This is a genomic window from Kitasatospora sp. NPDC001132 (assembly GCF_053598415.1).
In genome coordinates this window covers 56572-101679 of record NZ_JBSFKF010000031.1, presented here as the reverse complement: position 1 = coordinate 101679, position 45108 = coordinate 56572, and the positions used below count along the sequence as shown (strand labels likewise).

Here is a 45108-nt window from a genome sequence, read left to right as displayed (position 1 = left end):
GGCCGTTCACCGGCGGGACAGGTGCCGGTGTGGCTTGATGCAGCAATTGTTGCCAGGCGGGGCCGGTCACCGACAAGACCCCCTCGCTACGACCCCCCGTCGCAGCCATGGGTGAACGGCGGTTGATCCGAGGAGTGGACGCCCGGAGCGCGGCGGCCCCCGCCGACCCCTCGCGGCCTGCGCAAACACTCCCCGACCACTCGCCAAATAGTCTCAAAATGGCGCAAAACGGACACCACTATCCGTCGTCGTACACCGCATTCCCGTGTGAGCGCACTCACCCCACAGGCCCCGGCAACATCACCGACCGGCCCACCGCAACCACGCTGAGTCAACACCGGGCGGCCGCCAGTGAGACCGCCACCACACCGGCCGGCACGACGGCAGCCGGGCACGGTGCGAAGCCGTCGCAGGACGCGGCGGGGTCGGAGCCCTGTCCAGGGGGTGGAATTCCGCGCGCGGTGGACGGCGCGCGCGGCACCGTGGACGGCATGATTCTGCAACCGGAGACCGACGACCTCGCCGCCTACCTCACGGCGGACGAAGTGATCGACCACACGCACCCGGAGCTGCGGCGGGCGGCCGCCGGGCTGGCCACGCCGGAGGCGGCGTTCCACTACGTCCGCGACCAGGTGGCGCACTCCGCGGACGCCGGCTCGTACAGCGGGGCGTTCCGCGCCTCCGAGGTGCTGGCCGTGCGCAATGCGATCTGCCACGGCAAGTCCCTCCTGCTGGCCGCACTGCTACGGGCGCAGGGCGTGCCGACCGGCCTGTGCTACCAACGACTGGAGGACGGCGAGGGCGGATTCGTGCTGCACGCCCTCAACGCCGTGCACCTGGACGGCCGCTGGTCCCGCCTGGACGCCCGGGGCAACCGCGAGGGGGTGGACGCGCAGTTCGACCTCAGTCGGGAACGGCTGGCCTGGCCGGTCCGGCCGGAGCGGGGCGAGCGCGACTACCCCGTGGTCTTCGTCGCACCGCCCGCCTCGCTGGTCCGGGCGCTCGCCCGGGCAGTGCCGGGCCGGTTCGGCCACGACTACCTGCCCGCCGAACTTCCGGGTGACGCGTCGGCCGGCCTCGGGTGAAGCGGGCGACCGCCACACATGAGCGGACACGAGGGGCCGCCCTGACCGGCGCCGTACGGAGCTACGGAGCCGGCGGGTAGGGGTTGCCGACGGGATTGCCGTCCGGAGGCACGTGTCCGTGCAGGGGCAGGATCGCCGGATGCGTGCCCAGCCGAATTCCGTACCGGCGCCGAAGGCGGTTCATCTCCAGCAGGGCTATCCCCGTGACCGTCACCGGCGCGCCCAGGATGAAGACGACGCCCAGAGCGAGGCCGAGGCCGTGCAGGTCACCGGAGAGCAGGTCCGGGACAGCCATCAGCCACGTCGTCACGGTGGCGAGCAGGGGCGGCAGACAGCGGTGCACTCCTGCGGTGCCGAAGAAGTTGTCGGACACGCAAAGACCCCCGGCGCCCACGAACCAGGTGAGCCAGAGCGCCGCCATGAGGCACAGCAGCATACGGAGCGGGGAAGCGCCGTTCGCCAGCGTCCACGTCAGCACCATCACCACGACCGAACCGATGAACAGCAGCAGCAGTTTGAGCGAGTTCACCAGCGGGGTGCGCAGCTGGCGGACGGTTCCGGTACGCCGCCACACGTAGAGCATCACACCGACCGTCAGCGGCGTGATCAGCAGGAGGACGAGACTCGCCGTCAGCACCTTCTCCAGCATCCCGTCGAAGGAGAAACCGCCCTCCACGAAGCTGTAGACACCGATCGCCGCGACCACGCCGCAGATGACTCGGACGCGTTTGAGGGAATCCACGGCGGGATCGACCGACTCGGGCACCCACGCCGGGTGGAAGACCGCCTTCGCCACGTTCTTGGGATTGCGGAACGACCTCACGGTCAGCCTGTCGCTGAGCCAACGCTCACGCCCGCCGGTCAATTGTCGTCCCCCTGCTTCTCGGTCTGCCAAGATCGCCGGAGAGTCTATGGGAGGGGCACGGCGCGCCGATCTCCGTCCCCCGCTCAGCGGCCGGATGCCGACGGGCCGGTTGCCGACCTGGCGGAGGGCGGCGGTGCGGCCGGCTTCCCGGGCCGCGCCCACACCGGCCGGCGTGGGCGGTCGGCGTGGGCGGCGGGTCAGAACTGCCAGACGTCGACCGAAAAGCAATGTTGAAACTTCAACCAACACGAACCACCGTATTGGCCGCGAATTCGAGCGTCAAGTGATGGAACGAAGTCGATGAAGTGAAGTAGTCGTGATGGACCAGGGCGAGCTCGAACGAATTCGAGCCGGGCGCTTCACGAGGGGCGGGGCCCGGGCATGGTCGGGGCGGGTCGGTTCGCGCGTTCCAGGTCGACGAGCAGGCGTTCGATGTCGGTGATCAGCGATCCGTAGACGTGCCAGGCGCCCGGTTCGGCCAGCGTGCCGTGCGTGATCTCTTCGGTCATCGTCCTGTGCCAGGTCGTGGCGTCGTCGATCGCGCGGCGCAGCGGCCCGCAGAAGCTGTCGAGACCAGGGCCGGCGGCATGCCCGGGGGCGGCGAACGACTCCATCGCCCGTTCCGCCGTTTCCAGGGTCGCCGCGTACCGGTCGAGGAAGAGTCGGTTCAGGTGGTGGCCGGTGGGCCGGTCGTCGACGGCGTCGGCCAGTGTCCGTGCGATGCCCCGGACCTGGAAGGAGACCCGGTGCAGGGCGCGCAGCGCCTTGCTGTGGTCCGTCGGCTCCTGTTGTCCGTGGACGATGCACCGCGTGTTCCAGCGCAGGCTCTCCTGGCTCTGGCGTAGGTCCTCCTCCGCCTGGAGTACCAGGTCGTCGAGGTGTCTGCCCCGCTCGAGCCACAGGTGGGCGCGGTCGGTGTGCTGCCGTTCACGCAGTCCGCGGCCCATGTCGCCGAGCAGTTCTCCCATGGCCGCGGCGAGTTCGCGTACCGAGGCGTCGGAGGCGCCGAGGTGTACGGGCGGAAGGATGAGGGCGTTGACCGCGATGCCGGCGGCCGCGCCGGTGAGGGCGGCCAGGGTCAGGGTGATGACGTGGCCCACGGGGAAGGCCGTCGCCGCCGCCAGGGTGAGCGTCGCCGTCGAGGCGATCTGCAGGCGGCTGTCGGAGCCCCGGCGGCCTCCGGCGACCAGTGCGATGGCCGGGATCGCGGCGATGCTTCCCGCGGCCGGGCCGAGCAGCCACACGACGACCACGGCCAGTGACAGCCCCGCGGCCCGGGCGGCTACGCTGCGCAGCGCCTGCGTCACCGATCGGTAGATGGTCGGGGCGTTGACCATGGCCAGGGCGGTGGCCACGGCGAGGTACTGCTGTTGCCCGGGGAGCCACCACGACGCGGTCTGCCAGGCGAGGAGGGCCGCCATGAGTCCCTTGACACTGCGGGTGAGGGCGGTGGTCGACCATTCCGGGAGCGACAACCAGGGCGCGCGCGGCAGCCGCAGGGCGCGGCTTGGTGCCTCCCGCCACCGGACGATGGCGGCCGGACGCGGCACGAAGGCCGGGGCTCTCATCTCTGTCCTCCTACTCCGTCTGCTGCTCACTTGTTGCGGCGGTGTGCCCCGTGTTGCGGCGGTGTGCCCCGCCGGGGTCGGGCGGGCCGCTGGAGGGAAGCGGCCAGGGCCGGGGCCTCAGGCAGTACCCGGCAGCAGCCGCGACAGTTCGGCGTCCAGGTCGTGTCCGTCGGCTTCCCGGCCGGCGGGTACCAGCCGGTAGGTGCGCTCCAGCCACTCGGCCACCACGTGGAGCGGGGCCCGGAGCCAGGCGGTTCCCTCCCGCGAGGAGAGGGCGAGGTTCAGCACCTCCTCATGGCCGAGCGCTCCGACTGCTCCCGGCCAGACCTGTACGTCCCCTTGCCCGCTGGGCCGGCGCAGGCCCTGCGCCAACAGGTCGCGGGCGAAGACCCAGGGGACCTGGCCGTCCTCGTCGGTGTGGAAGACGACGCGTACGGCGAGCGGGTCGTGGGAGCGGTAGGACAGGAGGGTCGGCAATGTGACCGGTTCTCCCGGGGGGAGCCGGAGTTCCATGTCGAGCATTTGATCTGCACAGCCGTTCACGGCATGACTCCCGGTGTGGGTGGCGTCCCTCTGAACGGCGGATGCGAGCGCCCCGGCCGTGGGTGCCGCCGCCCGGCCGGACGCCGGTGTCCGGCCGGGCGGCGGCGCGAGAGGGCGACTGGGAGCCGCGGTGTGCCGGCACCGAACTGGGCGCGCTCCCCCGCCCCGAGTCGTCGCAGGTCAGCGGAAGACGTGCGGGTTGAACCCGTACACGTTGATGACCTGGATGATCTGCCAGCCGTTGTCCCACCGGTAGAACCGGTGGCCGTCGTAGCGGCACCGGTGGCCGTGGTCATCGCTCTTCATGATCTTTCCTCCTTGATCGGCCCGGAGCCGTGGGGTGATGGCCCCGGGCGGCGCCCCGCTGTGGTGGGGCAAGAACGACGCTACCGGGAAACATGTTGAAACTTGTACATTTTTCCTGTGGGGTATGTCATGTCCACCGGGGAGGCGGGACGGGGAATACGGGACGGGGAATGCCGGACGGGGCCCCGAGCCGCGGCCGGTCGGGCTGGGCGCCGATCTCGCCATGCTCGACGGCTCCGACCTCGCCCACGCCCTCGTCCATGTGGCATGAGGGCCTTTCTGGCCGTAGGTGCAGATGTCGCAATCCACACCGAGCCAGAAGGCCCTCACTCACTTCAAGATCACCACGTCGTGAGCCCTGGCACCAACCTCCGCGGTCAGTACACCTAGCTCGGTACGCGGACCATCGACGTGACGGTCAGCGGTCCCAGCGGGGTCTCGCCGAGCATGGTGAAGTCGAAGTGGCGGTAAAGGGGGACATTCGCCGGGTCCGCCGTGGTCAGGTGGACTGCTCCCGGCGTCGTCGTCAGGACGTGGTCCAGGAGGGTGCGGCCCGCTCCACGGCCGGTGAGGTCCGGGCGGACTCCGACGAACTCCAGGGTCCAGGCCCCCGCGGGGGCCCCGCCCTCGGTGGCGTCCAGATAACGCAGGGTCCGGCCGAGGGCGTACGGCCCACTGCTCAGCAGGGTCCTGGCCGCCCAGAGCGCGCGGGCGCCGGCGGACGGGGTCGCGCCCGGCGGGGTCAGGACGGCTGCCGCCAGGAGCCGTCCGTCGGTGTCCACCAGAGCCGTACGGCGGGCCCCGGCGAGGCCGGCGTGGGTGCGCAGGGTGGCGCGGAACCAGCGAGCGCGGGCGGAGTGCGCGCCGCCGCAGATCCAGGAGACGGCCGGCTCCCGGGCGAACGCGGCGGCCAGCAGATCGGCGCAGGCGGCCGGGTCGGGGTCGGTGTCGATCCGGCGGGAGGCTGCGGCAGCGAGGTCCTCAGACATCCCGACCCCGCTCCAGGGGCGCCTCGGGCACGAGGTGGCAGACGAGCAGCTTGAGGAAGAACAGTGGTGCAAACCAGGCAAGCGCGGCCGGCACCGGCAGCCAGAACAGGTTGACCAGGACGGCTGCCATCAACACCGCCATCGCCACGGGCCGCCTGAGGTGGACGGGCGCGAACTCCACCGCCACCGCCCCGCCGAGGAGCAGCGCGGCATTCGCCGAGGTCCAGGCGAGGTCGCCGGAGAGGACGTACAGCCCCATCGCGGCGAGGTGGATCAGGTGCGCCGAGACGAACAGCAGCCGGGCGCGCCGCGCCGCCGGGTCGGCCCGGTGGTACCAACGCTTCGCGGCGTTGGTGGCGTTGGTCAGGACCCCGCCGATCAGGTCGAGCCCGGCCAGGGCGACCACGACGAGTTGCCCTGTCGACCAGTCGCGTGCGGCTCCCGAGCTCCACAGTCCGGCGGCCAGCAGCAGGGCACAGCCGAGGAGGCCGATGGTCTCCACCGCGGACTCGGAGCGGGACTTGCCCGGGCCCATGAACCGTTCCAGGCGGCCGGCGAGGCCGGATGGGGTGGCCGGTATCTCCCAGGAGATCCTCAGGTCAGTGCGCATCGTTCGGCTCCTGTCCGGGGGCCGCGGTCACCGCTGCACCCCACAGGCCGCGCAGGAGGGTCCACAGCTGGTCCGGGGGGGCACCCTCCGGGAGGCCTTCGAGGGATCCGCTCGTCATCAGGGCCACGGCCCAGGCGTCCGCGGCCCGGACGACGGCGGCGGTCGCCGACACCATCAGTGCGTGGTCCACATCGGTACGGATCATCCCGAGCCGACGGCCGTCCGTGACCAGGGCGCCGAACCAGTCGAGCCACAGGCTTCCGTCGCTGCGCCCGATGGCAGCGTCGGCGAGGGCCAGGTCCTCGGGGTGGTCCCTCAGATGGGCGGCGAGGGCGGCGGATCCAGCGGTGAACCGGGCGCCGAAGTCCTCCTCGTCGCGGGCCGGGTCCCAGGGTCCGAGGGCGTCCAGCAGTCGGTCGAGGACTCCGTCGAGGACCGCGGTGAGCAGGTCCTCCCGGCCGTCGAAGTAGTGGTAGGCGGCGGTCTTGGAGACTTCTGCCGCCTCGATGATCTTGTTGTAGGAGGCGCCTTCGGCGCCGTGCTCGGCGAAGTGCCGACGCGCGACTCCCAGGATGTGCTCCCGGCGTTCTGCGGGCAGGCGGTCGAAACGAGGAAGGGGCATGAACGCATGATACGCACTAGTGGGGTGTACTGCTAGTACACCCCACCGGTTATTGTGGAGGGCGAGCCGCGGTCACTGAGGTTGAACTCGTGAAATCGCGGGGTTACTCAGGCCAGCCTGATGGTCAGGCCGGTCTCGGTGAGGCAGCCGTCTATGAGGGTCAGCAGCTCGGCCGTCGCCGGAGACCTGAGCCACGGGTCCGAACCCGCCACACCCCACCTCCCCTCGCCACCGCCCTTCGCGCGATGCCTCCACCGCCCACACCACGCCAGCACTGGGATCGGTGGGCCGGTGACTTCGCGCGGGACGATGACGGCGTCGCGCCAGCGGCCATGGTGGGGTCGCCGGCCGGTACGGGACCGATCAGCACGATGTCCTGCCGCGGCCGCCGCGCGGGCGAGATCGCCAGCAGCGGTGCAAGGTGCTCCAGCCCTCGGTCCGCGGCTGACTTCGAGATGCCGAACAACGGCGCGACCTGCCGCAACGTCAGATGGGTCCGCCAGTACGTGGCAACCAGCAGCACCCGGTCCTCCAGGCAGAGCCGCCACGGCCGGCCGCGCTGGATGTCACCGCCGTGACGGCGGACCAGTGCGACCAGCTTGCGGAACTGCGACTCGTGCGACCCCGAGAACGGCTCGATCCACATCGGATCACTCGCCGAGATCACCCCACCCCTGCCGTGACCAAGGCGGAAGCAAGGCGGCAGTTACGGGACAACCTTTAGGGCTTCACATCAAGACGCACAAGGGCACCGATTTCCACGAGCTGGTCGGGCAACGCCAAGTCCGATATGCCCATGACCGTGCTGGTCGGCCGGTGCTCCCCGAAGTACCCGGCATGAAGGCGTGCTGCCGCTTCGAAGTTCTCCCGCAGATTCCTCACCAGTACCGTGGTTTCCACGATCTGGCTCCGTTCAGCTCCGAACTTTCTCAGGACCAGGTCAAGGTTCTCCAGCGTGGTTCGAACCTGCAGTTCGAAGTCGCCAGCACCTACGAAGTCTCCATTCCGGTCATGGGACAACTGACCTGACACATAGACGGTTTCACCTACCTGAATGGCCTGACTGTAACCGTACAGCGATTCCCACGGCATACCGAACCCGTATGCCTTCACCTGAGAACTCACGAATCACTCCTTCGATACAGCACCCGGTGCTGCCAGTTGCAGACGGGAGCCTTACGGGCAGAAGTTACAGGTTCTCTGAAATTTCAATTGCCCGGCCGCGAACTCGAATTATTCTCTGCACGCACAGACGGGCGGTGAACGCAGCCAAGCCCTCGTCGAGGATCGCCTTGTCGGCGCACACCTGCGTCCGGACCGGCGGCTCGGTGTCCGTGTCGGAGGTCACCGTCGAGCCCAGGCCGGGCCGAGTGGGCGTTCACCGCCCCTCGTCATCGCCCGGCGCGTGGGAACGGGACACCCACCAGCGCGAGCGGAAGAACCGTCAGGAGCAGGCCGTCGCCGCCTGTCTGCCTGGAGCCGACCACCGTGCCCGGGAGGACCTCGCGACGCGGCGCGGCTCGCCTGCGCCCTGGGCTGAACCGCAACGGGACAGCGCGGGGCCGTGCGGAACCGGACCGGCCGGCCGATGCTTCGCGATCGGGCCGGCACCGCTCACCGGTCTCCCGCCATCGCGGAGGGCGATCCGTCAGGGGTGCCTCCACCGGGTGCGGTGCCCCAGTGGCGTTCGACCCATCCGCCGATCAGGTCCAGGACGTGGGCGCTCACCGGCTGCCGGACCGCGCGCCGGTAGCCCTTGGGGCCCAAGGATCGCGGGTCCGGGCGGAAGAGGTGGCTGAGGTCGGCCAGGACGTGCCCTTCGAAGGGACCGGGTACCAGGCGGCCGATGGCGTCCACGTCCCCCGGTGGGACCTGCAGATCGGCGCCGCCCGTGACCGCGAGGAGCGGAACCGTGATCCGGGCGAGGTCCGGCACGGGATCGTGGGCGATGAAGTCACGCGTCCACAGTGCGTTCACCCGTTGTCCCTGGAGGCGCAGCTCGGCGCCGTCGGAGGCGGTGATCCTCTCAAGGTTCCTACGCTGGAGGCGGTGGACGTCCGTGCGCATCACCCGCAGGAGGAGTGTGACCGGCAGTGGCAGCCTGGTGGCCAGCTGCTCCGCCTGCCAGACGAGGACGTCGGCACCGGGGCGTGCGGCGGCGGAGAGCAGGACCGCTCCGGCCACTTGGTCGTCGGCGGCGAGCCGTGCCGCGTACCAGGCGCCCTCGCTGTGTCCGATGACCAGGAGGGGCAGTCCGGCGGCCCGGTCGGCGAGCCAGGCGAGCGCCGCCTGGGCATCGGCGAGCCCGTCGCCCATCCCGCTTCGCAGGAAGTCCCCGCCGCTGCCTCCGACGCCGCGTTTGTCGTAGCGCAGTGTCGACACCCGGGCCTCGGCCAGGGTGTCCGCAACGGCACGGGTGACCCCGGTCCTGAGCATCGGCCCACCGGGCAGCCGTACGTCCGAATCGCGGTTCACCTTGCCGGATCCCGGGATCAACAGCGCGGCGGCGACGGAGTCGGCTGCCTCGGTGAACGTCCCGGCCAGTGAACAGTCGTTGCTGCTGATGCGTACTGCCTCAGCTGTCATGGTCCCCTCCGTTGTTTCCTCGTGGCCGCCGATGCCCGTCACCGCGGGCATCGGCGTGAAGCCGCGCGCGGGCGCCAGTCAGCTCGTCAGGGCGTGCTCGACGAGCGCCACCGTCGCCCGCGGGTCGCTGACCTGGATCACGAGGCGGGCGTACCGCTCGTCGGCCAGTTGGATGACCACCGCCTTCGCCGGGTCGCGGACGTCCCAGAAGATCCGTTCGCCGTCGACGTGGAAGGTGCCGGCGGTCACGACGCCCGGAACGTGGGTGCCGGGCGCCCGGAGCCCCTTGGGCTCCTTGGCGATCCCGGGGTCCTCGGTGGCGCCGCGCACGTGTGCCAGCGGAATGGTCAGGCGGCTCTTGAGCGCCCAGAGTTTGTCCAGTCCCTCGATCTCCACGATCAGGTTGCCGCCGTCGACGCTGACATGTGCCATGGTGTGTCCTTTGCAGTGGGTGGGTGTCTCAGGAGCGGCCGAGGTGCTGCGCGAGAGCGGCGCCGGCGCGGATGTCGTCCCCGTCGGCCGTCCCGGACCTGGACCGGGTGCGCAGCCCGATGAGCAGGGCGGTGGCCGCCGGGGGGAGGGTGGGGGCGTCGTCGTCCCCGCCCGCGGGGGCCGCTGTGGCGACCGCGCGGTCCAGGGCGGCGAACGCCTCGCCGACCAGTCGTGCCACCTCGGCGTCCACCGGTGCCCGTTCGACTGCCGCCAGCAGGAGCAGGTCGAGGTCCGTTCCGGTGACCGCGTCAGCGAGGACCTGCTGCGTCCCCTCCGCGCGGCCGGCCGTTTCGGCGATCCGTGCGGCCAGCCCGGCGACTTGATGGTCCACCATCCACTTCAGCGCGGTCAGGTAGAGCCCGCGTTTGCTCCCGAACGTCTTGTACAGGCTGTTCCGGTGCACACCGAGGTGTGAGACCAGGTCGTCCACGGATGTGCCGTCATAGGTCCGGACGGCGAACAGCTTCGCCGCCGACCGGACCACGTCGGCCTCATCGAATCCTCTCGGTCGTCCCATGGGAGGACCGTATTCAATTTAGGAACAGTTAGTCAAGAACGATCGTTCCTTTTCTGTCCGGGCGTCGCGCAGGCGAGCCGGTCCAGCAGCGGCGCGCACAGGCCGCACAGCAGCACGGTCCGAAGGTCGTGGATGACCACGGTCCGTGGGGCGTCGTGATCCGACGAACGGCCGGTGGGAGCGGCTGGAGACGTTGCTGTCGGTGGGCAGGAAGCCGGGCCGGTCGCGGACCCGGGCCCGTCGGCAGCTGATCGACGGGATACGGTGGCGAACCCGGACCGGCGCGCCGTGCTACAGGCCCTGGAAGGATGCGGCCCGAGTGGCCCGCGGGTCCCTGGGTGAGGCTGCACGGAGCGGCGCCCGACGCCCGATCAGCGCCCCCGGGGGAAGGCGGCGCGCAGTGCGGAGCCACGGGTCAGGAACGCGACTCGGATGACGGGCAGCATGCAGACGACCTGCATCACGGCGTACCACGGCGGACAGACACCGGGGATCAGGTCGACGCCGATGATCGCGATCGGCATGATGACGGTGAGAGCCCTCACGCGCTCGAAGGCCCGTCGAGATCCCCGGGAAGCGGATCCGGTCATCCGGTGGACCAGCACGGCGACTACGGGCAGCAGGACTGCCCGGACCCACATGAACGTGTTCACCGTGTGTCCGCTGACCGATACCGCGATGACCGCGAAGAGGGCGGCGGCGCTCAGTGCGCCGTAAACCTTGATGCTGCTCTTCGCTGTGCCGAAGGCCCCTTGGGTGCGGGGGGTGTTGAGGAGTGCTGCCTCGGCCGTGGAGTGCGCGCTGGTTTCCATGCTCACGACGCTATGAAGTGCTTGGCTGACGCGGTATCCGTCTGGACACACAGGCGGGTGGGGGTAGCCCCACTCCCTGCCTGAACAGGGAAGTAGCGGGCTCCGCGCGGTGCACAGTGGGAGCACCGAACGGCAAGCGAAGGATGGGTCATGAGGCAGCTGGGTTCGTGGGTGGCGCGCGTCGGCGTGGGTTTCGTGCGGGGATGCGTCGTCGCGGTCGTCGGCATGCTGGTCCCGGCCGTGTGGGCCGCCGCCGTGGCGCTGGGGATCTGGTGGGGGGCGGGAAACCCGTGGTCGTGGGTAGCGCCGCTCGTGCTGGTGTGTGCGGGGACGCTCGCGTTGTCCCGCCCGGTCTGCCGGATGGTCCGCTTCCTCGTCGCGAGGTGGAGCGCCACCGTCATCCCCGCCGGATACCGGCAGGCCGGAGTGGTGACGCGGATGTCCACCGGGTACTGGTGGAACGGCTTCTCCTACGAGCGCACCCGCCGGGACGCCCTCCTGGATCAGAAGTGGCGGCTCCGGTGGAAAGACCCCGCCACCTGGCGCGACCTGCGGTTCACGGGGATCGTGCCGCTCACCGCTGGCGTGGTCGCCGCCCTACCGCCGGCCGGGGTGGCCGCGGCGGTCCTCGGGCTCGGCCGGCCGGGGCTCGCCACGCGCCTCGTCGGGGCGCTCGGCCTGGTCGGGGCTGTCGCCTCCGCCCCGTACGCCTGGCGGCTCGTCGAGCCGGTGGCCGTCCGCTTCCTGCGTCCGTCGCCCGCGATGGTGCTGGCGGACCGGGTGGACGAGTTGACCGCCCAGCGCGCGGACTCGACGATCGCGCAGGCTGCCGAGATCCGCCGGATCGAAAGGGACCTGCACGACGGGGCGCAGGCCCGCCTGGTTGCACTCGGGCTCTCCCTGGCGACCGCGGAGAAGCTGATGGAGACCGACCCGGAACGGGCCAAGGCACTGATGCGGGACGCGCGGGTCGGCGCCACCGCCTCGCTGGCCGAGCTCCGCGAGCTGATCCGTGGGATCAGTCCACCCGTGCTGAACGAGCGCGGGCTCGTCGACGCAGTGCGCGCCCTCGCTCTGGACATCCCGCTCGACGTGGCCGTCAGCGCTGACGCCCGGCTGACCCTGGATGCGCCGATCGAGTCGGCCGTCTACTTCGGCGTCGCCGAGCTGCTGACCAACGCGGTCCGGCATTCCCACGCGTCGCGGGCGCGCGTCTGCCTCGCCAGGGACGAGGACGACCTCGTCGTCGAGGTTGAGGACGACGGCCGGGGCGGGGCCGACGAGCGACCCGGCGGCGGGCTCGCCGGTCTGCGCCGCCGCCTCGCGGTCTTCGACGGCACCCTGGAGATCACCAGCCCACCGGGCGGCCCGACCTGTGTCAGGATGGCGCTGCCATGCGAATCGTTGTAGCCGAAGACCTCTACCTCCTGCGCGACGGGATGGTCCGCCTGATCGAGGCGTACGGGCACCAGGTGGTGGCGACAGCGACCACCGGACCCGAAACGCTCGACGCGCTGCGGACGTGGCGCCCGGATGTGTCCGTCATCGACGTCCGCATGCCACCGGACCAGTCGGACGAGGGCCTGCGGGCGGCCCTCGCCGCCCGCAGCGAGATGCCCGGTCTGCCGGTCCTCATCCTCTCCCAGCACGTCGAGCAGTTGTACGCCCGCGAGCTCCTGGCCGACGGCTCCGGCGGCGTCGGCTACCTCCTCAAGGAGAGCGTGTTCGAGGCCGACCAGTTCATCGGCGCCCTGGAACGCGTCGCGGGCGGCGGGACCGCCATGGACCCGGCTGTCATCGCGAAACTGCTGACCAACAGTTCCCCGAACCGGGGACTCAAGCGGCTCACCGAACGCGAGTACTCCGTGCTGGCCCTGATGGCCGAGGGGCTGTCCAACCAGGCCATCGGCCGCCGGCTCTTTCTCAGCGAGAGCGCCATCAGCAAGTACACCACCTCCTTGTTCGGCAAGCTGGGCATCTCCGACGATGACGACACCAACCGCCGCGTCCGCGCCGTCCTCACCTACCTGAACGAGCCCTAGCTTGATCCAGCCGCTGGCAGCTCACCGGTACCCACTCGTACTCGTCGGCCTCGTGCTCCGTCAGACCCGCATGATGCCGGCCCGGCCGCGGGTCAGGAACGCCCTCAGCCAGGCGCGCTGGTCGATCAACTCGCGCATGGTGTGGGAGACGTGGGTGATCAGACGGTCCCGGACCAGCACGATTGGCGCCTTGACGAGGTGGTGGCCACCGTCGACCAGGGCGATGAGGTCGCGCTCGCCCGTTCTGCGGCGCTGACCCCCGCCCGCGGGGTGGGTGCGCAGGCGGTGGCCCAGCCTGGTGCGCGAGCCCGGCCGCATGGCGATCGGTCCCGCCACGGACAGGCGTCCCGAGCGGCGGCCGCTGACGGTCGCTGTTTCGCCGTGTCGCCGGTTCAACGGCGCGTTCGCGTCGGTCATGGTGTCGTCGAGGCCGTACGGGACGCGTGGTGCCGCGTGCCGGTGACGATGAGCGAAACGTTCTGCCCACCGAAGCCGAAGGAGTTGCTGAGCACGGCCTCCTGGGGGACGTCTCGTCGCTCTGCGACGACATCGAGATCGATGTCGGGATCGACGCCGGCCTCGGTGAGGTTGCGGGTCGGTGGGATGACACCGTGCTCCACACTGAGGACGGCGATGAGTGCTTCGATCGCGCCGGCTGCGCCGAAGAGATGACCGAGCGCGGCCTTGGGGGCTGTCACGGTGGCGTGGCCGAAGACCTCCCTGATCGCGCGTGCCTCGGCGACGTCGCCGACCGGAGTTCCGGTGGCGTGGGCGTTGATGTGGCTGATCCGCTCAGGAGCCAGACCGGCTTGCGCGAGGGCCTTGCGCATGGCGGAGATCTGACCGGAGCCGTCGGGAGCGGGCGCCGTGATGTGGTGGGCGTCGGCGGCGATGCCGGCGCCCGCGAGCACCGCGTGGACGCGCGCGCCTCGGGCCCTGGCATGCTCGGCGCTTTCGAGCACCATGACGGCGGCGCCCTCGCTGAGGACGAATCCGCTGCGGTCCGCGGCGAACGGCCGTGACGCGGAGGCGGGTTCGGCGGTGTGCCTCGACAGTGCTTGTGCCTGGGCGAAGCCGGCGACGGTGATCGGGGTGGTCGCGGCCTCGGTCCCGCCCGCGATGACCACGTCCGCCTCGCCGGCACGGATGAGCCTGGCCCCCAGAGCGATCGCCTCGGCACCGGAAGAGCACGCCGAGACCGGCGTGTAGACCCCGGCCCGTGCGCCGTATTCGATGCTGATCAGCGCTGCTGCCGCATTGGGCATGAGCATCGGGACCGTGCGTGGCGAGACGCGCCGGGTCCCGGCCGCTTCCAGTACGTCGTCCTCCTTCAGCAGCGTCCCTATCCCGCCGATGCCCGTGCCGATCGCCGAGGCGAGCCGGTCCGGGTCCACCCCTGGGGCGCCGGCGTCGGCCCAGGCTTCGGCCGCCGCGATGAGGGCCGCCTGCTGCGAGCGGTCGAGCCGCCTGGCCTTTACCGGCAGCAGCAACTCGGCGGGGTCGATCGCCATCGTCCCCGCGACGGTGTCGGGAAGACGGACGTCCTGGTGGCCGGGCAGGACGCACCCGCGGATGCCCGATTCGCCGGCAAGCAGGGCCTCCCAGGTGGACGCCACGTCTGCCCCGAGTGGTGTGATCGCGCCGAGTCCGGTCACGACGACTTCAGTCCGGTGCATGCCCCTCAACCTTTCTTGTATGCGATACAAGCGAACGGCCCTGTTGTATCACATACAATTTCGTTGTGGAGAAGAAGCGAACCGAAGACCGATCGACGTCGGCCCGGTCGCGTGACCGCGGTCGCGCGACGAGGCGTCGGCTGATCGAGGCAACTGCACGGCTCTGCAAGGAACGGCCCGGCGCTGAAGTGAGCGTCGCGGAGATCGCGAACGCGGCAGGCGTCTTCCCCAATCAGGTCACCTACCACTTCGGCTCCAAGGACTCCCTCCTCGTGCACGCCGCCTTTCTCGGCTTGCTGCACGACGCCCGACGGATCGAACGCATCGGTCGCCAAGCCCCCGATGCGGCGACATTTCGGCGCAACATCGCCCGCGCCGTACTGGCCATGCCCTCGCTCCCGTCAGTCACGCGAGCGCTCGCCGCCGGGATCTCCAAGCCCGAACTCGCCTCCGTGGTCGACCAGCACCTCCAGTTGCTGTTCCGGCAATCCGAGCGTTTCGTGAGCCAGCTCATCGACAGTCGCGGCTGGAGGACCCGTCGACCGCTCAACGTGGAAGCCAGGACGTTCTGGAGCACCGCGCTCGGCGCAGTGCTGCTCGTCCGCGCCGGGGCCCATGGCACCGTCGCCGAACTCGACCTCGCCGGAGCACTGACCATCCACGACGAACCCGATCCCGGTTAGCCCAGTCGAACAGGCCGGCGACAACGTGCGCGGTTCCCGCGCGATGGTGGCTTTGTCGCGGTCGGCGTGTTTGCCCGGATCCGCTACGCAGAGCTACTTGTCACTTCGCCGCAGCTTCGGGAGAACAGGGCCTTGAGCCCCGCGAGTTCGCGAAAACTGGCGGAAGGCTATGGCGTTCTCCGCCACCCACTGCCGGAAGGGCCTGACCGCCGAGCCGGGGACCCGTGCGACCGTGTCGCGCACCTGCTGCAGCGCTTCGTTGACGTCTCCGCCCATCACGTCCGGCCTGCGCCCGGGTCTGGGAGCAGGCGGGTGAGGACCGGGGCGGGGCGCGCGTGGGAGCGGCGCCGGCGGTCCTTCCTGCGGCCGCTGGTGGTCCTGGTCGGCGCGGCGGCCGGGGTGCGCGCGGCGGTGGCGGACCTGCGGTTGGCCGCCGAGGAGAACCCGGCCGTCGCCGAGATGCTGGCCGCCGTCCCGGCCGGCGCCGCCCGGAGCGAGGACCTGTTCCAGCGCGGACCGGCCGCACCGATCCGGCACCTGCTCGGCTCCCGGGGTGGGGGCGTGCGGGTGGACGGAGCCGTAGGCGGCGGGCGGGAACGGCGAAGGGGCGGCCCGAGCGCGGGCCGCCCCGGCTTCGCCTGCGGCTGCAGGGCGGATTGCAGGTCAGTTGTCCGCCGGCTCCTGAGCGCGCTGGGAGCTGCGGAGTTGTTCGTTGATCCGCAGGGCTTCCTCGAGTTGGTCTTCGAGGATGACGATGCGGCAGGCGGCTTCGATGGGGGTGCCCTGGTTGACGAGGTCGCGGGCGCGCATGGCGATGCGCAGTTGGTAGCGGGAGTAGCGGCGGTGTCCGCCGTCGGAGCGCAGGGGGGTGATGAGGCGGTGCTCGCCGAGGGCTCGAAGGAAGCCGGGGGTGGTGCCGGTCATCTCGGCGGCGCGGCCCATGGTGTAGGCGGGGTAGTCGTCGTCGTCGAGCTTGTCGGGTGTGTCGGGGCTGGCCGTTGTAGTCACTGCACCTCTCTGGTTCTCGAGGAGAACGCGTCGAGGGGCCCCGGGGCCGTGTCGGCTCCAGGGCCCCGAAGGGGAACAACACCATCTACCGGCCTGGGCCGGTCCTGTTACTTCCGCACTGCCCCAAAAAAGCGGTGTGCGGGGATCGCGTATGCGTGACCGGAAACCACCGTCCTTGGGTTGGGGTCTGCGGTGTCCGCCCGGGCGAGTGTTCACGGGCCGGGCGATCCTGATGGCGCTTGCGCCCTCCATTCATCCTCTGTACTGAACTGTCACTTTTCGTACTGCTGGTACTGCACTCACTCGGCACGCGCGCCCGCAGTCTGGGCGCCTTTGCCGAGGTCCTGCCTGTCTTGCGACTGCCGGTACTCAACTCACTGAACTGCGTACTACCGGTACTGCTGGTGGCGGCCCCCGATACCTGCGGGCCGCCCGGTCCGGCAGCCAGTCCCGTCGCCGTCCTGCGCTTGCCTGGCTTCGGAACTCCGCTGCCGGACCGAACTGCGAACCTCTGTCCAACAACCCCGGCCAGTTCGTGTCTGGCCGGTATCGCCGACTGCTGTCTACGAGAGAAACGCTAGACCCACCCGCGAGCATTGTCTACTCCGGCGCACATAGATTTTGGGGCGACCACGAGTGAGGTATTCTCCCGCCACGGTCGCGTCGACGTGCTCTGCATCGACGAGCCCGGCTACATGGAACTCGACCGCCACGGCGCCGAGTTGCCGTTTCAGGTCCTCACCGAGCGGGAGGAGAAGAGCAGCGTCGCCATCGCCTCCAACGAGTCGTTCGCGAGGCAACCGGAGGAACGAAGCCACCCTGGTCAACGACCGAGACGGCGAGCAGCGACGGCGACCGAGACGGCCGGGTCACACCCGGCGCTCCTTCGCCGGGTAGAGCTTGGCGTGGAGCACGCCCCGTATCGGCGGTGCGCCTTCCACCTCCCTGCCGGACGGCGTCTGAGCCGCTGCCAGCGGTCTGCCAGCGGTCTGCCGGCGGTCTGCCGGCGTGGTGCGGAACTGTCGCAGGTGCCGGGCGGTGCGCCGCAACCGACGAGCGCCCACGACTGCCCGGACCGTCGACGAAAGGGCACCCGCGTGACTCGCACCTCCCCTCCCACCGGCCCGGCCGCAGGACCGCGCCGGCCCAGGGCCTCCCGCACCGCGGACCGGCGGAAGGCAGTCTCCTGGCGGCTCGTCGCCGGTGCCGCCGCGGCCACGGTGCTGGCCGCGGTGTGCCCGGCGACCGCGGTGGCCGCGCCGGACCCTGTCCCGGTGCCGCGAATCGCGTGGGCGGCGTGCGCGGACGGCTTCGAGTGTGCGACCGCCCGCGTCCCGCTGGATCACCACGACCCGCGCGGCGCCGGCATCGACCTTGCTGTCATCCGGCACCCGGCGCAGGACCGGGCCCACCGGATCGGCTCGCTGTTCTACAACCCCGGCGGCCCGGCCGTGGCCGGCACGGTGGCGTTGCCCATGATGCTCGGCCGGTTCCCCGAGGAGGTGCGCCGGCGGTTCGACATCGTCAGCTTCGATCCGCGCGGCACTGGTGGCAGTGCTCCGGTCCAGTGCTTCGACGGCCCGGCGGACGAGCAGGCCCTGCTGGCGGGCACGGCCACCGGCTATCCCGAGGGCACGGACCAGCAGAACGCCTGGGCCGACGCCTACCAGCGCCTCGCCCGGCAGTGCGCGGCCCGCAACCCCGCCTTGCTGCCGCACATCTCCACCGCGAACGTGGCCCGGGACATGGACCTGCTCCGCCGCGCGGTCGGCGACCGGCAGCTCAGCTACCTGGGCACCTCGTACGGCAGCTACCTCGGCGCCACCTACGCCAACCTGTTCCCCGGCCGGGTGCGCGCCATGGTCCTCGACAGCGCCCCGGACCCGGTGGCCTGGTCGACCGGCCACGGAGACCAGGCCACCACCACAGGCGGCCTGCTGCGCAACGGCAACGACGTGGCCGCCGCCCGCGTCCTGGACGCCTTCCTCGACCAGTGCGGCCAGGCCGGCCCCCGGACCTGCGCCTTCTCCGCCGGGACGGCTGCCGCGACCCGGGCCAGGTACGGGGAGCTGCTCCAGCGGCTGCGCACCCGGCCGGTCGTGGTCGACGGGGCGACCGTCACCGCCGGCTCGGCCGTGGAGGAGACGATCATCTCCCTGTACGCCACCAACCCCGTCGCGAAGCTGCCCATCGGCTGGAGCCGGCTCGGCAACAGGCTCCAGACGTTGTGGACCGCCACCGAGACCCCCTCCGCGCCGGGCACCCCGCTGCCGCCCGTCCCCCGCCAGTCACCGGACCAGCCGCTGGCGGTGGTCTGCTCGGACAGCGCCACCCCGCCCGCCGGGGCCGACTACCCCGCCCTGGCCGCGGACGCCCGGGCCCGCTCCGGCGAGGCCGGCCCGTACTTCGCCTGGGCCGACGAGCGCTGCGCCGACTGGCCCGCCCGGGACCGCGACCGGTACGACGGCCCGTGGAACCGCCCGACCGCCCGGCCGGTCCTGGTGGTCGCCAACACCGGGGACCCGGCCATGCCGTACGAGGGGTCCCGCGCGATGGCCCGCTCGCTCGCCCGCGCGCGGCTGCTGACCGTCGACGGCTACGGCCACACCGTGCTGGCCAATCCCAGCGACTGCGCCGCCGAGCACGAGACCCGCTACCTGATCGACGGCATGCTGCCCGCCCCCGATACGGTCTGCGCCCCCACCAAGCCGCCGTTCAGCGGCTGATCGCAAGCCCGGCCGCGCCACCCACCCCCGGGGGCGCGGCCGACGCACCCCCCCCGGGGGGTCGGTCAGCCCGTCTCCAGGGCCAGCGACTCCGGTCGCGACAGCGCCCGGCCGCGTTCCCAGGCGGCCCGGAAGCCGACCTCCCCGAGGGCCTCGGCGCAGCCGTTCAGGACGGCCCGGAGCTCCGGATCGCCCGCGTCGTGGGTCCCGCGCAGGCCGTACGCCGCGCCCAGTGCCGCCGCCCCGCGTGCCGCCTCGCCGAGCGCGAGGCAGTACTCGGCGAACCCTTCCAGTACGTCCGCCCGCACTGGCTGGTCGCCGCTGTCCGCGGCCAGCTCCAGGGCCCGGCGGTGCAGCGGGCCGGCCGCGTGCGGCGCGCCGAGCCGCTGCCGGGTGCGGGCCAGGCTGGTGTGCAGCAGGGCGAGCAGGTGCAGGCGTCCGGGGGCGGCGAGGCCGGTCGCGGGCAGCTGCTCCAGGCGCCGCAGCGTCTCCTGCTGGCCGTGCAGCGCCGCCGCCAAGTCCCCTTCGCGCCGGGCGAGTTCGCCGAGCGCGTAGCGGGCGGCGACCTGCAGGTGCGGGTCCTGGGCCCGTTCTGCCGCGGCCAGCGCGCGCTCCAGGTCGGCCCGGGCCGCGGTCGGCTCTCCGCAGCGCGCCCGCAGCCGGCCCGACAGCAGCAGGGACAGCGGCGCCTCGCCGGAGCCGCCCATCTCGGTGTCCCGTTCACCGGCCTCCGTCAGCGCCGCGAGGGCCTCGTCGGCGGCGCCGGTGACGGCCAGCAGCGCGGCCAGCGTGACCAGCGCCATGGCCGTCCCCCAGCGGTCGCCCACGGCGCGGAAGCCGTCGACCGAGGTCCGCAGGCAGTGCTCGGCGTGCGCGATCCGGCCCGCGCCCAGCTCGATTCGGCCGAGCACCAGATGGGCGGCGGCCCGCGCAGCGTGCGGTGCCGGTCGGGAGCGGTGCGTGAGCCGCGGTCCAGCAGCCGGAGCCGGTCGTGCAGTCGCGCCGCGACCTGCCCGGGGCTCAGGGCCCGCAGCCGGGCCGCCGCCAGTTCGAGGGCCAGCGGCAGGCCGTCCAGCTCGCGGCAGATCCGGACGACCGGCTCGACGGTGTCGTGGTCCAGGGTGAAGCCGGGGCAGGCTGCGGCTGCCCGTTGCGTGAAGAGGGCGACGGCCGGGTGCGCGAGCGCTTCCTGGGCGGTGGAGCCGGGTTCGGGCACGGCGAGCGGTGGTACCGGCCAGATCGCCTCGCCGGTGATTCCGAGCGGTTCGCGGCTGGTGGCCAGCACGGTGAGCCGGGGCGCGGCGGCCAGCAGGCGAAGGGTCAACCGGGCCGCGTCCTCGATCAGGTGCTCGCAGTTGTCCAGGACGAGCAGGACCTCACGGCCCTCCAGGGCCCGGATGATCCGGTCGACGGGTTCCCCGGCCTGATCGGCGGCGGGCAGGCCGCCGGCCAGCACGCCGGCCTCCGCCGGGCGGCAGACAGCGGTCAGCACGGCCTGCGTCACCGCGTCCGGCCCGTTGACGCCCGCGAGTTCGGCGAACCGTACGTCCGTGGCGGGCGGGGCGGCGCTCGCGGCCGCAATGGCCAGCCGGGTCTTTCCGACCCCGCCTGGCCCGGTCAGCGTCACCAGGCGGAAGCGGTGCAGGCTTTCCTCAACTGCTGCCAGCGCCTCGTCGCGGCCGACCAGGGCGGTGAGCCGAAGGGGTAGTGCCGCCCGCCCGGCCGGGAACCCCGCGGGAGGCGGGGCCGGCCATCGAACGGACGCGGCGGCGGACTGTCCGCCAGATGTGACCACTCGTCAGGGAGGTTCCGATTGGCCATCCTTGGGGGGACTCGACGAAGGAACCGGGCCCCGACCGGGGCCGGACACGTGAGGGGGAAGCGTGGACAGGAACGATCAGCCGGACCGTCCCTGGCGGGAACCGGCCCGCCAGGTGCCGCCGCAGCCGCCTCGGCCGCCGACGATCGGGGACCGGGGCGGTATGCCCCTCGCGACCGGACCGTCAGCGGTGCTGACAGCCTCGGTCGACCTGCGGGTCAGCAAGCGTCTGCTATGGGTCGGCGGGGCCGCCTACCCGCTGCACAACATCGTGCGGGTCTACGCCTTCGTGCTGTTGCCGAAGCGCAAGGAGGCACTGCGGCGGTTCGCGCGGCAGGTGATGCAGGCACTGACGCTGGCCCTGCTGGCCGTGATCGGCGCCGGACTCCCGTCAGACATCGGGAAGGGCGTGGAGATGTTCAAGGGAGCGGCCCTGACGGCGGCCCTGCTCTGGGCGGGGTACGGGTTCGTGGAGATGCTCGTCGTCCTCACCTCGCCCGCGCTACCGGTGCTGGCGGTGGACACGGCGGGTAACGCGACGGCCCTGATCGGGACCGCCGACCGGGCCCGGCTCGCGGAGGCGGTCCGGATCCTCTCGCACGCGCTGGAGAACCCGGAGGCCGAGGCCACCCTGAGGATCCGGTCGGTGACCGTCAACACCGGGAACTACCACATCGGCGACAACGTGAACATGTACGGCGGCAGCGGCAACACGGGGAAGGTGACGGAATGAGCGGCGACCACTTCCACGGCGACGTGGTGAACATGTACGGCGGCAGCGGCAACAAGGGCATCGTGCACCACCACGCGCCGGCCGCGGACGGCGACCGGACCACCACGGAACTGACGCGGGCGGTCGAGGAACTGGTCGCCATGCTGCGCGAACTCCGGGCAGGCGTGGCACCGATGGCCGCGGAGTCGATCGACGAGGCGCTGCCGGCCATCACCGTCGGCCCGCGGGCGGTGCCGCGCGAACGGCACCGGGCACTGATGGCGGTGGCGGGGATCGCCGCCACCGTCGGGGCCGTCGGTACGCCTGTCGTCGAGGCGGTGCAGCGAGTCCTGGGACTGCTCGGCGGCCAGTAGGCGGCGAGTCGAGCCGGTGCCACCTGGGTGAACCGAGCGAGAGCCGCGGTACGCGTGCTCCTCGCCGAAGCACGAACCCGGACTCCTGGCCACCACCAGCGACTTGACGCGACTCCGCTAAAACCCGGGGTTCGAGGTATCGGAATTTGGCGCGCCGTCCCATAGCCTGACCGCGCAATCGAACACACGCGTCCCTTGCCTGACAGGTAGTCAGCAGTTGCTGGCCTGTTTCCCTGGAGCCGCCATGAGTTCCGACCGTTACCACTGGGATCGCTCGCACCCGGGCCTGACGGCGCTGCGCGAGGCGATCGAGCCCGTGCGCCAGGAGGTCCTCCGCCACCCGGTCTACCGGGAGCTGAACTCCCTGGAGCGGGTCCGGACGTTCCAGGAGCGCCATGTGTTCGCGGTCTGGGACTTCATGTCGCTGCTCAAGTGCCTGCAGCGGCAGCTGACCTGCGTGGAGCTCCCGTGGCTGCCGAGCGGACCGACCGCGAGTCGCCGGCTGATCAACGAGATCGTGCTGGTCGAGGAGAGCGACGAGCTCGGCGACGGCTACATCAGCCACTTCGAGCTCTACCTCGACGGCATGGCCCGGGCCGGGGCCGACACCGGCCCGGTGGACGGTTTCCTGCGGCTGCTCGGCACCGGGACCGGTGTCGCCGAGGCGGCGAAGGCGGCTGAGATCCCTTCTGCGGCTGCCGAGTTCATGGCGGTCACCTGGGACATCATCGAGAACGCGCCGGTGCACTGCCAGGCCGCGGCCTTCGCGTTCGGCCGTGAGGACCTGATCCCGGAGATGTTCGAGCAGGTGATCCGGATCGAGGATGCGAACAACCGGCTGACCGTGTTCAAGGACTATCTGGCGCGGCACATCGAGGTGGACGGCGAGCAGCACACGCCGATGGCCATGCAGATGCTGATCGACCTGTGCGGTGACGACCGGGAACGCTGGACCGAGTGCGCTGACACCGTCCGCCGCGCGCTGTCGGCCCGGGTCGCGCTGTGGGACGGGATCCTCGCGGACTGCGGCGACTGACGCAGGGGCGGCTCGTTCCCGCCGGGCGGCTTTCATCGTCAGCTGCCCGGCGGCGCCGCCGAGCTCACCGACGGTGCGGTGGGTAGCCGGGCGGGGCTTCGCCCCCGGGAGCAACAGGCGCCGCGGTGGCCCGCTGCGGGGCGGGCCGGGTTTCGCCGATGGCTCGACCGGCGCGGGCCCGCCGACGGGGCCGGGGTGATCGGTCCCCGGCCCCGGCTCGAGCGCGGCCGCCGACACCGGGACGGCCGCGGGGTGAGCCGCTCTGGCTTTCGGGGCCTCCGAGCCCGGCGGCCAGGTCACCCGTTCACCACCGGCCGATGGATGCCGGGCCCGGCACCCCTCACGATGACGAAGTGGGCTGTGCCCGTACCGGGCCCAGTCATGTCGGCTTCGAGCCGACCCGGGCAGTCCGCTCCGGACCATCCGTCTCTCTTCCCCGGAGGCCGTAGTGGGACACGCTGTCGGTGATGTGCTGGGCCTGGCCGCGGGTATCGCGGTCAGCCCGCTGCCGATCGTGGCGATCATCCTCATCCTGGCCACCCCACGGGGTCGCCTCAACGGGCTGCTGTTCGCCCTGGGCTGGGTTGTGGGGCTCGCGGCGCTCGGGGGGCTCATGCTGGCCGTCGGCGGCACAGGAGGAGCCTCGGCCCACAAGAATCCGGCCACCTGGGTCGGAGCACTCAAGCTCGCTCTGGGCGCACTCCTCGTCGTCTTCGGCGCTCGTCAGTGGCAGCGCCGCCCCAAAGACGCCTCCCAGGCGCAGCTCCCGAAGTGGATGGCGGCGATCGACGGCTTCACTCCGATCAAGATCTTCGGCCTGGCGCTGCTGTTCTCGGCGGGCAATCTCAAGAACGCGCCCCTGACCATCGCTGCCGGCGCCTCGATCAGTTCTTCGGGGCTCCCCGTGCCGCAGCAAGTCGGAACGCTCGTGATCTTCGTGGCCATCGCTTCTCTGGGCGTGCTTGCGCCACTCGTCGTCTACCTGGTCATGGGCGAACGCGCCAAGAGCATCCTGGGGAGCTGGCGAGACTGGGCCGCGCAGCACAACATCGCTGTCCTGGCCGTCCTGTTCTTCGTGCTCGGCCTCAAGCTCCTGGGCGACGGCATCAGCATCCTCGCCACCTGAGGCTGCCGCGCTAGTGACCGTCGCCCTGCTCGATGTGCAGATGGATCGGCCCGCGGAGAACGGGACTGCGCCGGTACGGTGGCGGGTCGGCGACGAGCCTGGGGCGGTCGAGCCGGCGTGCCAGCTCGGTCAGCGCGATCTGGGTCTCCCGCCGGGCCAGTGGGCCGCCGAAGCACAGGTGGATACCGCTGCCGAATCCCAGGTGCTGGTTGTCACGCCGGTCAGGGTCGAAGCGGTCGGGCTCGTGGAAGCGGTTCGGATCGCGGCTGCCCGAGGCCAGCATCAGCATGATCTGCGAGCCCTTGGGGATGACGGTGTCGGCGACCGAGATGTCGCTGTACGCCGCCCGCCAGGGGATGATGTGCACGGGCGGCTCGTACCGCAGCAACTCCTCGACCAGCGGTATGACGAGGTCGGGTTCGTCGCGCAGCCGCTGCAGCACCTGCGGGTGGCGCAGCAGCGTCAGCATGCCGTTGGTGATGAGGTTGACGGTGGTCTCGTGGCCGGCGATGAGCAGCAGGTTGGCGGTGGCGACGATCTCCTCGTGGGTCATCCGCCCGTCGGGGCCGTCATCGTTCGCCAGCCGGGCGAGCAGGTCTTCGCCGGGTCGCCCGTGGCGCTGGTCCACCAGCCCGCCGATGTACTGGCGCAGGTCTTTGCGGGCCTGTATGCCCTTTTCCAGTTTTTCCTTCGGGTCGGTCTTGGGGTTGTAGTCGATCGCGTTGATGACGTCGTCCACCCAGAGGTGGAACCGCGGCTCGTCCTCGTATGGCACGCCGAGCAGACGACAGATGACGGTCACGGGGAACGGGTAGGCGAAGTCGTCGACGAGGTCGATCTGCTCTTTGCCCGCGAAGTCGTCGATCAGGCTGCCGACGATGCCGGCCAGGTCGCCCTCCATGCCGGTCACCAGTCGTGGGGTGTGCGGGGGGCCGAAATGGCGCATCGCCATGCGCCGCAGGCGGTCGTGCGCGGGTGGGTCGAGGCTGATGAACGCCGGGGTGGTCTGCTCTTCGGCTCCGGGCGTCGGGTGCGAGAGGTTGCGGGTGTCCGAGCTCAGGTGCGGGTCGTGCAGGATGTCGGCGATCTCGCGGTAAGTGCTGATGACGTAGCTGCCGTCCTCCTGCCGTGCCACGGGCGTTTTGCGCAGTTCGGCGTACAGCGGGTACGGGTCGGCTCGGGAGGAGTGGTCGAGGATCCGTTGCAGCGTGCTGGGCGTCTCGGTCGTGGTCATCTCGCTCTCCCTCCTAGCGGTGCTGGTACGCGGCCGTGACGCGGCGCTCGCTCGGGTCGTGGCCGGTGACGACCACGGTGGCGCCCTGGGCGAGCAGAGTGGGGCCGGGAAAGTCGACGGGCACCGGTTTCTCGTCGGCGGGCTGGTCGGGGGCGGGGCAGGGAGGCGGGAAGGGCGCGGCCGTCTCGATGAGTGTTTGGTAGTGGTCCAACCACTTCGCGTTGTCGAAGCTCACTGCCGCGGTGACACGGCCCCGGTAGCCGTATGCGGCGACGAAGCGGCGGTCGGGCACCGATCCCTGGGTGACGACCACCTCGTCGGCGAAGGTCGGCACGCCGACGGACTTGATGTTGACCCCGAACTGGATCGACCAGAACCGCGGGATCGACAGGTGGGGCCAGCGGTCCGCCTGGCCGCTGACCATGTTGTGCGCCGCGACCTCGGCCTGCTCCACGGCGTTGGCCCAGTGCTCCAGCGAGATGAGCCGGTACTCGTAGACCGGGTTCGGGCAGCGTGCCACGTCTCCGGCGGCGAAGACGTCGTCGGTGACCAGGCCGTTGAGGTCGAGGGCGCGGCAGCCCGTGTCGCAGGCAATGCCCCAGACCCCTGCCGCCAGCCCCGAGCCCTGCAACCACTCGGTGTTGCGGATGCCCCCGAGTGCCACGACCGCCACGTCGGTGTCGATCGTGCTGCCGTCGTCGAAGTGGGCCCGGCGCAGCCGTCCCTGCGCGTCGCCCTCCAGCCCGGTGACCTTGACACCGCAGCGCAGGTCCACGCCGTGAGCGCGCTGCAGGTCCGCGGCGACCTCACCGATCATGGCGCCGAGCGCCCCGACCAGCGGCGCCGGCGCGAGTTCGGCGACGGTCACCGGGATCTCCCTTTCCCGGCAGACGGAGGCGATCTCGGAGCCGGTGAATCCCGCGCCGATGACCAGTACCCGGGAGGGTCCGGCGGCGAGTGCTCGCCGGAGGGCCGCCGCGTGCTCGCGCGTTCGCACGACGAACACGCCGTCCAGAGCCGCCTCGCTCTCGACGAACCACGGCCGGGCCCGGACCCCGGTGGAGATCAGCACCCGGTCGAAGGGCACCTCACGGCCGTCGGCGAGGCGCACGTGGTTGGTCGCCAGGTCCAGCCCACTGGCGGGCACGCCCAACAGCCACTGCGCATCGATCTCGCGGCGGCGCGGCAGCTTGGTGTTCTCGGCCGGCACCCACCCGGTCAGTACCTGCTTGGAGAGGGGAGGCCGGTCGTAGGGCTCGCCCGTCTCGTCGCCGATCATGGTCAGCGATCCGGTGAAACCCTCGCCGCGCAGCGCCTCCGCTGCCCGCAGTCCCGCCAGGGACGCCCCGACGACCACGATGCGGCCCTCGCGCTTGAAGGCTTGCAGGTTCTCGGCGCTGGTCATGACGGCGATGCCTTCGCCCGTGCGTCCCGTCCCTCCAACCGGTCGACCAGGATCGCCTGGACGGGGCAGGCCGCCGCGGCGCGCAGCACCTGGTCACGTCGGGCGTCGTCGGGGTTCGGGTCGTACATCAGGGCTTCCTCGCCGTGCATCCGGAACGCGTCCGGGGCGAGGAAGGCGCACTGGGCGTACCCTTCGCATCGGGAAAGATCAACGACAACTCGCATCCCGACCTCCACAGGGGCTGCAAGCTGCGGGCCCGGAAGCCTGCGCCATCTCGGCGCAAGGCGCGGCAAGGCTGAGGAGAAAAGGCGTCGGCCGTTGCCCACCTCCGCGGACTGCAGGGGTGCGCGCCGCGCCCGTCGGGTCGCCGCAGGAAGAATCCGGTTGTCGCCTACGAGGCGACGGGCGGGTAGTACCGCTCAGAGATCATGACCTACTGAGTAGCCTATCCCGTGCGCATATCGCCCGCACCCGGCAGTTCCTACGGGCTGGCGTGGAGCCCATGTCGAGGCCTGGCGGTGTTCGCCCGAGCGGCGCAGTGCGCGCACGGCCGGCGTGTGGGCCTGGCTTCCGGATGGTTCGGTGGCGACAGGAGCCGACAGGACTCACCCGAGGTTCCAGGGTCGGCCGGTCTTGGAGGAGAACCAGCGTGAGCGTAGCCCAGGGAGCCTCGCAGGGCGTTATGCCCGCACATCTGTTGCGAAACCAGAAGGCGCTCGTCACCGGAGCGAACTCGGGCATCGGCAAGGCGACGGCCATCGGCCTGGGCCGTGCCGGAGCCGACGTGGTGGTGAACTACGTCGCCGGGCGTGAGGAGGCCGAGCAGGTGGTCGAGGAGATCTCCGGGTCGGGAGTGCGCGCGGCGGCGTACGAGGCCGATGTGTCGCAGGAGGATCAGGTCGTCGCGATGATCGAGTGGATGGTCAAGGAGTTCGGGACCATCGACATCCTCGTGGCCAACGCCGGGCTGCAGCGCGACGCTCCGTTCACCGAGATGACGACGGCCCAGTGGCAGAAGGTGTTGGACGTCAACCTCACAGGCCAGTTCCTGTGCGCTCGGGAGGCGGCCAAGGAGTTCCTCCGGCGGGGGATCGTCCCGGAGGTGTCGCGAGCCGCCGGGAAGATCATCTGCATGAGCTCGGTGCACCAGCTCATCCCCTGGGCCGGCCACGTCAACTACGCGGCCTCCAAGGGCGGCGTGCAGATGATGATGGCGACACTCGCCCAGGAGCTCGCGCCCCACGGGGTCAGGGTCAACGCGATTGCTCCGGGAGCCATCAGGACACCCATCAACCGCGATGCCTGGGAGACTCCCGACGCGGAGAAGGACCTGTTGCAGCTGATTCCTTACGGGCGTGTCGGCGATCCGGAGGACATCGCCCGCGCGGTCGTCGGCCTTGCCTCGGACCTCATGGACTACGTGGTGGGCACCACCCTCTATGTGGACGGCGGTATGACCCTCTTCCCCGGCTTCGCCACCGGAGGCTGACCGCTGGGCGACTCCCCGGCCGGCAGGCGGGGACCCTGGCCGGCCCTCAGTCGCGCTGCTGATCGAGGGCATCGTCCAGGGTAGTGGCGGCCATGATCAGCGACAGATGCGTGAAAGCCTGCGGGAAGTTGCCCAACTGCTCGCCACTGGGACCGATCTCCTCGCCGAACAGGCCGACGTGGTTGGCGTAGGTCTGCATCTTCTCGAAGGCGTAGCGCGCGGGACGGATCCGCCCGGCGCGGGCAAGAGCGTCCACGTAGAGGAACGTGCAGAGGCTGAAAGTGCCTTCGGAGCCTCGCAGACCGTCCGGGGAGGCCGCAGGGTCGTAGCGATACACGAGGCTGTCCGAAACCAGCGTGCGCTCCATCGCGTCCAGCGTTGACAGCCAGCTCACCGTTTTGGGAGCCAGGAACCCGACACGCGGAATGAGCAGCAGCGAAGCGTCGAGGACGTCGCTTCCGTAGTGCTGCACAAGGGCCTGTTCCTCCTCGTTCCAGCCTCGCTCCATCACCTGTTCGAGGATCGCGTCGCGAGCCGCGGTCCAACGAGGAGCGTCGGCGGGCCGGCTGGTCTCTCGCGCCAGGCGCAGCCCCCGGTCGAAAGCAACCCACATCATCACCCGGCTGAAGGTGAAGTCCTTGCGCCCGCCACGGGTCTCCCAGACGCCCTCGTCGGGGCGATCCCAGGAATCAGCCAGCCAGTCCAGCATCCGGGCGACGTTCTTCCAGCCGTGATAACTACCTCCCATGGCAACCTCATTCGCCTCCGACAAGCCGTAGAGTGCCTCCCCGTAGATGTCCAGCTGCAGCTGATCGGCGGCCGCGTTCCCCGCACGCACCGGATACGAACCCCGGTAGCCCTCGAAGTGCGGGAGAACCTCTTCCGACAGCTCGGGATCGCCGTCGACGCGGTACATGATCTGCAGCGGCTCGCCCTCGATGCCCTGCCGGGCCTGCAGGCGGTCGCTCAGCCAGTGCGCGAACTGCGCCGCCTCCTCGGCGAAGCCCAGATCGAGCAGGGCACGCACGGACAGGGAGCCGTCGCGGACCCAGGTGTAGCGGTAGTCCCAGTTGCGTTCACCCCCGATCTGCTCGGGCAGACCCATGGTGGCCGCGGCGACAGGCGCGCCGGTGGGCGCATAGGTGAGCAGCTTGAGCGTGATGGCCGAGCGGTGCACCATACCCGGCCACCGGCCGCGGTAGCTGGAGTGGCGCACCCAGCGCTGCCAGAAGTCCACCACGTCCCAGAACCGCTCCATCGCGCTTTCCGGGGTGACTGGCGGCGGGCTGTCGCCATCGGACCCTCCGACGGTGAACACCACCGCGGCCACCTCACCCGGCTCCAGGGTTACCGAACCCCGCATGTCCGTACCGTCCTGCTGCAGGGGGAAGGTGCTCTGCAGACAGGCGGTGACGTCCGGTGCCCGGAAGGTGGCGGTACCGTCCTGCACGTCGAGATCGTGGGTGGCCCGGCCGTAGTCGAAGCGCGGGCGGCACTCCAGTTCGAAGTGCACCGTTCCGCGCACCGCCCGCACACCGCGGATCAGCACGTGCCTGTCCGTCGGGGTGCCGGTGCGATCCGGTGGCATGCAGTCGAAGACCTCGCCGACGCCGTCCGGCGACATGAACCGCGTGACCAGGACTGCGGTGTCGGGGTAGTAGAGCTGCTTGCAGGTGGCGTTCCGGTCGTCCGGCGCGAAGAGGAAGTACCCACCGCGGTCGTGATCGAGGAGGGCGGCGAAGACACTGGGCGAGTCGAACCGGGGAGCCGCGAACCAGTCGACGACTCCCCGAGACGAGATCAGAGCAGCGGTCTGCAGGTCGCCAACGAGGCCGTGGTCGGCAATGGGCGGGTAACGGTCCATGATCATCTCGCTTCCCTGTGCCCCTGATCCCACTGTCCGCCCTGTTCGACGGGGCCGCCACGGAATGCGGGGAACGTGGAGGTGGCCCGGCACGGACGGCTGATCGCCGAGGGCAGCTGCCGACTGGAGTTGGACCACTACCCGGGCCGGAGTTCCAGTGGAGCGTGAGGCCGGTGTCACGAGGGGCTGGCCGGATTCGAGCGGTGCCGTTCCGGTGGCCCGGCTCTCGGGGCGCGCGCGCTCCGGCTCCGCCCCGGGGACCGGCGGGGGCACCGCGTGACGGAGGAGCCGACGGCCCGGCGCGGCTCGCCGAGCTGGCCCGTTCGACAGGACTGCGACGGCGGGCCTCCCCGACCGGGCCTCACACCGACGGTGTGCGGGCCGGATCCGGTCGGAGCGGACGACCGTACGCATGCGGGCGAACCGGGCGCCGCAACGTCCCGCCGGGGGTGCGGCCGCGGGCGGGGCCGGGAACGGATTACCGGCCAATGTCCCGGCCGTCCGGCTCGGCGGCGCCCGCCGCGACCTAGACTCGGCCCACGGGGCGGCGCGAAGGCGGGAAGAGGCGGGGGTCGCAGCGATCCGAGCCGCGTGCCCAGGGGGGACCTCGCACGTCCGCGGCATCCGCTCGGGCCTGCCGGTCGCGGCCTTGGCCCGTACGCCCGCCCTGTCGGGGTCCGCCCTCGTACGCTCAGTCCAACTCGCTCCAAAACGTGCCGAATTGACGACGCGTCATCATCATCATTTCGAGAACTGGGAGACCTCCATGTCCGAACAGCTGCAGGACGCCCTCGCGCTCGACGACCTCGACCTGGGCGAGCTGACCGTCACCGCGCTGCGTGACAGCATCGCGCTGCCGGAGGGTGGCGCCTCCAGCAGCCCCGCCTCCAGCTCCTGCAACTCCTCCTCCAACACCAGCATCGTCCACCCGCCGGCGACCAGCGTCCTCCACCCGTCGGCGTCGGCCTTCTGAGGATCGTGCGACTGAACCGCTGAACCACCCACGGGACCCGGCGCGTTCCGGTGCGGACGCGCCGGGTTCCTCCCCCGTCCGCCCGCCCATCGGAGGTCCTCCGCCGTGCCCAACCGCGCCCCGGCCCCGGCCGCATCGGCACCCGCGCCACCGGTCACCGCGGCCTACGCGCTGGTGCGCGCCACGGTGCTGACCCGGGCCGCGCAGTCCGCCCCGTCCGGCCTCGTACGGGACCTGCTGGCCCGGCTCACCGCCGTGGAGGCCGCCGACGCCGCTCTGCGGCCCGCCCTCGGCGACGATCTGTACGCCAGCCGGGCCGAACACGGCGAGGAGTTCCACCGGCGGGTCGTGCTCCCACTGCGCCGGGCCCTGCACAGCGGCCGTGCGCCGCGCCCCGCGCTGCTCGACCGGCTCGCGGACCTGCCCGTGCGGGTCCCCCGGCTCGCGCACTGGCTGGAGCTGAGGCGGCGACACGCCCTGCTGCTGACCGAGCTCACGGCGGCGGTGCCGCCGGCACTGGCGGCCGAACGGGCCGCGCTGGCCGAGGTGTGTCGCGAGCCCGCGTTCCGGCGCGCCGTCGCCCTGGGCAGCGCCGACCTGCTGCGCGCGGTGGTCAACGCCTCGGAGGCGAACCCGGAACGGGGCGGCAGGGCGCACAAGGAGGAGGCCGCCGTCCTGCGCCACGCGCTGCGGGCGACCGGCAAGACGAGCCCGCTGTCCTGGTTCACGGCGGTCGGCTGGGCCTCGGACGAGCTGCGCGGGAACGGGACGCAGAGCGCCCCGCGCGCGGTCGTCCGGGAGAACCGGGCCCTCGTCGCGGCGCTGGTCGACGCCCTGCTCGACGAACCCCGGCGCGCCCGGAGCCTGCCGCACCGGATGACCAGCGCCGCCCGCGTCGACGCCGGGCGGGCCCACTACCGGCGCACCCGGGCGGTGTTCGTCGGGGGCCGCTACCTCGTCGCCCGCGAGGACGAGGTCGAACTCGGCGCCCGGCCGGAACTGGCGGTGATGGCCTCCCTCACCGAGACCCCCGACCCGCCGGGCCGACTCGCCGCACGGCTCGCCGAGGCCCTCGGGCGCCCCGGCGAGGACCCGGCGGTACGGCGCTTCGTCGACCGACTCCTCGACGCCGGGCTCCTGGTGCCGACCGAGCCGGTGGGCCCGCAGGGCCCGGAGCCGCTGCGACGGCTCGCCGACTGGCTCCACCAGTGGCCGCAGGACACCGAGTTGGCCCGCAGGGTGCGCAAACTCGCCGACGACACGGCCGCGTACCCGGCCGAGCCCGCCGAGCGCCGGCCGGCCGCGCTCCGCGCCCTGGCGGCCGACTGGCGCCAGGTGCTCGCCGACGCGGGCCGGCCCCTCCCCGAGGAGCCCGCGTCGCTCAACGTCCTCAGCGAGGACGTCCACGCGCCCGCACCGCCGCAGCCGCGGCTGGGCGCCGCCGACCGCGCCGCGCTCGCCGAACTCACGGCCGTGGCCGAGCTGTTCGACCACGGCCACCTGACCCGCAGGGACGCCCGGGACCGCTTCGTGGCCCGGTACGGCGTCGGCGGCGTCTGCTCCACGCCGTGGGAGTTCGGCGACGACGCCGGCGACGTCTGGGCGGATGTCCGGGTTCCCGAGGAACTCGCTTCCCTGCGGAAGGAGTTCATCGACCTGCCCGAGGTGGACGGCGAGATCGTGCTACCGGCTGACCGGGTGTGCGCACTGGCCGAGCGGCTGCCCGACTGGACGGCCGCCCGGCCGCTCAGCTACTCCTGGTTCGTCCAACGGGAACCGGCCGAGGGCCTGTTGTGCGTCAACCACGTCTACTACGGCTGGGGGCGCTTCACCAGCCGCTTCCTCGACGCCACCGCCCCGCAGGCCGCGGCCGAGGTCGCCCGGCAGATCCGCGCCGGGCTCGACGAGGGCGCGCGGGCCGCCCAGATCCGCCCGCTGGGCGGCTTCAACGCCAACCTGCACCCGCTGCTGGTCGCCGACGAGATCGGGCCCGACCGTCGCTGGTCCAGCCTCGCCGAGGCCGACCTCGACCTGGTCCACGACGTCGACACCGACCAGCTCAGGGTCCGCCTGCGCTCCACCGGCGAGTACCTCGACGTCCTCTACCTGGGCTTCCTCTCCCCGATCATGCTTCCGCGGCGGCTCGCGCCCCTCCTCTGCGACCACTCGAACGGCATCGTGGGCTTCCACCCGCTGCTGCGCCGCACGCCCCTGCCCGCCCCCGGCGGCACCGTCACCCACACGCCGCGGCTGCGCCACCGGCACGTCGTCCTCGCCCGCCGCCGCTGGCACCTCCCGTCCGAGGTCCTCGGCGCCCTGCGGGCCGAACTCGGCGCCGATCCCGGCCCGCTCGGCGTCCCCGTCGCGACCGTCGCCCGCTGGCGCGCCCGCCTCGGCCTGCCCGAGCAGCTCTTCCTCCACCCCGCGCCGGCCCCGGGCCCGGAGACCACGGCCTCCGAGGCCATCCTCATCCAGCTCCGCGCGCCCAAGCCCCAGCCCGTCGACCTCGGCAACCCGCTCCACCTCCGGCACCTGGGCCGGTGGCTCGGCCGCCACCCGGACGGCGTCCTGCTGGAGGAGGCCCTGCCCGCCATCGGCGGACGGGCGGAACCGACCCGGACGGTCGAACTCGTCACGGAGACCTACCGTCCGGCCCGCCGCCCGGCCACCGCCCCGCCCGCACCCCTGCCCGTCCCCCGCCCGCTCCACCGGCGCGGAGCCGAGGAGTCGCCCCATGAGTGAGCCGATGACGAACGATCCGACCGACCGCCCCGCGGCCGCGACCGCTGTGGATGTGACCCTGTACCACTACCAGCCCGACAAGGCGCGCGCCCTTCGTGAGGCCGTCCTGCCGCTGGCGCGGCGTGCGGCGGCGGGCGGGCTGAACGCCCACGTCGAGCGGCACTGGCGGTTCGGTCCGCACCTGCGGTTGCGGCTGGAGGGACCGGCCGAGCGGGTGGCCGTCGTGGCGCGGGAGTCCGCCGAGGAGCTGCGGGCGTGGTCGGCCGCGCACCCGTCCGTCGCCGACCGCACGGAGGAGCAGCTGCTCGCCGAGGCCGTCGTCGCCGGGCGGGCCGAGCTGATCGCGCCGCCGTACGGCCCGCTGGTGCCGGACAACACCGTCCGGGTCACGCCCGCCGACCCGGCCGCGACCGCCGCCTTGCACGCGCTGCTCGGAGCCGAACCAGCCGCCCTGCGCGACGAGTTGATGCGGCTCGGGCTGCCCGCGATCACGTCGGCCTGTGAGTTCCTCGGGGAGCACGGCGACACGGCTCAGGCCCGGGTGCAGCTGGTGGTCACGGCACTGGCGGCGCACGCGAGCACGCACACGGACGGGCTGGTCGGCGGGCACTACTCCTTCCTCTCCCATCTGGAGGACTTCCTCGCCCACGAGGACCCGGACGGCCGGCTGCGCTCCGCCTTCGAGCAGCGCTGGGAGCGCGGCGGTCCCGCGGTCACGGAACTGGTCGGCCGCATCGCGGCCGGGGGTGCGCGCGGCTGGGAGCAGGACTGGGCGCACTGGTCGGCCACGGCCTGGAACCGGGCGGAGCGGCTGCTGGCGGCCGGTGCGGACCTGTCCGGCCGCGGCGAGGAGTACCGGGCCCGCGCGGCCGCCCTCGGCGACCGGGCCACCGCCGAACGCTGGGACTTCGAACTGCGCACCCGTTACAGCGAGTTCCACCGGCTGGTGACGCGCAGCGATCCCACCGGGACGCTGTTCGACCGCGCCGACTACCTGGTCTACCGGACCAGTACCAACGCCCTGTACCGGCTCTTCGCGGTCTGCGGCGTCCGCCCGGTGGAGCGCTATCTGGCCGCCCACCTCGTCGTGCGCAGCGTGCCCGAGCTCACCGGGCACCGGTGGCGGGACTACCTCGGCCAGGTGATCGCCCGGGTCGAGGGGGCGGCGTGACGGCCGAACCGGTCACCGGGCGCACCCGGTTGCGTCCGGGCGTGGCGGTGACCCCGCTGCTGGAGGGGCTGCACCTGCGCGGGCGCGGCACCAGCCTCACCCTGGAGGGCAGCCGCTCGCTGCCGGCGCTGTGGGACGTCCTGTCGGCGCGGCTCGGCGCCGGTGCGCAGGACGCGGCGGAGGCCGGGCATCCGAGGACGGAGGCGGCGCTGGCGACCGTCACCGCCCACCTGCGTGAGCACGGCCTGCTGGTCGACCACCCCGACGGCGCGGAACCGCCGCCCTGGCCGGGCTCGGTGGCCGAACGCCCGGGGGACGCGGCGAGGGCGCTCGCCGCCGCGCGCCCGGTCGTGGCCTCGGCGGACCCGGACGGCGAACCGGCCCGCGCGGTGGCGCGCGCCCTGGCCCGGGGCGGGGCGGCACCGGTCGTCACCGGGGCCGCGCTGCCCGCCGGACAGGTGCTGGTCGTCGCGGGTGATCCACCCGTGGCGGTCGGCATGCAGTGCGAAGCGGACGGCGGTTTCGTCACCGCGCCCGCCGATCCGGACCGCACCCGCGCGGACCTCGCCGCGATCGCGGACCGCCTGCGCTCCGGCCCCGGCCCGAGCGGCGGCGGTCCCGGCCCGAGCGGCGGCGGTTCCGCGCCGAGGACGCTCCCGCTGCTGCTCGCCGCCGCGACGGCCCAGCGCCTGCTCTGCGCCGTCGCCGGGCTGCCGAACCCGGGTGACCCGGACGACGACCCCCGGCTGCTCGCCGGTCGGCCCTCCGTCCTCGTCGCCCGGGCCCGTCCGCCCCGCGCCGAGCACCATCCCTGGGCGGCGGCGCCCGGGCCCGCGGCCGAGCCGCCCGCGGACCTCGAAACGGCGCTGCGCCGCGCCGCCGCGCTCGGCGACCCGCTGCTCGGCGTGCTCGACGCACCCTCCCCCGGCGAACTTCCGCAGTCGCCCGTCGCCCTGGCCGCCTGCCGCACACCGTCCGGGGCCCTGGTGGCCGGGGCCGCCCGCGCCGACCTCGCGCGGCTGGCGGGTGCCCTGCGGTCCGCGGAACTCCACCTCGCGGCCGCCGATCCGGGAGTCGCGGCGACGGTCGGCGCCGACCCGGGGCACGCCCTCGGCCGGGCCCTGCGGCGCGCCGCCCTCGCCGTCCCCGGCGGCGGTGAGGCGCTGCCCGAGGCGGTGTGGCGGGAGCATCCCCAGGCCGCGCACTGGGTGGCGGCGCTGGCGCGGCGCCTCGGCCGTGACGCCGGCGTCACGGTCCGCCGACTCGCCGGTCACGCCTTCCTGGCCACCGTGGAAGGAGCCCGGGCCGTCGAGGCCGGGCCCGCCGACGCGGTGTCCGTCGCCGCCCTGGGCGCCCTCACCCGGCTGACGGTCCGTGACCTCGGCCTGTCCGCCGCCCACCTCACCACTCCCAGCGGCGCCGTCGCCCCGCTGGCCGCCGCCGGGCAGCAGCTCCCCGCCTGGGTGGAGGAGGGCTGGACGATCCGCTGGCTCGCCGGACTCGCCGACCGGGAACCGGACTTGCGGGCCGCACTGGACCGCCTGACCGGCCTGCGCACCACCCCCTGGAGGCCCGGCACCAGCGCCGCCCGCCCCCTGGCCGACGCCCTGGAGGGCTGCGGCTTCACCGTCCTCGTACCCGCGGGACACGACCGATGACCGACCTCCCCGTTCTCGACCCCGACCAGGCCCTGGCGCTCACGAGCGGCACCGCCGTCGTCCACCTCACCAGCTGGACCCTCGGCCTGGCCGAACGCCTCAGCCGCCACGCGCTGGCGCACCCCGTCCGCCTGGTGCCCGTGCGCGAGGACGGCGCGCTGACCGTCATCGGGCCCGTCCTCCACCGTGGTTCGCCCGCCTGCCTCAGCTGCACCGAGTACCAGCGCCTCGCCACCGCCGGCGGCAGGGTGCCCTGGCAGAGCCCGGTCCTGGCCCTCGCGGGCACCGGCACCCCGGCCTTCTCCGAGGCGGTGGTCGCCCTCGCGGCCGACCTGGCCGAGGCCGCCGCCGGGCCGGGCGGCGACGGGCCGGGCGGCGACGGGTCCCCCGAGGCCGCGAGCCACGCCACCGTCCACCTGGTCCACGGCGACCGCGCCACCTGGTCCACCCACCGGGTCCGCCCGGTCGGCGGCTGCCCCGTCTGCCACCCGCTGCCCGAGGACACGCCCGACGCCGCCCGCCTGCCCTCCGAGCCCCTCCCCCTCCCCGACCCCGCGGTACTGCGCGGCGCCAACGGCCGTACGACCGCCGAGCGGCTGCGGGCCGAACTCCACGACGAACGCTTCGGCCCGGTCCGCATCCTCTACCGCACCGAGGACTCGGCCTTCGCCCTCACCACCGCCCTGGTCACCGACGGCCGCCTGGAGGACGACGGCGGTTACGGGCGGGCGGTGGACTTCCGCTCCAGCGAGCGCGTGGCCCTGTTCGAGAGCGTGGAGCGCCTCGCGGGGATGCGGCCGCTCGGCCGCCGCGGCACCCTGCGGTCCTCCTACGCCGGCCTGGTGGCCGAGCACGGGCCCGGAGCCGTCCTCGACCCCGTCCGGCTCGGCCTGCCCGACCCCGGCGACCACCCCGCGCGCACCACCGTCCCGTACACCCCGGACCTGGTGCTCGACTGGGTGCACGGATGGTCCCTCACCCACGACCGCCCGATCGCCGTCCCCGAGCACCTCGCCTACTGGGACCCGCCGGGCCGCGACCGCCCCCGCGTGGCGCACGAGACCTCCAACGGCTGCGGGCTGGGCAACAGCCCTCAGGAAGCCGCGCTCTACGGCCTGTTCGAAGTCGCCGAACGCGACGCCTTCCTGATGGCCTGGTACGCGCGCACCCCACTGCCCGCCGTCGCCGTCCCCACCGAGGACCGGGAGACGGCCGACCTCGCCGACCGCGCCCACCTGCTCGGCTACCGGCTCACCCTGCTCGACGCCACCGACGACCTCGGCATCCCCGCCGTGATCGCCGTCTGCCGCTACCGGGGCACGCATCCCGACGCCCCGCGCGTCCTGCTCGCCGCCGGCGCCCACCACGACCCGAGGACGGCGATCCGCTCCGCCGTCGCCGAGGTGGTCACCAACGTCCAGGACGCCCCCCGCCGCTCCACCGCCCCCGGCGGCGCACGCGACCCGCGGCGCCTGCGGGCGATGCTGGAGCGGCCGGAGCTGGTGGCCGTGCTGGACGACCACGTCGGCCTCAACACCCTGCCCGAGGCTCAGCCGCGCCTGGACTTCCTGTTCGCGGGCCCGCCCCCCGTGCCCTGGCAGGAGCGCTGGCCCGCCGCCCCCGAGCCGGTGAGCGACCTCACGGGGCTGCTGGGGCGGACGGTCGACCGACTCGCCGGGGAGGGCCTGGAAGTGGTGGTGGTCCGCCAGGACGAACCGGGGGTACGCGACCGGCTCGGACTGTACTGCGTCAAGGTGATCGTTCCCGGAACGCTCCCGATGACCTTCGGCGAGGCCAACCGGCGCACCCACGGCCTGCCGCGCCTGCTGGACGTCCCGTACCGCCTCGGCCGCACCCCGCGCCCGCTGCGCCACGACGAACTGCCGCTGCACCCGCACCCGTTCCCGTAAGCCCCTCGGCCCGCCCCGTTCCGCCCCACTCCCCACTCCCCCCTGCCGTCCGGGAAGGACGCGATGACGACCCGACAGCCACCGGCCGCCCCCTGGCACAGCCTGCACCTCACCCTGCCACTGCCCGCACACGGGACCGACGCCTTCGTCACGGCGGACCTCGCGCCGCTGATGGACGAACTCGCGGGCGAGGACTGGTTCTTCATCCGCTACGGCGAGGGCGGGCCGCACCTGCGCGTGCGCTTCCGGGGGGCGCACACGCACCCCGGCGCCCTGGCCGGCGAGCTCACCCGGCTCGCGTCCCTGCACACTCCGCCCGACGGCCCGTGGACGGCCCGCCACGGGGAGGTCACCGCCGTCCCGTACGAACCCGAGACCGAACGCTACGGCGGTCCCGCGCTGCTGCCGATCGCCGAGGAACTCTTCACCCGCTCCACCCGCACGGCCGTCCACGCCCTGCGCTCCCTCGACGCCTCCCCCGGCGCCCGGCTGCCCCTCGCCCTGGACCTGGCGCACACCACCGCCCACGCCCTGGGACTCGACGAGTTGGCCGCCGCCCGCTGGCTGCGGCGCCACTCCGCCTCCTGGCGCTGGGTGACGGACTTCCGGCCGCTGCCCGGGCTCGCGGTGCACAGCAAGGTGAACGCGGTGTTCGCCCGGCAGCGGCAGGCCCTCGCGCACCGGGCCGGGGCCCTGCGGAAGGCACTCGACGCCGGGACGGCCACGTCCTGGCTCACCGACTGGTCGGCCGCCGTCGCCGACGCCGACGCCCGGATGCGAGCCACCGCGCCGGACGGGGCCGAGGAGCGGCTGCGCTGGGTGTGGGCCTCACAGCTGCACATGCTGTTCAACCGCCTGGGGATCGGGCCCGACGAGGAGCGGGCCGTCTGCCGGCTCGCCGGCCGAACGCTCCTGGAGACCGACCGGCCCTTCACCTTCTTCCCCGACGACCGGCGCGCCCCGGACCTCCAGTACCTGGAGGACAGCAAGTTCCAGGTCGGACGCCCCGAGGACACCGCGCTGCCGGACGTGCCGCCCGCCGAGCCCCCGCGGCCGTGGCCCGGCGACCTGCCCCTGTCCGCCGACCCGCTGCCGGCCGTCACCCTCGCCGACGCGCTGCGCACGCGCCGCTCCACGCGGGGCCGGCTGACCGGTCCGCTCACCGCCGGTCAACTGGGCGGCCTGCTCTGGTCCGCGTACGCGCCGGACGGCGGCTCGGGCCACCGCCCCTACCCCAGCGCGGGCGCCATGCACGCCGCCCGGGTCCGGCTGGTCGCCCTCGCCGTCGACGGCCTGCCCTCCGGCACCTACCAGTGCGTGCCGGCGCTGCGCTCCCTGCGCCCGATCGGCCCGGCGCCCGATCCGGACCAGCTCCGAGCGCTGTCCTACTACCTCACCCTCCCCGACTCGGACCCGCAGCACATCGCCGTCGACGAGGCCCCCGCCGTCCTCGCCCTGCACCTGGACCTCGCCCACCTGCGCCGCCGCTACGGCCTGCGTGCGCTGCGCCTCGGGCTCGTCGAGACCGGGCACCTGGCCCAGAACCTCCTCCTCACCGCCGCCGCCTTCGGCCTCGGCACCACCCCCCTCGGCGGCCTCTACGACGACCTCGCCCACGAACTCCTCGGCCTCGACGACCTGGACGAGCCGATCCAGTACCTGCTGCCGCTGGGCCGCCCGGCGACGGCCTGACGCGCTCTCGGGCGCGGCGTCGCCGTCGGGCGCCGCCCGGGCCGCACCGGGGCGACGCCGCCACCAGGCCCCGAGCCCAGGCCAGCCATGACCGCCGACAAGCCGCCGATGGCTGAGAACAGTTGGCACCACATGCCGATGTGCGATCGCAGTTGCCGGGTGACGGCTACCTGGGCGACATGACCTCGTAGAGGTTCGCGGCCTCATCGGCGAAGTACAGGCCCCGTGCACACAACGGGTGGTCGATCCGGCCGTTGTCGGGCTCACTGGGGTCGTTGCCGTAGGGCACCCCGGCAGCGCGGAGCCGGGCGAGGATCCCGTCGAAGGTCGACGGATCCACGTCGAAGGCCAGGTGGTGGCCCACCGGATTCTCGACGGACATGAAGTCCAGCGTCAGGGACTCGTTGATCTGCACCGGCGCGAAATGCCGATCAGCGCCTCGGTAGTCCAGTCCCATGATGGAGGCGAAGAAGCGCGCTGCCGCCTCATTGTCGACGGCTGGGACGATGGTGTGGTTCAGCGTGATGGACATGCTCCGCCTCTTGAGATCTCGACTGGCTAGGACAGAACGCCGTGCAGGAAGACGTCAACGAGGTCACGCACACCCACGCGCAGCGCCGGATCCGCCGGCTCGCCCCCTGCGGGCGGCCCGCCGACCCCGACGAACAGGAGACCCAGGAAGATCAACGCTGCCTGCTCGGGAGACAACCGCAGCGACTCCCGCTCGGGCTCGAAGAGTTCGGCCAGCGCCTCTTGTACGGGCAGGGAACCGGCCGCACGATCAGGCGGGGCCTCTGCGCTTCCAGATGGGTCGCTTCGTCCCCGCCTGCCCGCCGCATGAAGGGCCCCGACCACCGCGCCGACCCGGTCCAGGTGGGCGTGCAGCGCGGAGGCGGCCTCGGTCAGCCGGTCGGCGAGCGGCTGGTCCATGGACACCAGGGCGAGTTCGGCCAGGGCGTGGGCCGGGCTCAGCGCCTCGGACACGCACGTCTCCAGGAGTTCGTCCTTGTCCGCGAAGACACGGAAGATGGTGCCCTCCCCGATGCCTGCGGCCCGAGCGATCTGGCGTGTCGTCACCGCGCTGCCGTGCTCGATCACGAGGGGAAGCGCTGCCCGGACGATCATTTCCCGGCGGCTGCCGGGGGACATCGCCGGTGCTCTTCGCCGACTGGGTGTTGTTGGCATGGACGCAAGTATCGGAGTGAGCGCTCACTCCGGTCAAGTGGTTCGGGAAGCGCGGCGTGAATCAGCGTGTCCTCATGCCGGTGTAGCCGCCCGGCCCCCGGTCGATCCCGCTCGCGCCGGCCGTGGTCGCGTCGGCGGCGGCCTGATCCGGGTGTCAGACGCCGGAAGCCGGACAGACGCCCAACCGACAGCAACCACATGTGGAAGGAGACCGGTGATGACTTCCAGCAAACCCGCCCGGCACACGTCCATGGACGAGGGCCAGGCCAGTCGCTTCGACGGCGAGCAGCACGGCTGGTCCGGCGACATCGACGCGCAGGAGCAGCAGCGCAACGACAGCGCGCACCGCTCCTTCCATCCCGAGAAGTACGCTCCGGAGCCCGGTGAGGGGCGCGAGCCCTCGAAGGAGGAGGAGCAGGGGGTGCCCGGGCAGGCCGTGCAGAGCGCAGGCCCGCGCGGTGAGGAGCAGGGCCCCTCGGAGCACCGGCGCGACCACGGGACCAAGGGCCCGTCCGGGCGTCCGGCCGGCGGCTATTCACAGAAGGCCCGCACGGGTGTGGACCCGCAGGAACCCGGCCAGTCAGATAGCGGCCGCTGACCGGCCGGTGCCTCGGGAACAGCCTCGGCGAGGTCCGTGACGGCCTGGGCCGCGGTCCGGTGGGTGTCCCCGCGGGCAGCAGGTAGCGGTGCCCCCTGAACGGCGCTTGGCAGGTTCGTCGCGGAGTGAGCCATGTGACCTTCCCCGTTGGCGTCGGTCATCCCGTGGTGGCCTCCGGGATCGGAAGCGGGTGGTGCCGGTGCGGTCGGTTCAGCCGGTGACGGTCTCGGCGTGCCGGGTGAGCGCGTCCAGGAGTGCGCTCTGCTGCTCGGTCAGCTTGCCGTCGGTGCGGGCCTTGTCCTGCTTGCGCAGCCAGGTGCCGGGCCGGAACGTCGGGTCGGCTTCGCCGCCGGTGCGGTTGACGGGGCCGGTGAGGGTGCCGCCGGCGGCGAGGTAGGCGAGTAGGCGGCGGTAGGAGCGGTTCCAGTCCGGTTCCAGGCGCCACAGCTCGTCGAGGGCGTCGAGCTTGGCGACCTGGGCCGTGGTGAGGCCCGCGGCCTTGCGCTGGCGGCGCATCCACGCGCCCACGGCGTAGTCGTCCAGCTTCGCCGTGGTGGGGATCGCGAGGTGGCCGTGCTGGTGGTGGAACGCGGCGGCGTAGGCGTAGCCGCGTTCCCAGGCGTTGGCGTTCTTCGACCAGATCATGCCGAGCGCGTCCAGCTCGTTGACGCGGGCCGGGTCGAGGAGGCCCTGGCCGTGGAGGTGGCGCTGGCGGGTGAGCCAGGAGATCAGCTCGGCGTGCTTCGTCTTGTCGGTCGGGTCGAGGTGGCCGTGCTGGAGGTGGAACACGGCGGCGACCGCGTGCATGCGCTGCCACTCGACCGCGCGCGGGTTGAACGCCCGCAGCTTCACCGTCTGCAGGATCCGCGCCGCGTGGCGGCGGGCATCGATCCGCAGCCAGCCCACTGGCGACTCCGCCACCGCCGGCGGCTCCCCCTGGCTGGCCTCTCCGGCCTCGGCGGCCGCGCCCTCCTCTTCCGGCGAGGCCGTGGTGGCGAGCAGGGCCGGCTGGGTCCGGTGGGCGCGCAGCTCGGTGATCCGGCCGACCACCCGGGCGTCGTGGGCCGCCAGGGCGCGCAGGACGCGCCAGATGGTGCGGAAGGAGCCGGCCTCGATCTCGGCGTCGGCCTCGGCCTTCACGGCCTCTCCGGCGTCGTGGACCTCGGCCGGGTCGGCGGCCGCCGTGTCGTCGCCGACCTCCGGCGTCGGGAGGTACACCGGGATGACGACCCAGGACACCTTGCCCTGGCGGTAGGACTGGCGCAGCGCCCGGCCGACGGCCTGGACGATGTCGATGACCGAGGACTTCGGGTCCGCGAAGCACACCGCGTCCACGGCTCGGACGTCGATTCCTTCCGACAGGAGCCGAGCGTTGCAGAGGATCCCGCACTCCTCGCCGTCCTCGCCGGTGTGGGCCTTGAACTCGGCGAACGCGGCGCGGCGGTCCTTGAGCCGGTCGGTGCCGGCCACCGCCTTCGCCCAGATCCGCTCCGGACGGTCCTTGTCCTCCAGCAGCTGGGAAGCGTCCAGCAGGGTGTTCGCGAACTCCCGCGCCGCGGTTACCCGGGAGTGGAAGGTGATGACGCGGCGCAGGCCGAGGTCGGCGACGGCGCGCAGCACCGCGATCTGCAGGGCCAGGCGCAGGAGTTCCTCGTTGGTGCGCTGGGAGCGGAGGTCGGCGACGGCCGGGAGGTTGAGGAGTTCGCGCAGCTCTTCGTCGGTGACGACGGGCACAAGGACGCGGTAGTCGGCGAGGTAGCCGTGTTCGATGCCCTGGCCGAGGGTCCAGGTGAAGACGGTTCTGCCGTAGATCGTCTCGTCGTCCATGGAGCAGAGCGCGGGCAGCTTCTCCACGCCCTCTCCGTCGGTGTCGGCGAGGTCGGCCAGGCCGTCCTTCGCGCGCCGGTCGTCCGCGATCCTGGGCGTGGCGGTGAAGTACAGCCGGCGCGCGGCGGGGACCTGGGCGTCGTCGTGGACGGCCGCCCAGGCCTTGCCCTCCGCCCCGGCGGTGCGGTGGGCCTCGTCGATGACGACCAGGTCCCAGGCTGGGAGGCCGAAGTCGCGGTGGGCCTGGACGATGCGCTCCAGGCTGGCGTAGGTCGCGTACACGGTGACCGGCTCGCCGGCCTTCTCGGCGGCGACCAGGTCGGCGATCCGGGCGGCCTGCGTGGTCACCTGGGCGTGGACGCGGCCGCCGGCCTCCGCGCTCTCCAGCGCCTCCTCCCGCGAGCAGGCCGCCACCGCCAGGCCCCGGCGCCCGCCGCGCAGGGACCAGGCTTCGGCGGTCTGCTCCAGCAGCTCGATCGTCGGCACCAGCACCAGCACCCGGCCCCGAGCGGCCAGGCGCCGGGCGCAGCCGGCCGCGATGAGGGTCTTGCCGGAGCCGGTCGCCGCGATGACGGTGGCGCGGCCGCCGTCCTTCACCTCGCGCACCGCGGCCGCGACCGCGTCCTTCTGGAACCAGTGCAGCGGCAGCGGGTTCACGGCGGTGCCGAGCGGCCGGGCCGGGAGCGGCGGCTCGGGCTGGGCGCGCGGAGCGGCCGGCACGTTCTGCTCGGCGGTGGCGGTGGTGGTCTCCACGGCGGTGCTTCTCCTTCGGATGCTGAGGCGGCTCGGCGGGGCGGGCGGGGCTGTGGGAGGGGCCGGCCGGACCTACTGCTGGTCCTCGGGGATCCAGCCGCGGACTTCCAGGTAGGCGATGTCGGCGTCCTCGACCGCGCGGCCGGTCTCCACCAGCCACTCCTTCATGGCCTCGGTGACGTCGCCGTGGTGGTCGGCGACCCGCTGGGACCATTCGGCGGCGTCGAACCCGCCGGTGGAGGCGGAGCCGTAGGTGCGTTCCTCGGTGCCGTCGGAGCGGGGGATGAAGCCGCGGCGGATGCCGCCGGAGTCCTTCTCCGAGCCCGCGCTGTAGACGTACTGGTCGGCTTTCATCCGGACGGTGAAGGCGAGGCGGCCGCCGGCCTGGCCGGTGGCGTGGACCACGGGCG

General features: G+C 72.5%; 41 protein-coding genes and 3 pseudogenes (1 of these 44 only partly in view). 18 read left to right on the top strand and 26 right to left on the bottom strand.

The genetic code is table 11. The features are described 5' to 3' along the window. The first annotated feature begins 491 nt into the window (after nucleotides 1-491). The gene (locus ACWDBE_RS31030) at nucleotides 492-1085 is read left to right on the top strand and encodes a transglutaminase domain-containing protein (protein ID WP_449809649.1); all 594 of its coding nucleotides are present in this window, start codon (nucleotides 492-494) and stop codon (nucleotides 1083-1085) included. 61 nt (nucleotides 1086-1146) lie between these two features. Here the strand turns inward: ACWDBE_RS31030 and ACWDBE_RS31025 are convergent, their stop codons facing one another. The 13 genes and pseudogenes from ACWDBE_RS31025 to ACWDBE_RS30965 form a co-directional block, all read right to left on the bottom strand. After that, nucleotides 1147-2112, bottom strand: coding sequence for a hypothetical protein (locus ACWDBE_RS31025; RefSeq protein ID WP_449809648.1), 966 nt, complete (start codon nucleotides 2110-2112; stop codon nucleotides 1147-1149). 197 nt (nucleotides 2113-2309) lie between these two features. Beyond that, nucleotides 2310-3518 carry a hypothetical protein gene (locus tag ACWDBE_RS31020; protein WP_449809647.1) on the bottom strand — a complete coding sequence of 403 codons (1209 nt, stop codon included), beginning with the start codon at nucleotides 3516-3518 and terminating at the stop codon, nucleotides 2310-2312. Nucleotides 3519-3635: 117 nt separating this feature from the next. Next, a complete protein-coding gene (locus ACWDBE_RS31015; protein WP_449809646.1) occupies nucleotides 3636-3995 on the bottom strand; it encodes an SsgA family sporulation/cell division regulator in 360 nt (119 codons plus the stop codon). Between the two features lie 246 nt (nucleotides 3996-4241). Continuing rightward, the gene (locus ACWDBE_RS31010) at nucleotides 4242-4367 is read right to left on the bottom strand and encodes a hypothetical protein (RefSeq protein ID WP_449791198.1); all 126 of its coding nucleotides are present in this window, start codon (nucleotides 4365-4367) and stop codon (nucleotides 4242-4244) included. A gap of 386 nt (nucleotides 4368-4753) precedes the next feature. Continuing rightward, nucleotides 4754-5356: a GNAT family N-acetyltransferase gene (locus tag ACWDBE_RS31005; protein ID WP_449809645.1), complete on the bottom strand. Its 603-nt coding sequence runs from the start codon at nucleotides 5354-5356 to the stop codon at nucleotides 4754-4756. After that, entirely contained in the window at nucleotides 5349-5966 is a 618-nt protein-coding gene (locus tag ACWDBE_RS31000; RefSeq protein ID WP_449791200.1) for a hypothetical protein, read from the bottom strand. The genes ACWDBE_RS31005 and ACWDBE_RS31000 overlap by 8 nt, the downstream gene beginning before the upstream one ends. After that, entirely contained in the window at nucleotides 5956-6588 is a 633-nt protein-coding gene (locus tag ACWDBE_RS30995) for a TetR/AcrR family transcriptional regulator (protein WP_449791201.1), read from the bottom strand. The genes ACWDBE_RS31000 and ACWDBE_RS30995 overlap by 11 nt, the downstream gene beginning before the upstream one ends. Nucleotides 6589-6916: 328 nt before the next feature. Further along, a pseudogene (locus ACWDBE_RS30990) lies at nucleotides 6917-7234 on the bottom strand (helix-turn-helix domain-containing protein); the annotation flags it as partial. A 74-nt stretch (nucleotides 7235-7308) separates the two neighbouring features. Further along, nucleotides 7309-7713 carry a RidA family protein gene (locus ACWDBE_RS30985; protein WP_449791202.1) on the bottom strand — a complete coding sequence of 135 codons (405 nt, stop codon included), beginning with the start codon at nucleotides 7711-7713 and terminating at the stop codon, nucleotides 7309-7311. A 489-nt stretch (nucleotides 7714-8202) separates the two neighbouring features. Then, complete coding sequence (locus tag ACWDBE_RS30980) at nucleotides 8203-9174, bottom strand: alpha/beta hydrolase (RefSeq protein ID WP_449809644.1); 972 nt, start codon at nucleotides 9172-9174, stop codon at nucleotides 8203-8205. Nucleotides 9175-9252: 78 nt separating this feature from the next. Continuing rightward, nucleotides 9253-9606 carry a hypothetical protein gene (locus ACWDBE_RS30975; protein WP_449809643.1) on the bottom strand — a complete coding sequence of 118 codons (354 nt, stop codon included), beginning with the start codon at nucleotides 9604-9606 and terminating at the stop codon, nucleotides 9253-9255. A gap of 28 nt (nucleotides 9607-9634) precedes the next feature. Then, nucleotides 9635-10183, bottom strand: a complete 549-nt coding sequence (locus ACWDBE_RS30970) for a TetR/AcrR family transcriptional regulator (protein WP_449809642.1) — start codon at nucleotides 10181-10183, stop codon at nucleotides 9635-9637. A 371-nt stretch (nucleotides 10184-10554) separates the two neighbouring features. Further along, nucleotides 10555-10995, bottom strand: coding sequence for a hypothetical protein (locus tag ACWDBE_RS30965; protein WP_449791206.1), 441 nt, complete (start codon nucleotides 10993-10995; stop codon nucleotides 10555-10557). 150 nt (nucleotides 10996-11145) lie between these two features. Here ACWDBE_RS30965 and ACWDBE_RS30960 point away from each other — a divergent pair, with 150 nt between their 5' ends. After that, a complete protein-coding gene (locus tag ACWDBE_RS30960; protein WP_449791207.1) occupies nucleotides 11146-12405 on the top strand; it encodes a sensor histidine kinase in 1260 nt (419 codons plus the stop codon). Then, entirely contained in the window at nucleotides 12390-13037 is a 648-nt protein-coding gene (locus tag ACWDBE_RS30955; RefSeq protein WP_449809641.1) for a response regulator transcription factor, read from the top strand. The genes ACWDBE_RS30960 and ACWDBE_RS30955 overlap by 16 nt, the downstream gene beginning before the upstream one ends. 93 nt (nucleotides 13038-13130) lie before the next feature. On the opposite strand, the pseudogene ACWDBE_RS30950 reads toward ACWDBE_RS30955, so the two are convergent. Together ACWDBE_RS30950 and ACWDBE_RS30945 are read right to left on the bottom strand one after the other, a co-directional pair. Then, nucleotides 13131-13412 (bottom strand): annotated as a pseudogene (locus ACWDBE_RS30950) (IS630 family transposase); the annotation flags it as partial. Between the two features lie 38 nt (nucleotides 13413-13450). After that, on the bottom strand, nucleotides 13451-14713 hold the full coding sequence (locus tag ACWDBE_RS30945; protein ID WP_449809640.1) for a beta-ketoacyl-[acyl-carrier-protein] synthase family protein: 1263 nt from the start codon (nucleotides 14711-14713) through the stop codon (nucleotides 13451-13453). A 65-nt stretch (nucleotides 14714-14778) separates the two neighbouring features. On the opposite strand from ACWDBE_RS30945, the gene ACWDBE_RS30940 reads away from it, so the two are divergent. Next, nucleotides 14779-15396, top strand: coding sequence for a TetR/AcrR family transcriptional regulator C-terminal domain-containing protein (locus ACWDBE_RS30940; protein WP_449791210.1), 618 nt, complete (start codon nucleotides 14779-14781; stop codon nucleotides 15394-15396). A 663-nt stretch (nucleotides 15397-16059) separates the two neighbouring features. Here ACWDBE_RS30940 and ACWDBE_RS30935 read toward each other — a convergent pair. After that, a complete protein-coding gene (locus ACWDBE_RS30935) occupies nucleotides 16060-16338 on the bottom strand; it encodes a helix-turn-helix domain-containing protein (RefSeq protein ID WP_449791277.1) in 279 nt (92 codons plus the stop codon). Between the two features lie 716 nt (nucleotides 16339-17054). Here ACWDBE_RS30935 and ACWDBE_RS30930 point away from each other — a divergent pair. Both ACWDBE_RS30930 and ACWDBE_RS30925 read left to right on the top strand, forming a co-directional pair. After that, nucleotides 17055-17195, top strand: a pseudogene (locus ACWDBE_RS30930) (ATP-binding protein); the annotation flags it as partial. A gap of 483 nt (nucleotides 17196-17678) precedes the next feature. After that, nucleotides 17679-19130 (top strand): alpha/beta hydrolase, encoded by a 1452-nt coding sequence (locus ACWDBE_RS30925; protein ID WP_449809651.1) that lies wholly within the window; start codon nucleotides 17679-17681, stop codon nucleotides 19128-19130. Between the two features lie 65 nt (nucleotides 19131-19195). On the opposite strand, the gene ACWDBE_RS30920 is transcribed toward ACWDBE_RS30925, so the two are convergent. Beyond that, on the bottom strand, nucleotides 19196-19933 hold the full coding sequence (locus ACWDBE_RS30920; protein ID WP_449791211.1) for a hypothetical protein: 738 nt from the start codon (nucleotides 19931-19933) through the stop codon (nucleotides 19196-19198). Continuing rightward, nucleotides 19864-20925: an ATP-binding protein gene (locus ACWDBE_RS30915; protein WP_449809639.1), complete on the bottom strand. Its 1062-nt coding sequence runs from the start codon at nucleotides 20923-20925 to the stop codon at nucleotides 19864-19866. The genes ACWDBE_RS30920 and ACWDBE_RS30915 overlap by 70 nt, the downstream gene beginning before the upstream one ends. A gap of 187 nt (nucleotides 20926-21112) precedes the next feature. Between ACWDBE_RS30915 and ACWDBE_RS30910 the strand changes: the two genes are divergently transcribed. The 4 genes from ACWDBE_RS30910 (at nucleotide 21113) to ACWDBE_RS30895 (ending at nucleotide 24197) form a co-directional block, all read left to right on the top strand. Beyond that, nucleotides 21113-21682 (top strand): DUF6232 family protein, encoded by a 570-nt coding sequence (locus ACWDBE_RS30910; protein ID WP_449809638.1) that lies wholly within the window; start codon nucleotides 21113-21115, stop codon nucleotides 21680-21682. Continuing rightward, nucleotides 21679-22035, top strand: coding sequence for a hypothetical protein (locus ACWDBE_RS30905; protein WP_449791214.1), 357 nt, complete (start codon nucleotides 21679-21681; stop codon nucleotides 22033-22035). Before ACWDBE_RS30910 ends, ACWDBE_RS30905 begins: the two co-directional genes overlap by 4 nt. A 244-nt stretch (nucleotides 22036-22279) precedes the next feature. Then, nucleotides 22280-23071 (top strand): DUF3050 domain-containing protein, encoded by a 792-nt coding sequence (locus ACWDBE_RS30900; protein WP_449791215.1) that lies wholly within the window; start codon nucleotides 22280-22282, stop codon nucleotides 23069-23071. 448 nt (nucleotides 23072-23519) lie between these two features. Continuing rightward, nucleotides 23520-24197, top strand: coding sequence for a GAP family protein (locus ACWDBE_RS30895; protein WP_449809637.1), 678 nt, complete (start codon nucleotides 23520-23522; stop codon nucleotides 24195-24197). A 10-nt stretch (nucleotides 24198-24207) separates the two neighbouring features. Here ACWDBE_RS30895 and ACWDBE_RS30890 read toward each other — a convergent pair whose 3' ends face one another. The 3 genes from ACWDBE_RS30890 to ACWDBE_RS30880 are packed head-to-tail and all read right to left on the bottom strand — an operon-like array spanning nucleotide 24208 to nucleotide 27060. Beyond that, nucleotides 24208-25431 (bottom strand): cytochrome P450, encoded by a 1224-nt coding sequence (locus ACWDBE_RS30890; RefSeq protein ID WP_449809636.1) that lies wholly within the window; start codon nucleotides 25429-25431, stop codon nucleotides 24208-24210. Between the two features lie 13 nt (nucleotides 25432-25444). Further along, on the bottom strand, nucleotides 25445-26836 hold the full coding sequence (locus ACWDBE_RS30885) for an NAD(P)/FAD-dependent oxidoreductase (RefSeq protein WP_449809635.1): 1392 nt from the start codon (nucleotides 26834-26836) through the stop codon (nucleotides 25445-25447). Beyond that, complete coding sequence (locus ACWDBE_RS30880) at nucleotides 26833-27060, bottom strand: ferredoxin (RefSeq protein WP_449791219.1); 228 nt, start codon at nucleotides 27058-27060, stop codon at nucleotides 26833-26835. The genes ACWDBE_RS30885 and ACWDBE_RS30880 overlap by 4 nt, the downstream gene beginning before the upstream one ends. 458 nt (nucleotides 27061-27518) lie before the next feature. Between ACWDBE_RS30880 and ACWDBE_RS30875 the strand changes: the two genes are divergently transcribed. Then, complete coding sequence (locus ACWDBE_RS30875; RefSeq protein WP_449791279.1) at nucleotides 27519-28325, top strand: SDR family oxidoreductase; 807 nt, start codon at nucleotides 27519-27521, stop codon at nucleotides 28323-28325. A gap of 46 nt (nucleotides 28326-28371) precedes the next feature. Here the strand turns inward: ACWDBE_RS30875 and ACWDBE_RS30870 are convergent, their stop codons facing one another. Then, nucleotides 28372-30189, bottom strand: coding sequence for a glycoside hydrolase family 15 protein (locus ACWDBE_RS30870; protein WP_449809650.1), 1818 nt, complete (start codon nucleotides 30187-30189; stop codon nucleotides 28372-28374). Nucleotides 30190-30955: 766 nt separating this feature from the next. On the opposite strand from ACWDBE_RS30870, the gene ACWDBE_RS30865 reads away from it, so the two are divergent. The 6 genes from ACWDBE_RS30865 (at nucleotide 30956) to ACWDBE_RS30840 (ending at nucleotide 40335) form a co-directional block, all read left to right on the top strand. Next, nucleotides 30956-31162 carry a thiazolylpeptide-type bacteriocin gene (locus ACWDBE_RS30865; protein ID WP_449791220.1) on the top strand — a complete coding sequence of 69 codons (207 nt, stop codon included), beginning with the start codon at nucleotides 30956-30958 and terminating at the stop codon, nucleotides 31160-31162. 105 nt (nucleotides 31163-31267) lie between these two features. Beyond that, a complete protein-coding gene (locus ACWDBE_RS30860; RefSeq protein WP_449809634.1) occupies nucleotides 31268-33904 on the top strand; it encodes a lantibiotic dehydratase in 2637 nt (878 codons plus the stop codon). After that, on the top strand, nucleotides 33897-35075 hold the full coding sequence (locus tag ACWDBE_RS30855) for a lantibiotic dehydratase C-terminal domain-containing protein (protein WP_449809633.1): 1179 nt from the start codon (nucleotides 33897-33899) through the stop codon (nucleotides 35073-35075). Before ACWDBE_RS30860 ends, ACWDBE_RS30855 begins: the two co-directional genes overlap by 8 nt. Beyond that, nucleotides 35072-36733 carry a hypothetical protein gene (locus ACWDBE_RS30850; RefSeq protein WP_449809632.1) on the top strand — a complete coding sequence of 554 codons (1662 nt, stop codon included), beginning with the start codon at nucleotides 35072-35074 and terminating at the stop codon, nucleotides 36731-36733. The genes ACWDBE_RS30855 and ACWDBE_RS30850 overlap by 4 nt, the downstream gene beginning before the upstream one ends. Then, entirely contained in the window at nucleotides 36730-38643 is a 1914-nt protein-coding gene (locus ACWDBE_RS30845; protein WP_449809631.1) for a TOMM precursor leader peptide-binding protein, read from the top strand. Before ACWDBE_RS30850 ends, ACWDBE_RS30845 begins: the two co-directional genes overlap by 4 nt. A 63-nt stretch (nucleotides 38644-38706) precedes the next feature. After that, the gene (locus ACWDBE_RS30840) at nucleotides 38707-40335 is read left to right on the top strand and encodes a thiopeptide-type bacteriocin biosynthesis protein (protein ID WP_449791225.1); all 1629 of its coding nucleotides are present in this window, start codon (nucleotides 38707-38709) and stop codon (nucleotides 40333-40335) included. 166 nt (nucleotides 40336-40501) lie between these two features. Here the strand turns inward: ACWDBE_RS30840 and ACWDBE_RS30835 are convergent, their stop codons facing one another. Beyond that, nucleotides 40502-40867: a VOC family protein gene (locus ACWDBE_RS30835; RefSeq protein WP_449791226.1), complete on the bottom strand. Its 366-nt coding sequence runs from the start codon at nucleotides 40865-40867 to the stop codon at nucleotides 40502-40504. Between the two features lie 26 nt (nucleotides 40868-40893). Next, nucleotides 40894-41484, bottom strand: coding sequence for a TetR/AcrR family transcriptional regulator (locus ACWDBE_RS30830; protein ID WP_449809630.1), 591 nt, complete (start codon nucleotides 41482-41484; stop codon nucleotides 40894-40896). Nucleotides 41485-41737: 253 nt separating this feature from the next. Here ACWDBE_RS30830 and ACWDBE_RS30825 point away from each other — a divergent pair, with 253 nt between their 5' ends. Next, a complete protein-coding gene (locus ACWDBE_RS30825) occupies nucleotides 41738-42118 on the top strand; it encodes a hypothetical protein (RefSeq protein WP_449791228.1) in 381 nt (126 codons plus the stop codon). Between the two features lie 210 nt (nucleotides 42119-42328). On the opposite strand, the gene ACWDBE_RS30820 is transcribed toward ACWDBE_RS30825, so the two are convergent. Then, nucleotides 42329-44698: a Helicase associated domain protein gene (locus tag ACWDBE_RS30820; protein WP_449791229.1), complete on the bottom strand. Its 2370-nt coding sequence runs from the start codon at nucleotides 44696-44698 to the stop codon at nucleotides 42329-42331. A 72-nt stretch (nucleotides 44699-44770) separates the two neighbouring features. Beyond that, on the bottom strand, nucleotides 44771-45108 hold the 3' end of the coding sequence (locus ACWDBE_RS30815; protein WP_449791230.1) for a helix-turn-helix domain containing protein. 370 nt of this gene lie beyond the right edge of the window; 338 of the gene's 708 nt are visible here — the last part of the coding sequence; its start codon lies beyond the right edge, outside the window; the stop codon is at nucleotides 44771-44773.

Excerpts from the sequence above, each read along its gene's own strand:
- ACWDBE_RS31020 (WP_449809647.1), bottom strand. The coding sequence starts at position 3,518 with ATGAGAGCCCCGGCCTTCGTGCCGCGTCCGGCCGCCATCGTCCGGTGG.
- ACWDBE_RS31030 (WP_449809649.1), top strand. The coding sequence starts at position 492 with ATGATTCTGCAACCGGAGACCGACGACCTCGCCGCCTACCTCACGGCG.
- ACWDBE_RS30900 (WP_449791215.1), top strand. The coding sequence starts at position 22,280 with ATGAGTTCCGACCGTTACCACTGGGATCGCTCGCACCCGGGCCTGACG.
- ACWDBE_RS30890 (WP_449809636.1), bottom strand. The coding sequence starts at position 25,431 with ATGACCACGACCGAGACGCCCAGCACGCTGCAACGGATCCTCGACCAC.
- ACWDBE_RS30825 (WP_449791228.1), top strand. The coding sequence starts at position 41,738 with ATGACTTCCAGCAAACCCGCCCGGCACACGTCCATGGACGAGGGCCAG.
- ACWDBE_RS30970 (WP_449809642.1), bottom strand. The coding sequence starts at position 10,183 with ATGGGACGACCGAGAGGATTCGATGAGGCCGACGTGGTCCGGTCGGCG.
- ACWDBE_RS30870 (WP_449809650.1), bottom strand. The coding sequence starts at position 30,189 with ATGGACCGTTACCCGCCCATTGCCGACCACGGCCTCGTTGGCGACCTG.
- ACWDBE_RS30945 (WP_449809640.1), bottom strand. The coding sequence starts at position 14,713 with ATGCACCGGACTGAAGTCGTCGTGACCGGACTCGGCGCGATCACACCA.
- ACWDBE_RS30960 (WP_449791207.1), top strand. The coding sequence starts at position 11,146 with ATGAGGCAGCTGGGTTCGTGGGTGGCGCGCGTCGGCGTGGGTTTCGTG.
- ACWDBE_RS31010 (WP_449791198.1), bottom strand. The coding sequence starts at position 4,367 with ATGAAGAGCGATGACCACGGCCACCGGTGCCGCTACGACGGCCACCGG.
- ACWDBE_RS30980 (WP_449809644.1), bottom strand. The coding sequence starts at position 9,174 with ATGACAGCTGAGGCAGTACGCATCAGCAGCAACGACTGTTCACTGGCC.
- ACWDBE_RS30830 (WP_449809630.1), bottom strand. The coding sequence starts at position 41,484 with ATGTCCCCCGGCAGCCGCCGGGAAATGATCGTCCGGGCAGCGCTTCCC.
- ACWDBE_RS30905 (WP_449791214.1), top strand. The coding sequence starts at position 21,679 with ATGAGCGGCGACCACTTCCACGGCGACGTGGTGAACATGTACGGCGGC.
- ACWDBE_RS31005 (WP_449809645.1), bottom strand. The coding sequence starts at position 5,356 with ATGTCTGAGGACCTCGCTGCCGCAGCCTCCCGCCGGATCGACACCGAC.
- ACWDBE_RS31000 (WP_449791200.1), bottom strand. The coding sequence starts at position 5,966 with ATGCGCACTGACCTGAGGATCTCCTGGGAGATACCGGCCACCCCATCC.
- ACWDBE_RS30920 (WP_449791211.1), bottom strand. The coding sequence starts at position 19,933 with ATGGCGCTGGTCACGCTGGCCGCGCTGCTGGCCGTCACCGGCGCCGCC.
- ACWDBE_RS30845 (WP_449809631.1), top strand. The coding sequence starts at position 36,730 with ATGACCGACCTCCCCGTTCTCGACCCCGACCAGGCCCTGGCGCTCACG.
- ACWDBE_RS30995 (WP_449791201.1), bottom strand. The coding sequence starts at position 6,588 with ATGCCCCTTCCTCGTTTCGACCGCCTGCCCGCAGAACGCCGGGAGCAC.
- ACWDBE_RS30955 (WP_449809641.1), top strand. The coding sequence starts at position 12,390 with ATGCGAATCGTTGTAGCCGAAGACCTCTACCTCCTGCGCGACGGGATG.
- ACWDBE_RS30975 (WP_449809643.1), bottom strand. The coding sequence starts at position 9,606 with ATGGCACATGTCAGCGTCGACGGCGGCAACCTGATCGTGGAGATCGAG.
- ACWDBE_RS30910 (WP_449809638.1), top strand. The coding sequence starts at position 21,113 with ATGCCCCTCGCGACCGGACCGTCAGCGGTGCTGACAGCCTCGGTCGAC.
- ACWDBE_RS30835 (WP_449791226.1), bottom strand. The coding sequence starts at position 40,867 with ATGTCCATCACGCTGAACCACACCATCGTCCCAGCCGTCGACAATGAG.
- ACWDBE_RS30880 (WP_449791219.1), bottom strand. The coding sequence starts at position 27,060 with ATGCGAGTTGTCGTTGATCTTTCCCGATGCGAAGGGTACGCCCAGTGC.
- ACWDBE_RS30885 (WP_449809635.1), bottom strand. The coding sequence starts at position 26,836 with ATGACCAGCGCCGAGAACCTGCAAGCCTTCAAGCGCGAGGGCCGCATC.
- ACWDBE_RS30865 (WP_449791220.1), top strand. The coding sequence starts at position 30,956 with ATGTCCGAACAGCTGCAGGACGCCCTCGCGCTCGACGACCTCGACCTG.
- ACWDBE_RS30855 (WP_449809633.1), top strand. The coding sequence starts at position 33,897 with ATGAGTGAGCCGATGACGAACGATCCGACCGACCGCCCCGCGGCCGCG.
- ACWDBE_RS30935 (WP_449791277.1), bottom strand. The coding sequence starts at position 16,338 with ATGGGCCGCGCCGCCGAGATGACCGGCACCACCCCCGGCTTCCTTCGA.
- ACWDBE_RS30875 (WP_449791279.1), top strand. The coding sequence starts at position 27,519 with ATGCCCGCACATCTGTTGCGAAACCAGAAGGCGCTCGTCACCGGAGCG.
- ACWDBE_RS30840 (WP_449791225.1), top strand. The coding sequence starts at position 38,707 with ATGACGACCCGACAGCCACCGGCCGCCCCCTGGCACAGCCTGCACCTC.
- ACWDBE_RS30965 (WP_449791206.1), bottom strand. The coding sequence starts at position 10,995 with ATGGAAACCAGCGCGCACTCCACGGCCGAGGCAGCACTCCTCAACACC.